Source organism: Devosia sp. 919 (genome assembly GCF_013185965.1).
Lineage (GTDB): Bacteria > Pseudomonadota > Alphaproteobacteria > Rhizobiales > Devosiaceae > Devosia.
This window is the reverse complement of sequence record NZ_JABAOL010000001.1, coordinates 1,128,453-1,183,240: the sequence shown is the minus strand read 5'-3', so window position 1 is coordinate 1,183,240 and position 54,788 is coordinate 1,128,453. Positions and strand designations below refer to the sequence as shown.

At 60.6% G+C, this 54,788-nt stretch carries 55 protein-coding genes, 2 tRNA genes and 1 pseudogene; 27 read left to right on the top strand and 31 right to left on the bottom strand.

Annotated features, from left to right (window positions below; all coding sequences use genetic code 11):
- The first annotated feature begins 20 nt into the window (after positions 1–20).
- Positions 21–1,409, top strand: coding sequence for a sigma-54 dependent transcriptional regulator (locus HRQ64_RS05680; protein ID WP_172122541.1), 1,389 nt, complete (start codon positions 21–23; stop codon positions 1,407–1,409).
- A 65-nt stretch (positions 1,410–1,474) separates the two neighbouring features.
- Positions 1,475–2,020, top strand: a complete 546-nt coding sequence (locus tag HRQ64_RS05675) for a dihydrofolate reductase family protein (protein WP_172122540.1) — start codon at positions 1,475–1,477, stop codon at positions 2,018–2,020.
- Here HRQ64_RS05675 and HRQ64_RS05670 read toward each other — a convergent pair.
- From HRQ64_RS05670 to HRQ64_RS05660, 3 genes are all read right to left on the bottom strand, one after another.
- Complete coding sequence (locus HRQ64_RS05670) at positions 2,017–2,982, bottom strand: DMT family transporter (protein ID WP_349236674.1); 966 nt, start codon at positions 2,980–2,982, stop codon at positions 2,017–2,019. The genes HRQ64_RS05675 and HRQ64_RS05670 overlap by 4 nt on opposite strands.
- Before the next feature lie 21 nt (positions 2,983–3,003).
- On the bottom strand, positions 3,004–3,201 hold the full coding sequence (locus tag HRQ64_RS05665) for a hypothetical protein (protein ID WP_127752126.1): 198 nt from the start codon (positions 3,199–3,201) through the stop codon (positions 3,004–3,006).
- Positions 3,202–3,262: 61 nt separating this feature from the next.
- Complete coding sequence (locus HRQ64_RS05660; RefSeq protein ID WP_127752125.1) at positions 3,263–3,625, bottom strand: DUF427 domain-containing protein; 363 nt, start codon at positions 3,623–3,625, stop codon at positions 3,263–3,265.
- A 184-nt stretch (positions 3,626–3,809) separates the two neighbouring features.
- Here HRQ64_RS05660 and groES point away from each other — a divergent pair, with 184 nt between their 5' ends.
- The 3 genes from groES to HRQ64_RS05645 all read left to right on the top strand — a co-directional run bounded on the left by groES (position 3,810) and on the right by HRQ64_RS05645 (position 6,192).
- Positions 3,810–4,100, top strand: coding sequence for a co-chaperone GroES (gene groES / locus HRQ64_RS05655; protein ID WP_127752124.1), 291 nt, complete (start codon positions 3,810–3,812; stop codon positions 4,098–4,100).
- A 70-nt stretch (positions 4,101–4,170) separates the two neighbouring features.
- Complete coding sequence (gene groL / locus HRQ64_RS05650) at positions 4,171–5,811, top strand: chaperonin GroEL (protein ID WP_127752123.1); 1,641 nt, start codon at positions 4,171–4,173, stop codon at positions 5,809–5,811.
- A gap of 138 nt (positions 5,812–5,949) precedes the next feature.
- Positions 5,950–6,192, top strand: a complete 243-nt coding sequence (locus HRQ64_RS05645; RefSeq protein ID WP_172122539.1) for a BrnA antitoxin family protein — start codon at positions 5,950–5,952, stop codon at positions 6,190–6,192.
- Between the two features lie 5 nt (positions 6,193–6,197).
- Here HRQ64_RS05645 and HRQ64_RS05640 read toward each other — a convergent pair whose 3' ends face one another.
- From HRQ64_RS05640 to HRQ64_RS05615, 6 genes are all read right to left on the bottom strand, one after another.
- Complete coding sequence (locus HRQ64_RS05640) at positions 6,198–6,950, bottom strand: TSUP family transporter (protein WP_172122538.1); 753 nt, start codon at positions 6,948–6,950, stop codon at positions 6,198–6,200.
- Positions 6,951–7,036: 86 nt separating this feature from the next.
- Positions 7,037–7,744, bottom strand: a complete 708-nt coding sequence (hisG, locus tag HRQ64_RS05635; protein ID WP_172122537.1) for an ATP phosphoribosyltransferase — start codon at positions 7,742–7,744, stop codon at positions 7,037–7,039.
- Entirely contained in the window at positions 7,741–8,805 is a 1,065-nt protein-coding gene (locus tag HRQ64_RS05630; protein ID WP_172122536.1) for an ATP phosphoribosyltransferase regulatory subunit, read from the bottom strand. The genes hisG and HRQ64_RS05630 overlap by 4 nt, the downstream gene beginning before the upstream one ends.
- Before the next feature lie 136 nt (positions 8,806–8,941).
- Positions 8,942–10,438, bottom strand: coding sequence for a histidine--tRNA ligase (gene hisS, locus HRQ64_RS05625; protein ID WP_172122535.1), 1,497 nt, complete (start codon positions 10,436–10,438; stop codon positions 8,942–8,944).
- Positions 10,439–10,528: 90 nt separating this feature from the next.
- Complete coding sequence (locus HRQ64_RS05620; protein WP_172122534.1) at positions 10,529–10,786, bottom strand: hypothetical protein; 258 nt, start codon at positions 10,784–10,786, stop codon at positions 10,529–10,531.
- 311 nt (positions 10,787–11,097) lie between these two features.
- Positions 11,098–11,742, bottom strand: a complete 645-nt coding sequence (locus tag HRQ64_RS05615) for a DNA-3-methyladenine glycosylase I (RefSeq protein ID WP_172124851.1) — start codon at positions 11,740–11,742, stop codon at positions 11,098–11,100.
- 140 nt (positions 11,743–11,882) lie between these two features.
- Between HRQ64_RS05615 and HRQ64_RS05610 the strand changes: the two genes are divergently transcribed.
- A complete protein-coding gene (locus HRQ64_RS05610; RefSeq protein ID WP_172122533.1) occupies positions 11,883–12,494 on the top strand; it encodes a L,D-transpeptidase in 612 nt (203 codons plus the stop codon).
- Between the two features lie 66 nt (positions 12,495–12,560).
- Complete coding sequence (locus tag HRQ64_RS05605) at positions 12,561–14,405, top strand: pilus assembly protein TadG-related protein (RefSeq protein ID WP_164854732.1); 1,845 nt, start codon at positions 12,561–12,563, stop codon at positions 14,403–14,405.
- Positions 14,406–14,490: 85 nt separating this feature from the next.
- Here the strand turns inward: HRQ64_RS05605 and HRQ64_RS05600 are convergent, their stop codons facing one another.
- Positions 14,491–15,009, bottom strand: coding sequence for an outer membrane beta-barrel protein (locus HRQ64_RS05600; protein ID WP_172122532.1), 519 nt, complete (start codon positions 15,007–15,009; stop codon positions 14,491–14,493).
- Between the two features lie 151 nt (positions 15,010–15,160).
- On the opposite strand from HRQ64_RS05600, the gene HRQ64_RS05595 reads away from it, so the two are divergent.
- On the top strand, positions 15,161–16,453 hold the full coding sequence (locus HRQ64_RS05595; RefSeq protein WP_172122531.1) for a FecR family protein: 1,293 nt from the start codon (positions 15,161–15,163) through the stop codon (positions 16,451–16,453).
- A 64-nt stretch (positions 16,454–16,517) separates the two neighbouring features.
- On the opposite strand, the gene HRQ64_RS05590 is transcribed toward HRQ64_RS05595, so the two are convergent.
- Positions 16,518–17,543 (bottom strand): SDR family oxidoreductase, encoded by a 1,026-nt coding sequence (locus tag HRQ64_RS05590; RefSeq protein ID WP_172122530.1) that lies wholly within the window; start codon positions 17,541–17,543, stop codon positions 16,518–16,520.
- A 274-nt stretch (positions 17,544–17,817) separates the two neighbouring features.
- Here HRQ64_RS05590 and HRQ64_RS05585 point away from each other — a divergent pair, with 274 nt between their 5' ends.
- Positions 17,818–18,045: a DUF2798 domain-containing protein gene (locus tag HRQ64_RS05585; protein WP_172122529.1), complete on the top strand. Its 228-nt coding sequence runs from the start codon at positions 17,818–17,820 to the stop codon at positions 18,043–18,045.
- Between the two features lie 175 nt (positions 18,046–18,220).
- Entirely contained in the window at positions 18,221–18,757 is a 537-nt protein-coding gene (locus HRQ64_RS05580) for a hypothetical protein (RefSeq protein ID WP_172122528.1), read from the top strand.
- A gap of 10 nt (positions 18,758–18,767) precedes the next feature.
- On the opposite strand, the gene HRQ64_RS05575 is transcribed toward HRQ64_RS05580, so the two are convergent.
- A complete protein-coding gene (locus HRQ64_RS05575; protein WP_172122527.1) occupies positions 18,768–19,040 on the bottom strand; it encodes a hypothetical protein in 273 nt (90 codons plus the stop codon).
- Between the two features lie 44 nt (positions 19,041–19,084).
- On the opposite strand from HRQ64_RS05575, the gene HRQ64_RS05570 reads away from it, so the two are divergent.
- From HRQ64_RS05570 to HRQ64_RS05560, 3 genes are read left to right on the top strand one after another with little or no spacing between them, the layout of a single operon-like run.
- The gene (locus HRQ64_RS05570) at positions 19,085–19,453 is read left to right on the top strand and encodes a glycosyltransferase (protein WP_172122526.1); all 369 of its coding nucleotides are present in this window, start codon (positions 19,085–19,087) and stop codon (positions 19,451–19,453) included.
- 41 nt (positions 19,454–19,494) lie between these two features.
- Positions 19,495–19,983: a twin-arginine translocation pathway signal gene (locus HRQ64_RS05565; RefSeq protein ID WP_172122525.1), complete on the top strand. Its 489-nt coding sequence runs from the start codon at positions 19,495–19,497 to the stop codon at positions 19,981–19,983.
- A gap of 9 nt (positions 19,984–19,992) precedes the next feature.
- Positions 19,993–20,607, top strand: coding sequence for a ferric reductase-like transmembrane domain-containing protein (locus HRQ64_RS05560; protein ID WP_172122524.1), 615 nt, complete (start codon positions 19,993–19,995; stop codon positions 20,605–20,607).
- Positions 20,608–20,860: 253 nt separating this feature from the next.
- On the opposite strand, the gene HRQ64_RS05555 is transcribed toward HRQ64_RS05560, so the two are convergent.
- The gene (locus HRQ64_RS05555; protein WP_211198921.1) at positions 20,861–21,208 is read right to left on the bottom strand and encodes a metalloregulator ArsR/SmtB family transcription factor; all 348 of its coding nucleotides are present in this window, start codon (positions 21,206–21,208) and stop codon (positions 20,861–20,863) included.
- 87 nt (positions 21,209–21,295) lie between these two features.
- On the opposite strand from HRQ64_RS05555, the gene HRQ64_RS05550 reads away from it, so the two are divergent.
- The 5 genes from HRQ64_RS05550 to HRQ64_RS05530 are packed head-to-tail and all read left to right on the top strand — an operon-like array spanning position 21,296 to position 24,227.
- Positions 21,296–21,724, top strand: coding sequence for a YeeE/YedE thiosulfate transporter family protein (locus HRQ64_RS05550; RefSeq protein WP_172124847.1), 429 nt, complete (start codon positions 21,296–21,298; stop codon positions 21,722–21,724).
- Complete coding sequence (locus HRQ64_RS05545; protein ID WP_127752107.1) at positions 21,724–22,161, top strand: DUF6691 family protein; 438 nt, start codon at positions 21,724–21,726, stop codon at positions 22,159–22,161. Before HRQ64_RS05550 ends, HRQ64_RS05545 begins: the two co-directional genes overlap by 1 nt.
- 24 nt (positions 22,162–22,185) lie before the next feature.
- Complete coding sequence (locus HRQ64_RS05540) at positions 22,186–23,100, top strand: MBL fold metallo-hydrolase (protein WP_127752106.1); 915 nt, start codon at positions 22,186–22,188, stop codon at positions 23,098–23,100.
- Between the two features lie 4 nt (positions 23,101–23,104).
- Positions 23,105–23,428 (top strand): TIGR01244 family sulfur transferase, encoded by a 324-nt coding sequence (locus HRQ64_RS05535; protein ID WP_127752105.1) that lies wholly within the window; start codon positions 23,105–23,107, stop codon positions 23,426–23,428.
- Between the two features lie 13 nt (positions 23,429–23,441).
- Positions 23,442–24,227: a sulfite exporter TauE/SafE family protein gene (locus HRQ64_RS05530; protein ID WP_172122523.1), complete on the top strand. Its 786-nt coding sequence runs from the start codon at positions 23,442–23,444 to the stop codon at positions 24,225–24,227.
- A gap of 188 nt (positions 24,228–24,415) precedes the next feature.
- Here HRQ64_RS05530 and HRQ64_RS05525 read toward each other — a convergent pair whose 3' ends face one another.
- From HRQ64_RS05525 to HRQ64_RS05510, 4 genes are all read right to left on the bottom strand, one after another.
- On the bottom strand, positions 24,416–24,841 hold the full coding sequence (locus tag HRQ64_RS05525) for an organic hydroperoxide resistance protein (protein ID WP_172124845.1): 426 nt from the start codon (positions 24,839–24,841) through the stop codon (positions 24,416–24,418).
- Between the two features lie 97 nt (positions 24,842–24,938).
- Complete coding sequence (locus HRQ64_RS05520) at positions 24,939–26,339, bottom strand: FAD-containing oxidoreductase (protein ID WP_172122522.1); 1,401 nt, start codon at positions 26,337–26,339, stop codon at positions 24,939–24,941.
- A gap of 120 nt (positions 26,340–26,459) precedes the next feature.
- Positions 26,460–26,840, bottom strand: coding sequence for a hypothetical protein (locus tag HRQ64_RS05515; RefSeq protein WP_172122521.1), 381 nt, complete (start codon positions 26,838–26,840; stop codon positions 26,460–26,462).
- A 179-nt stretch (positions 26,841–27,019) separates the two neighbouring features.
- Complete coding sequence (locus tag HRQ64_RS05510; RefSeq protein ID WP_172122520.1) at positions 27,020–27,280, bottom strand: hypothetical protein; 261 nt, start codon at positions 27,278–27,280, stop codon at positions 27,020–27,022.
- Here HRQ64_RS05510 and HRQ64_RS05505 point away from each other — a divergent pair.
- The 3 genes from HRQ64_RS05505 (at position 27,279) to HRQ64_RS05495 (ending at position 30,680) form a co-directional block, all read left to right on the top strand.
- Positions 27,279–27,947, top strand: a complete 669-nt coding sequence (locus HRQ64_RS05505; RefSeq protein ID WP_172122519.1) for a response regulator transcription factor — start codon at positions 27,279–27,281, stop codon at positions 27,945–27,947. The genes HRQ64_RS05510 and HRQ64_RS05505 overlap by 2 nt on opposite strands.
- Complete coding sequence (locus HRQ64_RS05500) at positions 27,947–29,311, top strand: HAMP domain-containing sensor histidine kinase (protein WP_172122518.1); 1,365 nt, start codon at positions 27,947–27,949, stop codon at positions 29,309–29,311. Before HRQ64_RS05505 ends, HRQ64_RS05500 begins: the two co-directional genes overlap by 1 nt.
- A 781-nt stretch (positions 29,312–30,092) precedes the next feature.
- A complete protein-coding gene (locus tag HRQ64_RS05495; protein ID WP_172122517.1) occupies positions 30,093–30,680 on the top strand; it encodes a DUF308 domain-containing protein in 588 nt (195 codons plus the stop codon).
- 353 nt (positions 30,681–31,033) lie between these two features.
- Here the strand turns inward: HRQ64_RS05495 and HRQ64_RS05490 are convergent.
- The 8 genes and pseudogenes from HRQ64_RS05490 to HRQ64_RS05460 all read right to left on the bottom strand — a co-directional run bounded on the left by HRQ64_RS05490 (position 31,034) and on the right by HRQ64_RS05460 (position 35,073).
- A tRNA-Phe gene (locus HRQ64_RS05490) sits at positions 31,034–31,109 on the bottom strand.
- A 107-nt stretch (positions 31,110–31,216) separates the two neighbouring features.
- The gene (yacG, locus tag HRQ64_RS05485; RefSeq protein ID WP_127752097.1) at positions 31,217–31,423 is read right to left on the bottom strand and encodes a DNA gyrase inhibitor YacG; all 207 of its coding nucleotides are present in this window, start codon (positions 31,421–31,423) and stop codon (positions 31,217–31,219) included.
- A complete protein-coding gene (locus HRQ64_RS05480) occupies positions 31,423–32,061 on the bottom strand; it encodes a Maf family nucleotide pyrophosphatase (protein WP_172122516.1) in 639 nt (212 codons plus the stop codon). The genes yacG and HRQ64_RS05480 overlap by 1 nt, the downstream gene beginning before the upstream one ends.
- Positions 32,062–32,070: 9 nt before the next feature.
- Positions 32,071–32,289, bottom strand: a complete 219-nt coding sequence (gene infA, locus HRQ64_RS05475; protein ID WP_127752095.1) for a translation initiation factor IF-1 — start codon at positions 32,287–32,289, stop codon at positions 32,071–32,073.
- A 76-nt stretch (positions 32,290–32,365) separates the two neighbouring features.
- Complete coding sequence (locus HRQ64_RS20085) at positions 32,366–32,845, bottom strand: arsenate reductase ArsC (RefSeq protein WP_349236734.1); 480 nt, start codon at positions 32,843–32,845, stop codon at positions 32,366–32,368.
- A gap of 6 nt (positions 32,846–32,851) precedes the next feature.
- Positions 32,852–33,325, bottom strand: a pseudogene (locus tag HRQ64_RS20080) (UPF0262 family protein); the annotation flags it as partial.
- Between the two features lie 8 nt (positions 33,326–33,333).
- Complete coding sequence (gene hisD, locus HRQ64_RS05465; RefSeq protein WP_172122515.1) at positions 33,334–34,626, bottom strand: histidinol dehydrogenase; 1,293 nt, start codon at positions 34,624–34,626, stop codon at positions 33,334–33,336.
- A gap of 15 nt (positions 34,627–34,641) precedes the next feature.
- Positions 34,642–35,073, bottom strand: a complete 432-nt coding sequence (locus HRQ64_RS05460; RefSeq protein ID WP_172122514.1) for a DUF2948 family protein — start codon at positions 35,071–35,073, stop codon at positions 34,642–34,644.
- A 175-nt stretch (positions 35,074–35,248) separates the two neighbouring features.
- Between HRQ64_RS05460 and HRQ64_RS05455 the strand changes: the two genes are divergently transcribed.
- The gene (locus HRQ64_RS05455) at positions 35,249–35,752 is read left to right on the top strand and encodes a hypothetical protein (RefSeq protein WP_172122513.1); all 504 of its coding nucleotides are present in this window, start codon (positions 35,249–35,251) and stop codon (positions 35,750–35,752) included.
- A gap of 49 nt (positions 35,753–35,801) precedes the next feature.
- On the opposite strand, the gene murA is transcribed toward HRQ64_RS05455, so the two are convergent.
- Positions 35,802–37,094, bottom strand: coding sequence for a UDP-N-acetylglucosamine 1-carboxyvinyltransferase (murA, locus tag HRQ64_RS05450; protein WP_172122512.1), 1,293 nt, complete (start codon positions 37,092–37,094; stop codon positions 35,802–35,804).
- 397 nt (positions 37,095–37,491) lie between these two features.
- Here murA and HRQ64_RS05445 point away from each other — a divergent pair.
- Positions 37,492–37,566: transfer RNA gene (locus tag HRQ64_RS05445), tRNA-Thr, on the top strand.
- Between the two features lie 220 nt (positions 37,567–37,786).
- Positions 37,787–39,280 carry an integrase gene (locus HRQ64_RS05440; RefSeq protein WP_172122511.1) on the top strand — a complete coding sequence of 498 codons (1,494 nt, stop codon included), beginning with the start codon at positions 37,787–37,789 and terminating at the stop codon, positions 39,278–39,280.
- Positions 39,281–39,327: 47 nt separating this feature from the next.
- Here HRQ64_RS05440 and HRQ64_RS05435 read toward each other — a convergent pair whose 3' ends face one another.
- The 3 genes from HRQ64_RS05435 to HRQ64_RS05425 form a co-directional block, all read right to left on the bottom strand.
- Positions 39,328–42,729 carry a UvrD-helicase domain-containing protein gene (locus tag HRQ64_RS05435; protein ID WP_172122510.1) on the bottom strand — a complete coding sequence of 1,134 codons (3,402 nt, stop codon included), beginning with the start codon at positions 42,727–42,729 and terminating at the stop codon, positions 39,328–39,330.
- A complete protein-coding gene (locus HRQ64_RS20445; protein ID WP_349236733.1) occupies positions 42,729–43,811 on the bottom strand; it encodes a PD-(D/E)XK nuclease family protein in 1,083 nt (360 codons plus the stop codon). Before HRQ64_RS20445 ends, HRQ64_RS05435 begins: the two co-directional genes overlap by 1 nt.
- 1,950 nt (positions 43,812–45,761) lie before the next feature.
- The gene (locus tag HRQ64_RS05425) at positions 45,762–46,775 is read right to left on the bottom strand and encodes a hypothetical protein (RefSeq protein ID WP_172122508.1); all 1,014 of its coding nucleotides are present in this window, start codon (positions 46,773–46,775) and stop codon (positions 45,762–45,764) included.
- Positions 46,776–47,132: 357 nt separating this feature from the next.
- On the opposite strand from HRQ64_RS05425, the gene HRQ64_RS05420 reads away from it, so the two are divergent.
- Positions 47,133–48,236 (top strand): hypothetical protein, encoded by a 1,104-nt coding sequence (locus HRQ64_RS05420; protein ID WP_172122507.1) that lies wholly within the window; start codon positions 47,133–47,135, stop codon positions 48,234–48,236.
- A 165-nt stretch (positions 48,237–48,401) separates the two neighbouring features.
- Here HRQ64_RS05420 and HRQ64_RS05415 read toward each other — a convergent pair whose 3' ends face one another.
- Positions 48,402–49,835 carry a hypothetical protein gene (locus HRQ64_RS05415; RefSeq protein WP_172122506.1) on the bottom strand — a complete coding sequence of 478 codons (1,434 nt, stop codon included), beginning with the start codon at positions 49,833–49,835 and terminating at the stop codon, positions 48,402–48,404.
- A 1,139-nt stretch (positions 49,836–50,974) separates the two neighbouring features.
- Complete coding sequence (locus HRQ64_RS05410; RefSeq protein ID WP_172122505.1) at positions 50,975–51,979, bottom strand: WYL domain-containing protein; 1,005 nt, start codon at positions 51,977–51,979, stop codon at positions 50,975–50,977.
- Positions 51,980–52,064: 85 nt separating this feature from the next.
- Between HRQ64_RS05410 and HRQ64_RS05405 the strand changes: the two genes are divergently transcribed.
- Both HRQ64_RS05405 and HRQ64_RS05400 read left to right on the top strand, forming a co-directional pair.
- Complete coding sequence (locus tag HRQ64_RS05405; protein ID WP_172122504.1) at positions 52,065–52,340, top strand: hypothetical protein; 276 nt, start codon at positions 52,065–52,067, stop codon at positions 52,338–52,340.
- Between the two features lie 235 nt (positions 52,341–52,575).
- Entirely contained in the window at positions 52,576–54,525 is a 1,950-nt protein-coding gene (locus HRQ64_RS05400) for an ATP-binding protein (RefSeq protein ID WP_172122503.1), read from the top strand.
- The last annotated feature ends 263 nt before the right edge of the window (positions 54,526–54,788 follow it).

Genomic DNA, 54,788 nt, shown 5'->3' with positions numbered 1-54,788 from the left:
ATACCAAAGGCAAAGCCGCAATGGCGACAAACACTGGGGAACCCCTGGCAGTGCCGGGCCGGCTGCTCCTGATCGAGCGTGATCAGCGATCGGTGCGGCACCTCAAAGAAGCTCTCTCGGGGCAATTGCAGCCAGCGCCACAGCTTGCCCTGGCGGCCTGCGGCCGGACCGGGGCGGAAACCTTGCGGCGCGAAGCCTTTGACCTGGTGCTGGTGGATCTCGGAAGCCTCGAAGATCCCGGCCCTGACGAGGCGATGGCGCGACTGGTCAAACTGGCCGATGGCGCGCTGGTGATTGCCCTGTCGGATGGTGGTTCGGTGTCGGCATCGCTGGTGGCGATGCGGGCTGGGGCGCATGATTGCCTGACCAAGCCGGTTGACGGGGCAACGCTGTTGACGCGAATCGGCGAGCTGGCACAGCGCCACGGCAAGGCCAGTGCCCTTTTGGGTGAGCCCGCCCTGCCCCGGCCCTCGGCCGATTTTGCCGGCTTTGTGGGTGGCTCAGGGGCGATGCAGGCCGTTTACGAGCAGATCATGCGGATCGCGCCTTCCCCTGCCCCGGTGTTCATCACCGGGGAAAGCGGCACCGGCAAGAATTTGTGCGCCGAGGCGCTGCATGGCAGCAGCCCGCGCGCTGGCCGCCCCATGGTCGTGGTGAACTGCGCGGCAGCCGACGCTGATTCCTTGGCACGCGAATTGTTCGGCGCCGGCTCGGATGGCGTCGGCGCGGCGCGGCGGGCGGATGGCGGCACGCTGTTTCTTGACGAAGTTGCGCAACTCGACCCCGAACTGCAGGCCAAGCTGCTGCACCTGTTGCAGACCGGCCGGATCACTGGCGAGGGCGAGGTGCCAACCAACGCGCTCGATATACGAGTGGTTTGCGCCACCAAGGAGCCGCTGACGCAGCTGATCGAAACCCGGCAATTGCGCGAAGACCTGTTTTACCGGCTGCATGTGTTGCCGATCCACCTGCCGCCGCTGCGGCAACGGCCAAGCGACGTGTTGCCCCTCGCCCGCCATTTCCTTGAGCGGTTCGGGCGCGAGCAGGGCAAGCAGTTCTCCGGGTTTTCGCCCGAGGCGGTTGCGGTCCTGGGCGGATCGGAATGGCCCGGCAATGTGCGGCAGCTCGAGAACCTGATGCGGCGCATCGCCGTGCTCGCCGATGGCGGCGAGGTGAGTGCGGCCATGGTGGCTTCGAGCGCTGCAGTGGGCGAACTGGGCCCCGGCGGCAATCGGGCCGAGCGCCGTTCGCCGGTGCGGCCAATGTGGGAGCAGGAACAGCGCATCATCGAGGATGCCATTGCCAGCTTTGGCGGCAATATCTCGCTGGCGGCAGCGGCCCTGGAGATCAGCCCCTCGACCATCTACCGCAAGCGCCAGGGCTGGGCTGGGCTGGAGGTGGCCAGCTAGCCTGCTGCCAGGGTTTGACAGGGCACGGATTTAGATCAAGCCCGGTTCAGCAATGGAGGTGAGTTGTGACCACTGGTCATGTGTTTATCGGCACCAGCCTGGATGGCTTTATCGCGCGCAAGAATGACGACATCGCCTGGCTGACGGATTACCCGACGCTTGGCGAGGATCACGGTTTCAACGCCCATATGGAACGGATGGATGGGGTGATCATGGGGCGCGGCACCTATGAGGTGATCAAGCATTTCCGGCCGTGGTTTTATTCCAAGCCCGTGCTGGTGCTGAGCGGCAGCATCACCCAGACCGATGTGCCCGAGGAGATTGCCGACAAAGTCGAGATTGTGGATGCAACGCCCGAGGGGGCGATGCAACTGGTCGCGGGCCGGGGCTGGCGCGCGGCTTATGTGGATGGCGGCAAACTGATCCAGGCGTTTTTGCGCGCCGGGCTGATCGAGGATCTGGTGATCAGCCGCATTCCGGTGTTGATCGGCGAGGGCATTCCCCTGTTCGGGCCGCTTGGGGCCGACCTGGTGCTCGAGCATGTGGAAACCCAGGCCTTTCCATCGGGCCTGGTGCAATCGCGCTATCGCGTCCCCGGCAATGCGGCCTAAAGGCTGCTGGCCTGGCGGGCCTTGTTCCGATCGAGCCCCAGGCGGTGCTCGCGGAAGATGATGAAGATGCCCGAAGCGATCACGATCGCAGCGCCGCCCAGCATGGGCAGCGTCGGGATGTCGCCGAAAGCGAAGTAACCCACCGCCAAGCCGAGCAGCAGCGAGGTATATTCAAAGGGCGCAATCACCGACATTTCGGCATGGCGATAGCTGGCGGTGAGGAGGATCTGCCCAACACCCCCCGCAATGCCGGCCAGGACGAGGATCACGGTCTGCTCGAGCGTGGGCCAAACCCAGCCGAATGGCAGGGTCAACAGCGACAGCACCGAGCCGGTGATGAAGAAATACAGCACGATGGTTTCGGTGCGCTCGGTTTGCACGAGGCGGCGCACCTGCATCATGGCAAAGGCCGAAAAGATCGCTGCCAGGAGCGCGGCGAGTGCGCCCAGGGTTTCGCCGGTGCCCATGGCGGTTTGCCCGCTCAGGATGGTGAGCCGCGGCCAAAGCATGATGATCACGCCGACCAGGCCCACGATCACCGCCGTCCAGCGGTAAAGCTGCACCCGCTCCTTGAGCAGCACGGCGCCCAGAACCACCACGACCAGCGGCGCGGCATAGCCAATGGCAATGGCCTCGGGCAGCGGCAGCATGGTCAGCCCGTAAAAGCTCAGGCCCATGGAGGCGATGCCGATGAGGCCACGCAGCACATGGCCGAACGGATTGTTGGTGTGCAGGCCGAAACGCAGATTGCCCTGCCAGGCGAGATAAACCAGCACCGGCACGATGGCGAAAAAACAGCGGTAGAACACGAGTTCGCCCGCAGGAATGTTCTCGGCCGCCTTGATCAGGGCCGACATCGCCACGAAAACGCAGACCGAAGCAACCTTGAGGGTGATGCCACGTAGCGGAGCAACCGTGGCAGGTGGAGAAAAAGCCGGGTTGGCCCCGCCGGAAAGTGTCACTTGCGTCTCGTTTGCGCTGGCTTAGTTGGCAGCGGCTTTTTCGAGTTTTTCCTTGGCCTGGCGGGCGGTGGCGAAGGCCTTGTGCTCGGGGCCCATGGCGCTGCCGGATTTGACAACGGCGCCGGCGGCATCGAGCAGTTCCCATTGCCAATTGGCGTTCTGGCCACTGCCGCCCTTGAGGCGCAGGCGGATCTGGAGGGGTTGAGCTGGTGTGTTCATGGCTTCCCTTATGCCCCAAGCCCTGGGGCGATGAAAGCCCCAAGGCAACCCGCAATGGCGGTTAAACCGCTGTGCGGCGATATTCGATCTTGTCGCCCCAGAAGGCGATCATATCGCGGATGGGCTCCACCAATGGACAAGGATCGGGATAATACCAGGCAGCATCCTCGGCAGTCGCCGTCAGGGTCTTGATGGTGTAGTAGGAGGCCTCGCCCTTATAGGGGCAGGTGGTGTGGGTGTCGGTGGCCTCGAGAATACCGGGCTGGATGTCCTCGCGCGGCAAGTAAATGCGCAGCGGCGAGCCGGGCTCATCGACTTCCAGCGCCCGGATGGAATCGGCAATTTCCGCGTCATCGAAGATGACATGGACGCGGCCTTCGGCCGGCCGGATCTTGATGTCTTTATCCAGACATTGAACGGTCATGATCTCGTGCCTTTCTAGCTGTGCGTATCGGTGCTCAACGCATCATCCCCGCCCGGGGTTCACCCTGCCCCGGCTTGACTCGGATGCGCCCCCTGCATATATCAGCGACACCCTGTTAGCACTCTCACTCGGTGAGTGCCAAAGGGCGCGAATTTGCAGTCCCGATGATGCTATAGGAGCAATCATGAGCTTCCGTCCCCTCCACGACCGCGTGGTCGTCCGCCGTCTCGACAGCGAGGAAAAGACTAAAGGCGGGATCATCATTCCCGACACCGCCAAGGAAAAGCCCTCCGAAGGCGTTATTGTTGCAGTTGGCCCAGGTGCCCGCGATGACAGCGGCAAGGTTGTGGCGCTGGACGTCAAGGCCGGCGACCGCGTGCTGTTTGGCAAGTGGAGCGGCACCGAAGTCAAGGTCGACGGTGAAGACCTGCTGATCATGAAAGAATCCGACATCATGGGCATCGTCGAAGCGTAAGGCGATTTGCTCGGTCAAATAGCCCGCTTCCCTGCCCTTTTCCCTGTCTGCACTTTAAGGAGCGCCTCACATGGCAGCTAAAGAAGTAAAGTTCTCCACCGACGCGCGCGACAAGATGCTGCGTGGCGTCAACATCCTGGCCAATGCGGTCAAGGTGACCCTCGGCCCCAAGGGTCGTAACGTCGTTATCGAAAAGTCCTTCGGTGCTCCGCGCATCACCAAGGACGGCGTGACCGTTGCCAAGGAAATCGAACTGGAAGACAAGTTCGAGAACCTGGGCGCGCAGCTGCTGCGTTCGGTCGCCTCCAAGACCAACGATATCGCCGGCGACGGCACCACCACCGCGACCGTTCTGGGTCAGGCCATTGTTGTTGAAGGCGTCAAGGCTGTTGCCGCCGGCTTCAACCCAATGGATCTGAAGCGCGGCATCGACATGGCCGTGGAAGAAGTCGTGGCTTCGCTCAAGGCCGCTTCGTCCAAGATCAAGTCGTCGTCCGAAGTTGCCCAGGTCGGCACCATTTCGGCCAATGGCGAATCGTCCATCGGCGACATGATTGCCGAAGCCATGCAGAAGGTCGGCAACGAGGGTGTGATCACTGTCGAGGAAGCCAAGACTGCCGAGACCGAGCTCGATGTCGTTGAAGGCATGCAGTTCGACCGCGGCTATCTCAGCCCCTATTTCGTGACCAATGCCGAGAAGATGACTGCCGTTCTGGAAGATCCCGTGATCCTCCTCCACGAAAAGAAGCTCTCGAACCTGCAGGCCATCCTGCCGATCCTTGAGTCGGTTGTGCAGAGCCAGCGCCCGCTGCTGATCATTGCCGAAGACATTGAAGGTGAGGCTCTTGCGACCCTCGTCGTCAACCGTCTGCGCGGTGGCCTCAAGGTTGCTGCCGTCAAGGCTCCGGGCTTCGGCGATCGCCGCAAGGCCATGCTGGAAGACATCGCCATCCTGACCGGTGGCCAGGTGATCTCCGAAGATCTCGGCATCAAGCTCGAGAACGTGACCATCGACATGCTGGGCACTGCCAAGCGCGTTGAGATCACCAAGGAAAACACCACGATCGTTGATGGTGCCGGCACCCAGGAAGACATCCAGGGTCGCGTTGGCCAGATCAAGGCGCAGATCGAGGAAACCACTTCGGACTACGACAAGGAAAAGCTGCAGGAACGCCTGGCCAAGCTCGCTGGCGGTGTCGCCGTGATCCGCGTCGGCGGCTCCACGGAAGTGGAAGTCAAGGAGCGCAAGGACCGCGTCGATGACGCTCTCAACGCTACCCGCGCTGCCGTTGAAGAAGGCATTGTTGCTGGTGGTGGCGTGGCGCTGCTGCGCGCTTCCAACGCAATGACCGTCAAGGGCATCAACGCCGACCAGGACGCTGGTATCGCCATCGTCAAGCGCGCTCTGCAGGAGCCCGTACGCACCATTGCCAATAACGCCGGTGCCGAAGGCTCCGTGGTTGTGGGCAAGATCCTCGAGAACTCCTCGCTCACCTTCGGCTACAACGCCGCAACCGGCGAGTATGGCGATCTGGTGCAGCTGGGCGTTATCGACCCGGTCAAGGTGGTTCGCACGGCTCTGCAGGACGCAGCTTCGGTTGCTTCGCTGCTGATCACCACCGAAGCCCTCATCGTCGAGGCTCCCAAGGACGCAGCACCGGCAATGCCGGGCGGCGGCGGCATGGGCGGCATGGGCGGCATGGACTTCTAGTCCAGCCATTCAGGCAAAAAATTCAGGATCGTTTCTTCCCAGTCACGATCTTGGTTGGAAAGGCGCAGTGGAAACACTGCGCCTTTTTCTTGCGCCGATCCCGCGCTAGAGTGAGGGCTCTCAACCCACGAGGATTGTATGCGGACGCCACGACGCGGAAGCGCTTACGACCAGGCGGAAGCCGCCTTCAAGAGCGCCACGAGCAAACCAGCTGCACCTGCGGCACCCGCCAAGGCGGCTACGCCACCGGGTGGCAAGGAACTGGTGTCGCTGCGGCTCGACCGGGCGGTGCTGGAGCATTTCCAGGAGGATGGGCCGGGCTGGCAGGAGCGCATCAACGCGGCGCTGCGCCAGGCCGCCGGGCTGGAGCCCGAGGACTAGGTTTTTTAGCGGAAGATCAGCAGCCGCAGGGCGAGGATGATCGAGACGACGACCACCAGCGGGCGGATGATCTTGGCCCCGAACCGGATGCCGATGCGCGCGCCGGCATAGCCGCCCACCACTTGGCCAACCGACATGGCGATGGCGGCTGGCCAGACCACGTCCCCGGCGATGATGAAGATGATCAGGGCCGACAGGTTTGAGGTCAGGTTGAGGATCTTGGTGTTGCCGGCGGCGCGGGTGATGCCGAGCCCGAACAGCATCACAAAGCCGATGGTGAAGAACGAGCCGGTGCCCGGACCGAACACCCCATCGTAAAAGCCGAGCACAAAGCCCATCAGCGGCACGAAGAGCTCAAAGCGCAGGCGCGGCGCGCGATCGAGGTCGGACAAGTTAGGGGCGAAAAGGAAATACAGCGCCACCCCGATCAGCGCCACCGGCACCGCGACATCAAGCAAGGTCACGTCGATCTGCTTGACCACGAGAGCGCCAACAAGGCTGCCGGCGTAAGTAGTAAAGAGCGCGGGCACGAGCTTGCGCAGGGTGACAAAGCCGCGCCGCCAATAGGTCAGCGCCGCAAGGCTCGTTCCCACCACGCCCTGCAGCTTGTTGGTCGCGAGCGCGGCCACGGGCGGCACGCCGGCCGAAAGCAGCGCGGGCAGCGAGATCATGCCCCCTCCCCCGGCGATGGCGTCAACAAAGCCAGCCAGCATGCCAGCGCCAGCGAGCGCCAGCAGCACAAGGGGATCGAGCAGCATATCAGGGTCCGGGGGTTAGGCGGCGGGCGGAAGAGTCGGCACTTGGCTTAGCCGCCAATGGGGAGGGCTGGCAATGGGGCGCAGCGCTAGAAGTCGGCGGCCGCCCCCAAGGTGCCCAATATGTTCTCGAGCGCCGCGCGACGCTCGGGCGTCCAATCGGCGCCACGCGACACAAACAAGCAGGCTTGGCTGCGCAGCATCACGCCGTCTTCCAATACGCGCAGGCCGTTGGCGGCAAGGGTCGAGCCGGTGCTGGTGATATCGACGATGATATCGGCCACCCCGGATGCGGGCGCGGCTTCAGTGGCCCCGAGGCTTTCCACCGTCCGGTATTCGGCGATGCCGGCGCGGGCGAAATGCTGGCGGGTGACGGTGATATATTTGGTGGCAATGCGCAGCCAACGGCCGTGGCGGGAGCGGAAGTCGGAAGCGACATCGGCCAGATCATGGAGATGGGTGACATCGATCCAGCTATCGGGCACTGCGACCACCACATCGGCATTGCCAAAACCCAGCTCGGCGGCAACCGCGACGGCGGCCGGCCCGACTTCGCTGGTTTCGTGGATCAGGTCGAGCCCGGTGACGCCCAGATCGATGGTGCCGCGGATCAATTCGCGGGCAATCTCAGCCGCGGGGTAAAAGCGGACGGTGATCTCAGGGTGTCCGTCTACTGCGCCCAGATAAGAGCGCGCGCCGCCGGGGCGGGTGATCTCGAGGCCACGGGCGGCGAACCAGTCGCGGGTTTGCTCTTCAAGACGCCCTTTGGAGGGCACGGCAAGGGTAAGGCCGGTCATTGCACCAACTCGGCCTCCAAACGATCAACCCACACGGCGCAGCCGGAGGCGGCGATGGGCGCCGTAGCGCCAAGGCGCTCGAGCAGCCGATCATATTGCCCGCCCGACACCAGGACGGCGCCGCCAGGACCGCGCATCTCGAAAACAATGCCCGTATAATAATCGAGCCGGGGCGAGAAGCTGGCGTCAAAGCTCACATGCGCTTCGCCCAGATTGTCGAGATGCCGGCGAATAGTGCGAATGGGGGCGCCCAGCATCAGCCGGTGCCGCGCCGCCAGGGCTTCGAGGCGGGTCAGCGCCTGCAATACGGGGCCGGAAATGGCGAGATAGTCCCGCAGCAGCGCCAGGGTTGCGGGCGGCACATGGGCGGCATCAAGCGCCTGCTGCTCGAGATAGCGGTCCGCGATTTCGGTGGGGGTGCGTCCTTCCGACAGGCTGAGGCCCGCCGCCACCATGTTTTCGGTAATCTCGCCGATCAGCGCTTCGCGCGTGGGCTGCTCGGCGCGGGGAGCGTCGGGGGCGGCTTCCAGTCGGCTGAGCAGCCGACCCATGGCCTCGGTGTGGCCGAAGCGGTGGCGGATGCGGGGGCGCCAGGGCGCGGGCATGTCGGCCTGGGCCAGCAAGGCCTCGAACAAGCCAACACCGCCGAGCCGGATGTGCGGGCGCACGCCATAAAGGTCGAGCGCGGCGCGGGCAAAGGTCAGCACCTGATCGAGCGCCACGTCGCCATTGGGCTGGGCCACCAGCTCAAGCCCCGCCTGGTCGAATTCGGCGGGCAGGCCTTCGCGCTGGCGGAAGATGGGCCCGAGATAGGAAAAGGCCGCAGGCGCGCCGGCGCCATTGGCGATGTAATCGGCAACAATGGGCAGGGTGAAATCGGGGCGCAGGCAATATTCGGCGCTGCTCGCCCCCGAGGTCAGCAACAAGCGGCGCCCGAATTCCTCGCCGGCCAGGTCGAAATAGGGATCGGCCGGCAGCAGCAGGGGCGGCGCGGCCCGGGTGGCGCCCTGAGCCTCCACCAGGGATTCGAGCTGGGCGCGGCGGTAAGCGGCGTGCGTCATGCGACCGCTCCGGATCGAGGATAAGCCGGGCTGGGTAACTCACTGAATGACCCCCTCCCCGGCCCTCCCCTCAAGGGGGAGGGAGGGCAGGAGCCTTGAGCTCCTGGTGTGCTTTCCCATCCGATCAGGGCCCCGGTCATTGCTCGCTCAGCAGCTGCTGGATGGCCGATACCAGGTCTTCGCGCTTGATCTCGAACTGGCCGGGGCGCGCGGCTTTCCATTCGGCATTGTCGGTGATGGCGGCGGCGGCCTGCTTGCCGGCCACGAGATCCTTGACCTGCAAAATGCCCCCTTCGCGCTCAAGCGAGCCTTCGATGATCACGGCAGGGGAATTGCGCTTGTCGGCATAGGCGACCTGCTTGCCGAAATTCTTGGTGTTGCCCAAAAACATTTCGGCACGAATGCCGGCCGCGCGCAGCTCGGACACCATCGCGGCGTAGCCGGCGGTCTGGTCCTTGTCCATCACCAGCACGACAACCGGTCCAACCGGCTCGGCTGACTTGAGATTGCCGGTAAGCTTGAGGGCATTGGCCAGGCGCGACACGCCAACTGAAAAGCCGGTGGCCGGAACGGGTTCACGCCGGAAGCGAGACACGAGGCCATCATAGCGCCCGCCACCGCCCACCGAGCCGAACACCACGTCCTGACCCTTTTCGTTCTGCACCTTAAAGGTGAGTTCGATCTCGAAAACTGGACCGGTGTAATATTCGAGGCCGCGCACGACGGAGGGGTCGAGCACGACGCGGCCGCCAAAGCCAGCGGCGCTGACCAAGCCAAAGATCGATGCCAATTCCTGCACGCCCTCAAGCCCGCTGGCCGAGCCGCCGATCAGGCCAGCAAGATTGTTGATGGTGGCGATGACATGGGCATTGCTGCCCTTTTCCACGCCCGGCGCGGGAGTGCCGCTTTCGAGATAGCCCAAGATGGGCTCGATCTGTTCGGCCGAAAGGTCGGCGCCCTTGGTGTAATCGCCGCTTTCATCCTTGCGACCGGCGCCCAGCAGCAGCTTGACGCCGTCGATGCCGAACTTGTCGAGCTTGTCGATGGCACGCAGCACGATAAGCTTTTGCTCTTCAGTGCCGACGCCGGCGGTCGCCAGCACGCCATCGAGCACCTTGCGGTTGTTGACCCGCACCACATACTGGTTCTGCAGGCCCAGTGCATCCATCACATCGGCCATCATCATGCACATTTCGGCGTCCGCCTCGGGGCCGGCGGCCCCAACGGTATCGGCATCGAACTGCATGAACTGGCGGAAGCGGCCGGGGCCTGGCTTTTCGTTGCGGAACACATAACCCTGCCGATAGGAGCGATAGGGCTTGGGCAGGGTTTCGAAATTCTCGGCGAAGTGGCGGGCGAGCGGCGCAGTCAGGTCATAACGCAGGCTCAGCCACTGCTCGTCATCGTCCTGGAGCGAAAACACGCCGGCATTGGGCCGGTCGGTATCGGGCAGGAATTTGCCGAGGGTTTCGGTGTATTCAAAGAGGGGCGTTTCCACCGGATCAAAGCCATAGCGCTCATAGACCTGGCGGATGGTTTGCACCATGGCATCAACGGCCGCGATCTCGCCGGGCGTGCGGTCTTCAAAGCCGCGCGGCAGGCGCGGAGCGATCAGCTTGGCTTTTTGGGTCATCGGGCGGTCCTGGGGCACGCGTCGTCCTTAGCGGATCGGCCAAGGGGTGACAACAGGGGTGGGCCGGGTCAATCCAGCCCACCCCTCCCCTCACAAGGGCGGTGGCGGCGCCCCACGCCGGCCGTGAGGATTGATCTGCACGTCAAGCCAGTGCATCGGCTGGATGGGCGGGCTCAGCCCCACATCTTCGCGCAGATAGGCGGGCAGGTCTGGAGGCAGGCGTGGCCGGCTCCAATAAGCGCGCAGCGCCGCGATGAGCACGGGGACGAGGCCGCGCTGCTGCACGGCATCGGCGATGGAATATTCAACGCGCAGCACAATGCTGCGCCCGTCAAACTGATGTGACATGGCAGTTCCGGACGCGATTAGGCGCCGGCCTTCTGTTGGATGGTGGTGATGAGCGGAATCCTGGCCGCAAACGACCCGATTTACGCGCATCACCGATGTGGAGGCTGGATGATGTCCAGTGGCACGAGTGCCGGCAGGGGGGAAACGGAGGGTTTAGCCTCGGTGTCGGAGCTGCATGGAATTCATTCGGCGGCGTAGGCGGATGCAAACTGTCATTGCTGGTGCCTCCCGAATGGCGTTGCTGGACCCCGCTCGTGTAGCTCACGAGCTCGCGAGGAGCAAGCGGGAATGCGGCAGGTTGTCGCAGAAGGTCAGGGCTGTTGCGCCCGAGCAACAACCAAGCTGGGGCGTGCCAGGCTTGCCCGCGCGGCCTCGACTTCGGCGCGGCAAAAGCAAGTGTGAACGTGATCATTGACGAGGCCCATGGCCTGCATGAAGGCGTAGCAGGTGGTCGGGCCGACAAAGTTGAAGCCGCGCTTGCGGAGGTCCTTGGACAAGGCACGCGAGGCATCGGTTTGCGCAACGAGACGCAAGGCGTCCCAACTCAGGTCGGTGGGACGCTGGTCGGGGGCTGGCTCGAAGCGCCAGAAATAAGCGGCCAGTGAGCCGAACTCATCGATCACTTCGAGTGCCCGGCCGGCATTGTTGATCGTGGCGGTGATCTTGCCGCGATGCCGGATGATGCCGGGATCGAGCAGCAGGGCTTCCACGTCTTCGGGCGACATCGCCGCAACGCGCGCGATGTCGAAATCATGGAACACCGCGCGAAAACGCTCGCGTTTGCGCAGGATGGTGATCCAGGACAGACCGGACTGGAAGCCCTCCAGGCAGATCTTTTCAAACAAGCGCCGGTCATCGGTAACGGGGCGGCCCCACTCGGCATCGTGGTAATGCTGATAAAGCGGGTCGGCGCCCGCCCATGGACACCGGTTACTCTCCGGCAATGCTTCAGGCATGGTTGTCACAACACGGGTCTTGGTTCAGTTTTAGCCAAAGCGAATTGTGGCAGCTTGGTGGCCATTAACGTTCTGGGTTTATCAGGCTTTGGGTATTTAACGCCATATTGGCCGGCAATAAACGGATTGGAGCTGTTGCTATGGGTTTACCTTACCTCAAAAGCGCCCTGGCGCTGATGCTTTGCCTTTCAGTGTCGCTGCCGGCGCAGGCACTGCCTCCGGGTTGGCGGTTCCTCCCTCCTCCGGGCGTGACAGGCGGCTACAGCCCACCCCCGCAAGTCGTGATGGTGCGATCCAGCAATCGCATTCCCGCGCAGTTTCAACGCACCGTGGTGCAGGTCACGACCAAGGAGCGCGCCGGAACCATCATCATCGATACCTCCGAGCACTTCCTGTATTACATCCTCGGCGATGGCCAGGCGCTGCGCTATGGCATCGGCGTGGCCAAGAGCGGCTTTGAGTGGCGCGGCACGCACCGGGTGAGCCGCAAGGCAGAATGGCCGAGCTGGACGCCGCCAGCAGCCATGCTCAAGCGTCGGCCAGACCTGCCTCGCCACATGGAAGGGGGCATCAACAACCCGCTGGGCGCCCGCGCCCTTTACCTGGGCTCGACCCTGTATCGCATCCACGGCACCAATGAGCCCTGGACCATTGGGCAGAACGTCTCCTCGGGCTGTATCCGCATGACCAATGACGATGTGGTTGACCTGTATGAGCGGGTGCAGCTGCGCACCAAGGTGATTGTGCTTTAGTAAGGGTTTGTCACGCAAAATGGCGGGGCCTCGCCACCGGGGCCTCTAGCCATGGGTGCGCCCGCCATGCCTCGCTTGCTTTGCCTGCTCCGCAATTTCGGCTCCGACGAGCGCGGGGTCTTTGCCGTGATCTTTGGCTTGATGGCCATTGTGCTGGTGGCCATGGGCGGGGCCGTGGTGGATTATGTGACGCTGGAGCAGACCCGCAACCGCGGCCAGCTGGCCCTCGATGCGGCGGCACTCGCGCTGCAAGGCGAGATCTTCAAGGTTCCGATCAACAGGGCGGATATCGAGACCAAGGCCGAGGCGCTGCTGCTAGAGCGCATTGGCGATGCCCGGGTGGAAGCAAGCATCGAGACGGTCCGGACTGATCCGGCGAGCGGCACCCTGTTCTTGCAAGCGCATATCAAGGTGCCCACCGCCTTTGTGCAGCTCGTGGGGGTTCCCTCACTGGAAGCGCGGATCGTTTCAGAAGCTACAAGGCAGATGCTTGAGCTGGAAGTGGCGATGGTGCTGGATAACTCGGGCTCCATGGGCCAAAGCCGGCGCATGGAATATCTCAAGGAAGCGGCGACCTGTGCCACCAATATCCTGTTTTATGACAAGGTAAACGACGCCTGCGCGCCCCTCGACACCCGCAATCCCGCGCCGAACGTGGCCATCAGCATTGTGCCCTTCACCATCATGGTCAATGTGGGCCCGCAGTTCTCGAATGCGGCCTGGCTCGATTGGTCGGGGCAATCGCCACTTGCAAAGCTGAACTTCGACAGCGACGACGATGACAGCAATGTTTTTACCGGGCTGGTAGACCGCAAGAAGCTGTTTGAGCAAACCAAAGTGCCGTGGCGCGGCTGCGTGGAAGCCCGCCAGGCGCCCAATGACACGACGGATGTGGCACCCAATTCGGCGCAAACCAAGTTCCTGCCGATGTTCTCGCCCGATACCAACCGGTTTGGCGGCAATGATTATCTATCCGACCTTGGCAATTTGAGCATCACTTCGGGGCGCTGCGAGATCAACCAATGCATTCGCACTGTCCGACAGACCGATTGCCGCAGCCTATTTGGCTACGCCTACTGTAACGGAACAACCACAACCACCTACAGTCGCCAGGTAGGCAATACGACCACGGCACCCTCAAGCAGCTGTATCGGCACCAACTGGACCCAAGCGGAGGAAACGCAGAGCGCCATTACCAACGGAGTGATGACGACCGTTTCAACGTTCAGCCCACTGAGCCGGCGCGAGCTGCAGGAGCGGCTGTGCAAGTACAATGGTACCACGGTGACAGACTCTCGCGGCAGCGGGCCGAACGCCCTCTGCCCGGAAGTTGCTGTTCTGCCCCTCAGTCACTCCCCTGCAGCGGTGCTAAATCGCATCGCGGGAATGCGAGCCGATGGCAGCACCAATATCCAGCAGGGTGCGATGTGGGGGGTGCATGCGCTATCGCCAAGCGAGCCGCTTACAGAGGGACTACTCAATACCAATGCCGCGGTCTCCAAGAACCTGATCATCATGACCGATGGCTCCAATGACCCTGATTGGCTCGCCTATGATAGATCCGACAACGGTACGAATGCCTATATTACCTGGGGCTTTCGCAAGGATGGCCGGCTCGCCGACACCGATGGCATCCCCAATAACGAGAATGAATATGCCGCCTTTAACACTGAGGCGAAGATGATCAGTGCGATGGATGCCAAGACCCTAGCCACTTGTGCAACCGCCAAGGCAGCCGACATGAAGGTGTTTACGATCGGACTCAGCTCACCCAATGCACAAGCAACCAACGTGCTGACCAATTGCTCCTCTGGGGAGGGATATGCCTATTTTCCCCAGACCCCGGCCGAGCTCAAGGACGTGTTCCGGCGCATCGCCGCGCAGCTGGCGCAGTTGCGGCTGGCCAGATAGGGCTGCTTCCACGAGCTACATGCAAAAATGCCTCGCCGGGGAAGCGAGGCAATTTTCGATCGGGGCCGTGGGTGTGGGACGCGGGCTAGAACCGGTAGGCAAAGCCGAAGGCGGCGAGGTGGCGGGCATCGTCCGACGAGAGATCGGTGCGGTACTCATACTGCCCACGCAGCGAAAAATTGGCGGACAGTGCCAGTTCGGCGCCGGCGCCCAGACCGGCAAAGGCATCCGTGTCCGAGTTGGTGCCGAGGTCAGCAAGGGCAAAGATCATCAGGGTTTCGCTTGGGAGAAAGCCGGCGCGGGCCAGGGCGGAGAGATCGACGCTGCCGTCGCCAAACCGGGCTACGCCCGCTTCACCGCTCAGGATCAGTTCACCAGCGGCCCAGCTATAGCCGAGAGCGGCGGCGATGCCGCCAGTGGAGTCTGGGCCGACCACGGCTTGACCCAGAACACCGGCGTAAAAGCCGCTCCAGTCGACAGCCACTTCGTACTCGGTCGGCAGCGCCGGCACATCGAGCTGCGCAAAGGCCTCGGCGCCCTGCGCGACGGTTGGAACAGCCGCCAGCGAGATGCAGGCAAGCAGGGCAAGGGACTTGGGATTCATGCGAAGCGCTCCGGTGATCCACGCACTTGGCACCAAACGTGGTTAACATCGCCTTAAAATATCGCGCGCAGCTGGCCGCCACTTTGCCGGACATCTTAAGGGTTTACTGGTACTCCACTGGCATTATTACCATGAATTCTGGAGTGTTTTCATGCGTTCCCCAAGTTTATCCCGCCGGTTCATGCGTACCGGCCTCCTGACTGTTGCCGCCTTTGCTTTGGCCACAAGTGTAAGCTTGGCGGACGATTGGGTCGCCGAGCGGCTGCGCGGCGGGGTGTTCGCGCTTGAAAACGGCCAATGGGTGCAGTTGCAACGCGGCGACGTGGTGCCCGACAACCGACCCATCCAGACCGCTACCGATGGGCGGGTTACCTTTACGCGCGGCAAAGAGCGGCTTGATCTTAGCCCGGGCACCCAGGTTCAGATCTTTGACGCGGCTGCCGGCGCGTTGCCCTATACTACTGTGCGCCAGTATTTCGGCGAAGTTGGCGTGGAAGCCGAAGTGCGCAATGTCGAGCACTTCGCGGTGGAAACACCTTATCTCGCGGCCGTAGTTAAGGGCACCCGCTTTTCCGTGCAAACCAGCGACACCGCATCGCGCGTCGATGTGGAGCGCGGCGAGGTTTCGGTCAGCGACAATGATAGCGGGCAGGTTGCCAGCGTTGCAGCCGGCGAGTCCGCTTCGGTCGGCCCCGAGGTCGGCGAGATCGTCACTCAGCCGACCGCCACTCCATCCAGCGCTCCCGCAGAGCCGCCCAGCATCTCCACAACAGCGGGCGAGTCCCACCCCCAACCGGACCGCGGCACTCAACCCGATCCAGGACGGCCCGGCACGACGCCATCCGACAATAACGGGGGCAGCACCGGCAATGGTGGCGGGAACAATGGTGCCGGGAACGGCGGCAATGGTGCCGGGAACGGCGGCAATGGTTCTGGCAACGGCGGCAATGGTTCTGGCAACGGCGGGAACGGTTCTGGCAACAGCGGCAATGGTTCTGGTAACGGCGGGAACGGTTCTGGCAACGGCGGGAACGGAAACGGAAACGGAAACGGCGGAGCCGGGAACGGCAACAACGCCAATGGCAATGGCAATGGCAATGGCCAGGGTTACGGCAACGGTGGAAACAACGGCGGGGGCCAAGGCAATGGTAATGGTGGCCCCGGCAATGGCGGTCCCGGACCAGGCAATAACGGGAACGGCCATGGGAATGGCTCCGACAAGCCTGACAAGGATGATCACGGCAACGGCAAGGGCAATAACGGGAACGGCAACGGTAATGGCGGCAATCCCGGCGGTGCCCCGGGGCCGGGGCCCGGGCCCGGGGCGGGGCCTGGGCACAACCACGATCACGACGACAAGGGGCCTGGCAGAGGCGACAGCGGCCCTGGATCCAACAACGGCAACGGCAACGGGCCCGGTGCGAACAACGGCAAGAAGGATTAATCGCCAGCAAGCAAAAGCTGCCGGGATCGACAGCTTTTGCCCGCCTTGCCCGGCGGGGAGCGCTTTAGCTGTGCCGGGACTTGCCCCCGCTCCCTTGCAGGGCACTGAGAACCACCGCGCCCACCAACCCGGCGATCAGCGTGGCAGCTAGGGGATGCTTTTGCGCCGCCAGCAAAGTGCTGTGGCGGCGCACATGGAAGTTTTGGTTGCCCTCGCGCTTGCCGTCCGTACGAGGCTGATAGAGATTGTCGCGCAGGCTTGGGTCGCCCGGGTCCCAGGGCGCAATCTGCAGCGGCCGCCCTACACCCTCCAGCAAACGATCCGTCAAACGCGGTGCCAGCCGTCCGGCCAGCGTAATCAGGAAACCGGCCCCCCCGACATACAACTGGCGCCGCGGATGCTCGGCGGCAAACAGGATCGCGTCCGCGACGAGCTCGGGATCGTAAAGCACCGGCGGCAGGCGCGGGGGCGCATCGAGATAATTGCGGGCATGTTCGGGGAACGGCGTATGAATGGCGCCGGGCTTGATCAGGGTGACCGAAATGGGCGCCCCCTCCTCCTCCAGTTCCATGCGCAGGGCATCCGTCGCCGCCTGCACAGCGTGTTTGGAGGCTGAATAAGGGCCCTGCAAGATCATGGTGCGGTCCGACAGCACTGAGCCTAGATTGATGATCGCGCCTCCCTTAGCGCGCAGATGGCGCGCGGCGACCAGCGAGCCCATCAGCACGCCGAAATAATTCACCTCAAATACCCGGCGATGGTCGGCGAGCGTCACCTGTTCCATGGTTCCATAAGTGGCCGCCGCCGCGTTGTTGACCCAGGTTTCAAAGCCACCAAAGCTGTCGATGGCCGCTTGCGCGATGCGCTCGGCCGCAGCATCGTCGGCCATATCGGCCGGGCAGATCGCGACCTCCCCTCCCCCAGCTCGCAGGCGGACCGCCACCCGCTCCAGGTCATCGGCACTGCGGGCAGCGAGCACGACTTTGGCGCCGCGGCGCACCGCCTGCTCGGCGGTAGCCAGGCCATTGCCGCTGGTCGCGCCGGTGATCACAATCACCTGCTGGCTGAGAGGTTTGAGCTTGGCAGGCATTGTGCACCTTTGAATGGAATGCCAGCTAACGCCTGCGTTCGACCCTGGTTCAGTCAAGAAGCCGCACAAGACGGTGAGCTGGCGGTTTGCGGCCAGGCGCGTTTTGCGGTAAACCTTTCGAGTCGAAAAAATTGTGAGGCCGGTGTGGTTATTCCGGCCCCTGCGCAAGCGGGATAGAGTCGCTCCAGCGAACCCACGGCATCAACCCATATCGGGATGGTGCCTGGCGGAAGCGAGCTTTCGTCATGTGCCGTCCTCCTTTGAGAGAACCGCAATGACCGACAAGAAGACCCTCCTCGTAGCCCAGCTCTGCATCACCTTCATGATGGCCCTTTTCATGTCCGGTATCATGGGCTTGCTGGTGATGGGGCCGACCGCCGAGTGGCTGCGGGCCTGGCCACGCCAGTTCATCACCGCCTGGCCCATCGCCTTTGTGCTGACGCTGTTCACCGGCCGCATCGGCTTTGCCATTGCCCATCGCCTGGTTCGCCCTACCGCCTGATTGGGTTTCCCTCGAAAAGCCATTCGCTGGGGCAAACAAGGGCGGCGTCAGCCTTGGCTGGCGTCACCCGGCCCTGCCCCGGCAAAGCTTGCCGCTGCCGTGTCGGAATCACCGCCCCGGCAACGTCCTGTGCTTCATAGCGTGGCGGGCCAGACGAGAAAGGGAGAAGCCGGCAATGAAGGAAAGCAACGAGATCGGGTGTCGCTGCGGCCAGGTGCGCCTTGTGCTGAGCGGCGCACCCATCATCAGCACCGAATGCTGCTGCAGCAGTTGCCGGCAAGCGGGGGCCCGGCTCGAACAACTGGACGGCGCGGCGCCGATCCTGGGCGAACACGGCACCACCAGGTTCGTTCTTTACCGCAAGGACCGAGTCACGTTCCTGGGCGGGCTCGATGGTTTACGCGAATTCCGCCTGTCGCCCGAAGCAGGCACGCGGCGCGTCGTGGCAACATGCTGCAACACGCCGGTGTTTCTGGATTTCAAGGGCGGGCACTGGTTCAGCCTTTACGCTGGCCTGTGGCCCCAAGAGGCGCTGCCGCCGGTGGAGATGCGCACCATGACCTCCGACCTGCCCGATCCCTCGGTGCTTCCCGGCGACGTGCCCAATCGCAAGCATCAGTCCGTGTCGTTCTTTGCCAAGCTGTTGGGGGCATGGATGGCCATGGGTTTTCGCAGCCCCAATCTACCGGTGGGTGGCAAGCTCGAAGCCTAGCGACTTGCGCCTAAGCCGAGGTGCGGCGCACGGGTGCGGTGGTGCGGACCGAATCCTGGTCGGCAGTGATCCTCTGGCCCCGCTCGGTGAGATGATAACCGACCGCCTCGATGTCGCTCAGGCAAGCCTCGGTATCCACGGAAGGCCGCTGGGTTTCCCCCGCCACCATGTCGAGTGCACGGGTCATGGCCCATGGCCCAAACCGTTCAGGCAGATTGGCCCCGGACAGATCGTGGGAATAGCCGATGATCGATCCCTGGCCGCTGAAAACATAGACGTGCATCGCCACTCCTCTTGCTGGCCCCCATCTGCCATGAATGGCACGAAGTGTCGAGAAAGACGGCAGTGGGTATGGCATGCGGTCCGTCGGTCTCCTGGCCGCGCAAGGACCATGAGATCCTCGTCGCCGCCCTGGCAAAGATCCGCGACCTTTCCTGGCAGGCACAGCTTGTCGGCAAACCCACGACCCCGCCGTTGCAAGCCAACCTCCGGCGCCAGATCGAGGATTTGCACCTCACCGACCAAGGGACGTTGACCGGATTGCTCGACGATGCGGACGTGATCGATCGCTATCGCGAGGCTCCAACTGTCGGGGCGCTCGCCAAAGGTCGCACCATTGCTCAGCTGCCTTCCATCACGAAACCGTGCCCGAACTTGCTTACCACCTCGATTGGTCGGCGGCTGAAAGGGCGCTAAGTTCTACGTGGTTCATCATTGAACTCGAGAAGGAGATCGGCATGTCTGACACCCTCTTCCAGCGCCGAACCTTGCTTTGCGCGGGCACCGCGTTTGCGGTGGCCGGGCTTGCGGGCCTCACAATGCCTGCTCGCGCTGCCAGCCTTCCTCCGACGCCCTCCATGCGTGGCGGCGCCAACAACTATATGCCCGGCGCGCCGATAGTTGAGCGCATCGGCAGCGGCGGCTTCTGGATGTCAGGCACGGTGCTGCACGCCAGCGACGGCGCCCCACTCGCGGGTCAGCGCATTCAGATCTGGGCCCATACCACGGAAGGCAGCGAGCGTGACTGGCACAGCCACGGCGCCACGCTGTCTGACGCAAACGGCGCGTTCCGGCTCGAAATGCCGCAGATCGTCCCAGCGCTGGGCCAGGCGCATGCGCACCTCGCCTATGACAGCGGCGAGTACGAGACCGTATTCCTCCGCCCCCTGCTGTCCAGCGCGAAGGACACCAGCCTTACGGCACACTTTGTCCTGCAGTCTGCCTGACCCGACGCGATGCGGCTGGCCCAGGCGCTACTGATCTGGGCCGGCCTGACGCTCGCCATCGTCGTGCCGCTGACCCTTGCCGCGACAAGCGAATACCTGGCGTGGCGCGATCCGGTCTATATCACCGCCGGCTTCGCAGGCGTGGTGGCGCTGTGCGTTGCGCTGGTGCAGCCGCTGCTCGCTGCCGGCTGGCTCCCCGGCCTGCCCCTGTTGCGCGGTCGTCGTGTACATCGTGTAGGGGGTATCGTCTTGGTCGCTGCGGTGATCGTCCACGTCGCCGGGCTGTGGATCACCAGCCCGCCCGACATAGAAGACGCGCTGTTCTTGCGCTCGCCAACTCCATTTTCCGTCTGGGGGGTGGTCGGTACGTGGGCGCTTTTCGCAGCCGCGCTGCTCGCGATCTTCCAGCGCCGCCTTTCGCCGCCCGTCTGGCGCCTCAGTCACACCGGCCTCGTCAGCATCGTCGTGCTTGCCGGCGTGATCCACGCAATGTTGATCGAGGGCACAATGGAGACGATCTCGAAGGCCGTGCTCTGCAGTCTAGCCATCATGGCAACCGCGGCTGCGGCCGCAGCCCCGTGGCTGCGTGCGCGACGGCGCGCACTGAGCAAAGGACGGAGTTAGGTTAGTTCCGCGGCCGCTTTAAAAGAGTGAATATGGGCAGAAGCGGACCTGACCGAAGCCGATCGCTAGCGGCCGGCAGCGGTCGATCCGTAATGCGCCCCATTCCGATTGCTCAGCCGCTCCAATCAAGCTCCGGAAAGCCGCCGTTCTGGTCTGGCGCGCCGGAACGGCTTCCTTGGGGTGGAAAGAGGACGGGCGGCTTCTCGAATAACTATTCCCAAAGCTGACTGTACATAACCCCAGAGCATCTAGCTCAATCACCCGCTGGTTCGCTTGACCGGCAATAAATGTCGTAGAGCGTCGTCAGCACCCGCGTGACCGGTTCCGAGGCCAAACGGTAGAAAATGGTCTGACCGTCCCGACGCGTCTTGACCAGCCCTAACGCTCGCAGCTTCGACAGATGCTGGGATAGCGGCGACTGCTCCAGCCCTACAATCTTGATCAGCTCGCCTACGCTGCGCTCCTGCTCAAGGAGGTTGCACAAGACCAGCAGTCGCTTCGGATTGGCCATGGCAGTCAGCAACTGAGCAGCTTCTTCTGCCTTGGGTTCAAGGTCGGTGATCTGCATCACAAGAGCTTCATTGGTTTGCATGGTTGACATATTAGAACATTCTAATATATATGGCAAATACATTTCGGCGATCAGGTGTTCATTCCTGACGCGCCGCAGCGAACCGCATATAGGCATATGGAAACATCATTCACACCCACCCAAGCACTTCTCGGCGGCTCCTTGATTGGAATTGCCGCCGTTGCCCTAATGGCCTTCCACGGCAGGATTGCCGGGATGACCGGTATCCTGACCGGCGTGATCTTGCCAAAAGGTGACTGGGACTGGCGCCTCGCCTTTTTGCTGGGTGCAATTGTGGCACCCGTTCTTATCCTACTGCTCACGGGCACGTCCTTGCCGCTGCAGGCTGAGCTTCCTTCCTTGGCCATTATTTTTGGTGGCCTTCTGGTCGGCGTCGGCGTGACCTTCGGAGGCGGCTGCACGTCGGGCCACGGCGTTTGTGGCATGGCCCGGCTCTCGACCCGCTCCGTTGTCGCCACCCTGACCTTTATGGTGACGACCTTCATGACCGTCTTTATCGTCCGTCATGTCCTGGGGGGCTTTTGATGCTCCGCGTTGTTTCTGCAGCGGCGATCGGCCTTGTTTTCGGCCTTGGCATTGCCATCTCCGGGATGGCCAACCCGGCCAAGGTGCTCAACTTCTTTGACGTGTTCGGCACCTGGGACCCCAGCCTGTTTCTGGTCATGGGGTCGGCCCTGGTCGTTACCTTCGTCGGATACCGGTTCGTGTTGCAGCGCCCCGCTCCGACGTTCGATCGCAAGTTCCATTTGCCAACCAAACGAGATCTGGACGTGCCGCTTATCGCAGGCTCGGCCCTGTTCGGCGTCGGCTGGGGCATTGCCGGGTTCTGCCCCGGCGGCGCCATCCCTGCACTAGGTACGGGCGAGCCGAGACCGTTCATTTTCGTGGCCGCAATGATCGGCGGCATCCTCGGTGCCAATGCGCTCAAGGCGGCTTTCACCCGCCGTCAAGCCTTGGCCTGACCTTCGAACTGGTAAGGAGATTCCATGTCTACCCAACCCATTCCATTTGCACCCGATCTGGGCGTGAAACCGGAAGTTGTGGCGTTCTTCGACGAGCCGACCAACACCATCAGCTACATCGTCAAGGATCCCCATTCCGACGCCTGTGCCGTGATCGATTCCGTCATGGACTTCGACTACGCCTCTGGCAACATTGCCTATGAGGGCGCCGACAAGATCATCGCGCACATCCAGGACAAGGGCTGGAAGCTGGAATGGCTGATCGAAACCCACGTCCATGCCGATCACCTATCAGCTGCGCCCTATATCCAGGCCAAGCTAGGCGGCAAGCTCGGGATCGGCGACCAGATCTGCGTGGTCCAGGACACCTTTGGCAAGATCTTCAACGAAGGAACAGAGTTCCAGCGTGATGGGTCGCAGTTCGACCGCCTGTTCAAGGATGGCGACAGCTATCAGATCGGCACCATGACCGCCCATACGCTGTTCACGCCAGGCCATACGCCGGCAGACATGGTGCATGTGATCGGCAACGCCGTATTCGTTGGCGACACCCTGTTCATGCCTGATGGCGGCTCGGCCCGTGCCGACTTTCCCGGTGGTAACGCTCGTACACTCTACCAGTCAATACAGCGGCTGCTGACCTTGCCAGGCGAGATGCGGCTCTTCATGTGCCACGACTATGGGCCGAACGGTCGCGACATTCAGTGGGAAACCACAATTGCGGAGCAACGTGATCACAACATCCATGTCGGCCACGGCACGTCCGAAGACGAATTCGTCAAGATGCGGGAAGAGCGGGACAGCACCCTCTCCATGCCAAAGCTGATCATCCCATCCCTGCAAGTCAACATGCGGGCGGGACAGCTTCCCCCAGCCGATGATGACGGCAAGACTTACCTCAAAGTGCCCATCAATGGGCTCTCCACCTCCAAGGAGTAACACCATGGCAATCAACAAGATCGACGACCAGTTCGCCCAGTCCCCCCAGATCCAGCCTGATGATGTCAGGCTCATCGCTGAGGCGGGGTACAAAGCCATCGTCTGCGCCCGCCCGGATAACGAAGACCCTGATCAGCCATCCTTTGCGCAGATCGCTGAGGTCGCCGAGCGGTTCGGTGTCAAGGCATTCCACATCCCCGTGTCAGGTCAACTCACCGAAGGTCAGCTCATCCGCTTTGAACAGGCCAAGGCCGAAACCGACGGGCCCATCCTGGGCTACTGCCGCTCCGGTGGGCGCGCCGGCAGCCTCTACGCTGCCACTTTGTAACTGAAAGACGACGATGTTTCTCGAACCCCTGCAATACCTGCTTGGTGCCCTATCGGGCAGCCTGGTGGGCTTCACCCTCGGCCTGTTCGGCGGCGGTGGCTCCATTCTGGCTGTGCCGCTCATGGTCTATGTCGTGGGGGTTCCTGTCGCACACGTGGCCATCGGAACGAGTGCTTTTGCGGTCGCCACCAACGCTGCCACCAACCTTGTCACCCATGCCCGCAAGGGCAACGTGATCTGGCGCTGCGCCCTCATGTACACCGTCGCTGGCATTGCCGGGGCCTTCCTTGGCTCCACGCTGGGCAAGGCCATGGACGGCGACAAGCTGCTGTTCCTGTTCGCCATCCTCATGCTGGTGGTAGGCGTGCTGATGTTCCGCGGGCGGGGTGATCCCGGGATACCTGGCGCCAGCTGCAATCGAGAGAAGGCACCCAAGGTGCTGGGCTATGGCGGTCTCACCGGCGCCTTTTCCGGCTTCTTCGGTATCGGCGGCGGCTTCCTGATCGTTCCGGGTCTTGTGGCCTCGACCGGCATGCCGATCCTCAATGCCATCGGATCATCGCTCGTCGCCGTCACCGCCTTCGGGCTCACCACTGCCTTGAGCTACGCCTTTTCGGGCCTGGTCGATTGGCCACTGGCTGCCGTGTTTATCGGTGGCGGGGTGGTCGGTGGACTGGCTGGCGCGCGGCTTGCTGGTTTAATGGCCAGCAAAAAGGGGCTGCTGAACACCGCTTTCGCCGGTCTGATCGTGGCCGTCGCCATTTACATGGCCGCCCAGACCATTACCGCCTTCATCTAAAGAGGAGGCCACCCATGTACAGGTTCGAGACCGAGGTCCTGATTCTGGTTTGACCATCGCCGAACTGCCCTCATCATGGAGTGAAACCGACTTGCCCGTTTCCCTGTTGGGAAACCGGCAAGAAGGACTTTCCTTTGCACCGGACTGCCGACAAGCAAAAGGATCAGCAGGCTCTCCTAAGCCCTTGCTCAAGCCACCGAGAGGCCCACATCGATGTTGTTGCGGGTGGCGTTTGAGTAAGGACAGATCTGGTGCGCCGTCTGCACGAGCGTGGATGCCACGTCACGATCAAGACCTGGCAAAGCCACCACCAGATCGGCAGTGATGCCGAAACCGCCCTCCGAGCGGGGACCGATCCCGACTGTGGCCGTTACGCTGGCCTCGGCCGGCACTTTTACCTTGAGTTGCTGGGCCGCCACTTTCAGGGCCCCCAGGAAGCAAGCCGAATAGCCGGTGGCGAATAATTGTTCGGGGTTGGTGCCTTCACCGCCCGGTCCGCCCAGTTCCCTGGGTGTGCTCAACACAACGTCGACCCGGCCGTCCTCGGTGCGGGCCTTGCCGTCGCGTCCACCAGTCGCAGTTGCGGAGGTCTTATACTTTACATCAACAGACATCATAGTCTCCTTTTGGGGGTGTTTGTGGCCCACATCTTGTGGGCGCTCAGGGTGACACTGTGCGTGTCGGCATCGTTTCGCAGCTGGCGAGACGAATTCAGGGCTCTGCCAGGTCGAGCAGCAGAGTCGGAATGAGTTCTGAAACGGTGGGATGAATAGGCACCGCCCACCGCAAGCTATCGAAAGTCTGGTCGGCATTCATCATGTCGAGAATGCCATGGATGGCCTCGTCGCCGCCTGTGCCCAGGATTGCCGCACCCAGGATGCGGTGTGTGTCGGCGTCGGCGACGATCTTCATGAAGCCTTGGGTTTCCCCTTTTTCCACGGCGCGGCCAACGCGGGCCATTGCCCGCTTGGAGAAGAGGAGCCGTCTGCCGGTCCGGGCCGCCTCAGCCTCACTCATCCCCACCCGCGCCAATGGGGGATCTATATAGAGGGCGTAACCGGGCAGCCGGCTGCTGACCCTCCGGTCATCTCCGTCAAGCAGATTGGCGGCAACGATCTCGAAGTCGTTGTAGGCGGTATGGGTGAAGGCGCCCCGCCCATTGCAGTCCCCCAGCGCCCATATTCCGGGCACACTGGTCTGGAGGTGGTCGTCGACTGTGATGTAACCGCGTTCGTCGGTGAGCACGCCAGCTGCATCAAGCCCGAGGTCATCGGTATTGGGCCGGCGCCCAGCCGCGATCAGCACGTGACTGCCGATCACCGGAGAGGCATCAACCTCGCAATCCACCGACACCGCGACGCCGTCGCCATGCCGTTGAAAGCCGATGCAATTGGCACCGGTCCGCACGGAAATGCCTTCGGCTTGGAGGATCTCCTCGACAGCCTGGGAAATGTCCCGATCCTCGCGCGGTATCAGCCGATCCGATCGTTCGATGATCGTGACCTGCGCGCCGAAGCGGCGATACATCTGCGCGAACTCCAGCCCGATATAGCTGCCCCCGACCACGATTAGGTGCTGAGGAGCGGTTTCGAGGGCGACGATCTCGCTATTGGTTAGAAACGGCACATCATGGAGCCCGGGCAACTCCGGAATAACCGCCCGTCCGCCGACATTGATAAAGATGCGCGGGGCGGTGAGCCTGGCTCCGTTCACCACGACGATGTTGGTTGCTTCAAAGCGCGCGTGGCCGCGGATCAACTCGACATTGGGCATGCTGGCAAGCCAGTTTTCGTTTCCTTGGCGCGAGTCCAGGATGACCTTGCGGGCGCGTGCCGCCACGGCAGCCATGTCGACGACGACGTCGGACCGGGAGAACCCGTAGTCGGCGCCCCGCCTTGCCATGTGGATTGCATAGGCGCTGGCAACAAGGGTTTTGGTCGGCTTGCAACCGGTGTTCACGCAGGTTCCACCCACTTGGTCGCGCTCAATGATCGCAACGGTCATGCCCGCTGCAGCCAGCCGGGACGCCAGCGAGGGACCAGCCTGGCCAGCACCAATGATGATGGCATCGAACGGGCGCACAACATCGGCCCTTGAGTAATCAATTGACATGATAGATCTCTTTAGGAGCGCCGCGCGGGAGTGGCGAAGTTGCCAAGATGAATGGCGGACGCTTTCGGGTGCAAAGCACATAGGATCCGGGGCTTGTGGCGCCCCGGATCGGATGGGAATTCACTCTTCGGTATTTTCCGATAGCGACTGTGGCACACGATAGGCGTTGCTGGCCGGTCGGGCAGCGGGTCGCGTCTGGCCTACATCCAGGTTCGTACCAACCTGAGTGGGGGCGTTGAGCGGGCGGAGCGTGTCCTTGTCGAGGATCAACACACGTCCGGACCCGTCAGGCCCTTGGGCATAAACGCGGATGTCGCTGCCCCATTTTTCGATCTCGGTGGCAATAATTCCCCGGGAGGCCAGTGTGGCGGTGATCTCGGAGATGGGCCGGCCGTCCAGCGCGCGATCCGAGATCAGGCTTTCCGCTGCAAATGCAGTTGGGGACGCAACAAGAAGGGCGAGGGTAAGTGCAATAACTTTGGCGGAGGAGAGAGATTTCATTTTGGTGTTCCTTTCGTTTTGAACACCCCGAACTTGATCTCTGTTCATTGCGCGAACATTGTCGAGATTTCTTTCCCGAAACTATTCGCTTCAACGTCGCTGTTCTCGCTACAGGCCCACGGCATTGTGCGCGTGACTTCGCCGTTCAACACACAGCGGAGGTCATCTCCAATGGGACGTCAGGGCGCTACATCGGTGCGCCACCAGATGCGGCAAGTCACCACGAACAGTTCAGGAGAGTGCGCGCCGCAATGTTCGGGCAATGGTTGGATCGCCAGATAGGGATGTCCAAGGACGGGGACAGCGAAAACTTTGGCATCCCGCGTGCCGGCGCCATTGCTTCGTTCCTGTCTCCACTGACCTGCCCAGTGCCCACCCTGCACCGGATCACGCAGCCGCAGGATTGACAGTTGAGCGTACAAACAAAAGAGTAAATTCATGCGCATCCTGCTGGTCGAAGATGAACTGGACATGGCCACAGCACTGTCCGCCGCGCTGAGCCGGCATGACATTGTAGTGGATCACGCCTCCACTCTGGAGATTGCAGAGGAAGCATGCCGCAGCGGAGTACATGACGCCGTGTTGCTGGACCGCAAGCTGCCCGATGGGGAGGGATTGAAATTGATCCCTCTGATCAGGCGCGAGCGCCCGGGCTTGCCGGTCATTGTCCTCTCGGCCATGGGATCGGCAGAGCAACGGGTTGCCGGACTTGATACCGGGGCCGATGACTATTTACCCAAGCCGTTCTTGATCGACGAGTTGATGGCCAGATTGCGTGCGGTGATGCGACGCCCAGCTCAGTTCGGTGAGACTGCGATCAATGTCGGTCTGCTCAGATTCAACTTGACGGACCGTCAGGCGGAAGTAGCGGGGCAGCCGCTTGACCTTACCCGTCGTGAACTGCTGGCTCTGGAGATCCTTGTTCGGCGCTCGGGACGAACCGTGTCTCGCAGCGCGCTGGAAGAAGCAGTCTATGGCTATGATGACGAGATCTCGTCCAACACCCTCGACTCCCACATCTCGCGCTTGCGTAACAAAATCAGCGGCGCCGGAGTTGAGATTCACGCGATCCGCGGACTGGGATATCTTTTGAGGGCGATATCTTGATGAACTGGCGACTGGGTTCCCTGCGCGCAAGGCTGACCATTTACCTGGTCCTGGTGCAAGCCATTGCGTTGGTCGCATTCATCTTTGCTGCATCGATCCCGATGACGAACTTGATGAGTTCAGAGCAAGGGCTGGATGACAGTGTCATCCAGTCCTTTGCTGAGTCTGTCCAGCGCCGGGGGCCCGGTCAACTGGATCTGGTCCCCAGCGAGGATCTTATCCGATTGACGGCTGAATACCCTGGAATGTGGTTTTACGCTGCCGATGCAAACGGCACCTCGGTCCAGATGGGCGACATCCCTGAATGGATGGCGCCATTGATTGCCGGTCTCACCCGGTTGCATTCGGCTGACATCGGCGACATGGATGTTCCGGGGCAGCCCGCCACGATCGTGCGGCGCCAGGACAGCCCCGCAGGTTTGCTTTGGGTGGCAACCGCCGGGGGACCGGATACACCGCTCCGGGCAGTGTTTGCAGCCGCCGGCGGCCCGATGTACTTGCAACTGCTGGCACTGCTAACTGCAGTGTCCTTTCTGGTCATTCCCCTAATCGTAAGGCTGCAGTTCCGGGGTGTAAACAAGGCGGCAGCAGAAGCTGAACAGATCGACATCGCCCAGCGCGGCATGCGTCTCTCCTTCCAACATGTGCCCGATGAATTGCATTCGCTGGTGCGTGCTGTGAATGCTGCCTTGCAGCGCCTTGATGACGGCATTGAGCGCCGGCAACGGTTTTTGGCCGATGCGGCACATGAACTGCGAACGCCAGTGGCGATCTTGCAGACCCGTATCGAATTACTGCCGCACGACGAGCAGCGCAGCCGACTGATGCTGGATGTGGCGCGCCTGGCCAATCTGGCCAATCAATTGCTTGATCTGGAGCGTTTCGACGCTGACCTTACAATCTTGCAGCCGGTGGATCTCGTTGACCTGGCGGCGCAAGTCACGGCCGACATGGCCCCTCTCGCCATTGCAGCAGGCGATGAGATCTCCTTTGATGCCGAGGTCGAGAGCGTCACTGTTGCCGCGGACGCGGCCTCGCTCTCGCGGGCCCTGATCAATCTGATCCAGAATGCCGTGATCCATGGCGGTCGGAAAACGAACATACGGGTGGCGGTATGCCGCAAAGGTTCGCTGACGGTCGCTGACACAGGACCGGGAATAGCGGTTGAAAACAGGGAGGCAATTTTCGAGCCGTTCTGCCGCGTCGTTCCGCTGGACCAAGGTGCGGGACTTGGCCTGAACCTCGTCAAGGATATTGTGCTAAGGCACAAAGGGAAAATCACCGTAGGTGACGCTCCCGGAGGCGGTGCGCTGTTCGAAATATCGCTTCCCGTGATCCCCACTCGGGTTGCACAGAGCGCCTGATCAACGCGGATCTGGTGCAGGCGCAACAGCTTCCAGGCGGAAGATCCGTTCACCCCCGGACAGTCGAGCGGCTCTGCCCCCCTTTAAACGGCGACGCACAGGTGAAGGGCACCATCAGGCCGGGTTGAACCTCTCGGGGTTTGGTTATCGATCAGCCTTGGTTGAACGATACAGGCTCGTCGCCGAAGCAGTCCAGCCTGACCTGGGCTGCCGCGACCCGGACACCCTTGTTGCTGCCAGAGGCCCGCACCACTGCACGCCAGAAATCATCATCTGGCGCAGGGCCAAGCAAAGTTAGAAAAGCAAGACGCCAAACCTTCCCCATCTGGTTCCACAATGTTGGGGCAATTGTTGGTCCGTAGGGTGATGATGTTCAACAGCAAGGAACATCCGAGATGAAGTATTCTCCTCCCCGCTATCTTCATAAATGCCTAACACCCAGAGCGAACTTGCTCCACGCTCAGTTCGCTAGCTGATCATTGCTGGCCATCCCGGACAGGCCTTCACTCCCATCGTGGAACAGATTGGCCCAAAGCTGACCCAGTTGACGTATGGGCAGCGCTACTCGCGTCCAGGCATGGCGATCCCCAAAGGAACCAGCTTCTGCGGCGCTGGCGCAAATAAGTTCTGCGTCCGTCAGCCTGCATCCCAGGTCCCGGCCACCCTCGCTGGGCCTCGAGGCTCGGCAAAGAACGCCATCCGTTCACCCGAAAGCCTCCTCGAGACCAACTCACCTTCCGACCCACCTTTCAGCAAACACCAACAACAATCGAGACATATCATGACTGATCTTTCCACCGCCAAGTCCCAGGCCCCCGCCCCCAGCGATTGGCTGCGGAGTTATTACTTCACCCGCGCAGCAGTTTCGATCGGCTGGATCGCGGCGGCACTGATCATTGGCCGAAGCAACGCTGCCGTGGCTGCCATTTTGCTTGTCGCCTACCCGGCATGGGATGCCCTGGCGAACTATCTCGATGCACAAAAAAATGGCGGCCTCGGATCCAATCTGAGCCAGACCCTGAACCTCGCCGTTGGCGTATTTACGGCCGCTGCTGTTGCATTTGCCTTGGGCATGAGCATGAACACTGTGCTCGTTGTCTTCGGGATTTGGGCAGCGCTTTCAGGGGTGTTCCAACTCGTTACCGCTGCTCGGCGGTGGAGAACGGCAGGGGCCCAGTGGGTGATGATCCTGAGCGGCGCGCAGTCTGCACTGGCAGGCGTGGCCTTCGTCGTCATGGCGCGTGCTGACACCCCGCCGGACATCACTGCAATTGTTCCCTATTCTGCGTTTGGCGCCTTCTACTTCCTGCTCTCAGCCATATGGCTGACGATCCAGAGCACTCGTGGGCACGCAGCAGTACCCAACTGAACCGTGCATCGGGGCGGCGATCAGCCGCCCCTTGAACGCATATGAGCAGGGGTGCCGGCCTAGGCGCTGATAGGTTCAGCGCTGGCGGCCTGGCCTTTGTTCTGTTGCTGTCATCAAAGCGGGGATGCAAGCTGGCGTGTCCTGATCACACCAAGCGGCTAGATCAGACTTAGGAATGTGCTGCAGGGCTTTGTGCGTGCGCGCCATGCCGCATTGCATGTCGGATGGATTCGCCGAGGCTGTCCAGAAAATCCCGGAAATGCTGGAGAGCGCAGCGCAACGCGCATGGACGCTGAAGGCATTGCCCTCATGGCAAAACCCTCATTGAACTGCTGTAACCGAACAAGAAATAGTGGTGCCCGGGACCGGAATCGAACCAGTGACACGCGGATTTTCAATCCGCTGCTCTACCAACTGAGCTACCCGGGCAGTGGCGGGGTGAACCGCCTTGGCTGAAGCCGAGGGCCTTATAGGAGATCGGTTTTGCCGGTGCAAGAGCCAAAGCAGCGTGTGGAAAACCAAATCGTGTCTTGGGCTTAGAACTCGTCGTCTTCCTCGCTGCCGTCGGGCACGCCAGCGCCCCCTTCCCCATCGCCAATGGGCTCGGCCGGGATGGCGTAAGCGCCGGTAAACCAGCGGTTGAGATCCACGTCGGCGCAGCGCGCCGAGCAGAAGGGGCGGAATTTTTCCACCGGCGGCTTGCCGCAGATGGGACAGGGCTTGGTTGTGGGTAACCGGGCCATCACACGCCTGAATGGCTGGATTTGTTGAGCCAGTTGAAGTGCACGGGATAGCCCTCGCCGGCCAGCAGCGCGGCGGTCTCCGTCAGGGGCAGCCCGACAACCCCGGAATAGGAGCCCGAGAGCTTAATCACGAAAGCCCCGGCAATGCCCTGGATGGCGTAGCCGCCGGCCTTGCCCTGCCATTCGGCACTGGCGAGATAGGCCTCCATTTCGCGCACCGACAGGCGCTTGAAGCGCAGGCGCGTTTCCACGATACGCTGGCGCTTGGCCCCGCCGGGGGTGAGCACGGTGATCGCGGTGAAGACGCGATGCGAGCGGCCCGACAAGAGGCTGAGGCAATTGGCAGCCTCTTCCATGGTTTCGGCCTTGGGCAGGACGCGCCGGCCCACCGCCACCACCGTATCGGCGGCCAGCACCAAGGCTTCGCCGCCAAAGCCGGCCGTGCGGGCCTTGTGCTGGGCAGTCAGTGCCTTGAGATCAGCCAAACGGGCTGCCAGCTTGCGCGGCAACTCGGCCTTCTCGGGGGTTTCATCGACATGGGTGGGCACCAGGTGCTCAGGCTCGATGCCGATCTGATTGAGCAGAGCCAAACGCCGGGGCGAGGCAGATGCCAGAATGAGTTCCGGACGGGTGGCCATCAAATGGCCTTACCGGAAGCGGAAAGTCAGGCGGCCTTTGGTGAGGTCATAAGGGGTCATTTCACACAACACCTTGTCCCCGGTGAGCACGCGAATGCGGTTCTTGCGCATACGACCCGAAGTGTGCGCAATGATCTCGTGATCGTTTTCCAACTTGACCCGGAAGGTCGCGTTGGGAAGCAGCTCTACTACGGTGCCTTGAAACTCAAGGACTTCTTCTTTCGCCATGAAAACTCCTGAAAAGAAACCCAGCGGGCAGGTTCTGCCGGCCGGGGTCCTGAAATTGCGCGCAACCTAACGGAATTCAAGGGACTTGTGAACCACCGGAAACCAGTGGCTCCAATTGCTCGCGCACGCGCCGGCGCAGGCTGTCGCGAAGCTCGCGATAGGCCCCAAGAACTGTCTCGCGATTGCCTTCCACACTGGAGGGATCAGCCAGGGGCCAATGTTGGACCTCATTGGCCTCAAGGCCCTTGCGCTCCACGGCCCCGGGGGCGTCATCCGAAAGGGTGACAACGAGGTCGAAGCGGTTGGCGACGAGTTCATCCAGGATATGGGGGGTGTGCACCGACATATCAATGCCGATTTCGGCCATGACCTCATGGACGAACTGGTCGGCCACCCCGCCATTCACCCCCACCGAGCGGGCGAGCAGGCGCCCGGGGAACAGCTGGCGCGCGAGCGCGGCGGCAATCGGTGAGCGTACCGAGTTCATCGAGCATACGAACAAAACGCTCGGCAGCTCGCTTTTGCGCTGGTCGATCCGGCTGGCATAGGGCTGCACGGCGCAAACCAGGGTGAACAAGCGCCGCGCGGTGGGCAGATCGATAATGAGCTTGTTGGCAAGGCGCGTGCGCAGCAGCTCAGCCGCCTCGTCATGCATGCCCCGGCGGGCCATGTCGACGGTCTCGATCTGGAACGGCTGGGCCGAGCGGATCGCCTCGTAATAGCTGTCGCGAATGCGGAAATAATCGCGAATCAGGCTGCGGAACGGGGTCAGTGACAGGTAATGGGCCGCAATGGGCTGGAAGGTTTCGGGATGGCGCACATCGAGCACAATGTAATTGCCGATGATCGACATATGCAGCGCAAAGGGGCCAACAGCATCCACCCGGGCGGGGCGGAAGCTGTTGTCTTCCAAGAGGTCATAGATGGCAATGCGCCATTCATGCACCTCGTCGGGATTGATCGAGGTGATGGTGTTGGGATCGAGCGTGACCGTCACGAGGCGGTCCGTTTCCGCGCTTGCCGATCGTAGCTCCATCGAAATGCTCAACGGTTTAGCCGAATAGCGATGGAGCGCCCGTGTCCTTCGAGTGCTTCCACATTGGCAATGGTGATGGCGGGCTCAGCAAGCGCCGCGAGCGAACCCGGCGTGCAGCCCAGGATCGAGGTGCGCTTCATGAAGTCGAGCACGCCCAGGCCCGAGGCAAAGCGCGCCGAGCGGGCGGTGGGCAGCACATGGTTGGAGCCCCCGACATAATCGCCGATAGCCTCGGGTGTATGATGGCCCAGGAACAGCGCGCCGGCATGGTGGATGCGGGGCACCAGCGCCTGCGGATCGTCGACGGCCAGTTCCACATGCTCGGAAGCGATGCGGTTGGCCAGTTCCACGGCTTCGCCGAGCGAACGCACGACGATAATGGCGCCAAATTCGTCCCAGCCTTCACGCGCCAGACCCTCTTTGGGCAGCAAGGAAAGCTGGCGATCCACTTCGCTCGCAACCGCGTCGGCCAGGTCCGGCTCGGTGGTGACGAGAATGGATTGGGCACCGCCGCCATGCTCGGCCTGGGCAATAAGATCGGCCGCTATCCAAGCGGGATTGGCGGAGCCGTCGGCGATCACCAGCACTTCGGACGGGCCGGCGATCATGTCGATGCCGACCTGCCCGAAAACCTGGCGCTTGGCCGCCGCGACATAGGCATTGCCGGGACCCACGACCTTGTCGACCCGGGCGATGGTTGCCGTGCCATAGGCCAAAGCGGCCACCGCCTGGGCACCGCCAACACGATAAATCTCGGACACCCCGGCAATGCGCGCTGCCGCCAGAATGGAGGGGCTCAGCTGCCCGTTGGGCGTGGGCACCACCATGGCGATGCGCTCGACGCCCGCCACCCGCGCCGGTACGGCGTTCATCAGCACCGAGGAAGGATAGGAGGCCAGGCCACCCGGCACATAGATGCCCACGGCGTCTACGGCCGTCCAGCGGCTGCCGAGCGTTACGCCCAACGCGTCGGTATAGACATGATCCTGCGGCAACTGCTTTTCGTGATGCGAGCGAATGCGGTCATGGGCGGTTTGCAGCGCCGCCACCACATCGGCGCTCACCCGGGCCGCGGCAGCGTCTATTTCTTCGGGGGTGAAGCGCAGGGTCTGGGCGGTTACGCCCGCCTTGTCGAAGCGATTGGTCAGCTCCACCACGGCCGCATCGCCTGAAGTGCGCACATCGCGAATGATGCCGGCAACAACATCGCCCACCTCGACCGAGGCTTCGCGCTTCCCACCGAGCAGGGCGGCAAATTGCGCTTCAAAATCGGATTGGGCAGTGTTTAGGCGAAGGGGCATCAGGCGGCCTTATGGTTACTCGAGACTGTGGGCTGGCTTGGCAGCGGCCGCCCAGGCGGCGCCGAGATCAGCCAGCCGGGCCTCAAGGCACTCCACCGTCAGTCGCACCGTGCCACCGCCGGCAAAGCTGAGTTCGACAATGCCAGCGGGATCGTCGGTAACCGAAAAGGTAACCGCGAGCAATTCCAGGACGCCATCGCGCGCATTGGGATCAAAACCGGCAATCGCCACATGGCTGACCCTATCGAAGTGCAGGCCGGCCCGCTTGCGCAAGCCCTTGCCGCGGGCATCGGCACTTTCCCAATCGAAGCGGTTCATCAGCAGGGCGAAGCGGCGATCGGCGCGGGCATAGCCCATGTCGCTGACCCGCACCACGGCATCCTGCACATGGGCGGAAATCACTTCCAGATCTTCGCTATCAAGCGCGAGGAGCTTCAGATCGGTCATGGGGCAAGCCTTGTATGGGTGGGAATACGCCTATCTGGGCACCCTTTAGCTGATCTACAAGCTTGCCCCCTCGCGGGCAATGTCACCACCCTCAGAAAAGCTGTGCTGGCCCGGAGCATTGCCTGGGCGCGGCAGAGCTCTTGCGTCACGTTATTGTCACAAATACAAATCGACTATGACTCAAACACTGCTCCGCCCTCCCGAGCTGACCGCCGCAGATTACCGGGAGCAGTTTCCCGACATCACGGTTGGGCTGAACTGGGAGCGATTCGCCGCCGAACGCTGGCCCATTGAGCGTCGGACTTTGACCAATCGCCAGGAACTGCTCGGCTTTCATACATTTTTCCGCAAGAGCCTCGGGCGGATCATGCCGCATTTCCTGCACTGGCTCGCCTCGCAGCAGATGCGGATGGGCGATGTGGTGGAGAACTTCGCCCGCATACCGGCCGAGCACCGGGCGAGCGTCGAGTATTTCGTGGCGCAGTGGGCAAGCAGCCCGGGGCCACTCCAGCTTGAACTGCCGACCTACCGGTTCGCGCCAAGCGAGCACTTCATCCTCGACGGCAATCACCGCGCCACGGCGATTGCCCTATCTGGCAAGCCATTCCGGATCGAGCTCGTGAGCGTTGTTGGCCCGCGCGAGCGGGACGCCCTGGTGGATGTGGCCTCCTGCCGCTGAGGCACTTGCCAAGAAATGGGGCCGGTTCACACAGAACCGGCCCTCGTCATTAGCCTGCGATGCGCTCGATCTCGGCGCCGCAGCGGCTGAGCTTGTCTTCGAGGCGTTCGAAACCCCGGTCCAGATGGTAAATGCGGTTCACCACCGTTTCCCCGCGCGCAGCGAGCCCGGCAATCACCAGCGACACCGAAGCGCGCAGATCGGTCGCCATGACCTGGGCACCCTTGAGCTGGGATTTGCCGGTGATGGTCGCCACCTGCCCATCAACATGGATATCGGCGCCAAAGCGGGCGAGCTCGGCCACATGCATGTAGCGATTTTCAAAGATGGTTTCGCGGATCTTGGATACGCCGGTGGACATGGTCATCAGCGCCATGAACTGGGCCTGCAGATCGGTCGGAAAACCCGGGAAAGGATCGGTTTCCACATCCACGGGCTGAATGCCGTTGCCGTTGCGGCGCACGCGAATGCCCTTGTCCTCGATGATGATTTCCGAGCCGGTCTGGCCCAGAATGCCCAAGGCTGACTGCAGGTGCTCGGCGCGCGCGCCGCGCAGCAGCACATCGCCGCCCGTCATTGCGGCGGCCATGGCAAAGGTGCCGGTTTCGATGCGGTCGGGAATCACATCCACGGTGGCGCCATGGAGCTTGTCGACGCCGACCACGGTCAGCGTACGGGTGCCGATGCCGGTGATGTCAGCGCCCATGGCGACGAGGCACTCGGCGACATTGGTGATCTCGGGTTCCTGGGCGGCATTTTCGATCACCGTCGTGCCCTTGGCGAGTGTGGCTGCCATCAGGATGGTGTGGGTGGCGCCAACCGAAACCTTGGGAAAAACGATATGCGCACCGCGTAGGCCACCCTTGGGGGCGCGGGCGACCACATAGCCGTCGTCGATATCGATGCTGGCGCCAAGCTGCTTGAGCCCGAACAGGAACAAATCCACCGGGCGCGTGCCGATCGCGCAGCCGCCGGGCAGTGAAACCCGCGCTTCGTGGCAGCGAGCCAGCAAGGGGCCGATCACCCAGAAGCTGGCGCGCATCTTGCTGACGAGGTCGTAGGGGGCCGTGGTGTCGACGATATCTGCCGCGAGGAACGTCATGCGCTGGCCAACAGCGTCTTCCTCGCCGCGGCGGCGGCCATGCACGGCAATATCGACGCCGTGATTCTCGAGAATACGCTCGAGCTGCTTGACGTCGGCCAGGCGCGGCACATTTTGCAGCACCAGCGGCTCATCGGTCAGCAGCGAGGCGATCATCAGCGGCAAGGCGGCGTTTTTCGCGCCCGAGATGGGGATTTCGCCCCGCAGTTCATTGCCGCCGACCAGACGAATGCGATCCATTTGGGAGAAATCCTGGGTGTGGGGCGCAAACCCCGGGAAGCGAGCGTGGTGCCTGCCCGGGCCTCGAAGCGAGAGCCTGTGGGCCGGCACCGGTGGAAACAGGCAAGATAGTTCGCCTGAAAATGGTTTACGGATCCTTGACCGGCGGTGTTGCCGGCGCAGAAGGGGGCGCCTGCATGTCCGCATCGGCCCGAGCCTTGGCCTGACCTTTGCGGCGCTTGAGATTCTCACGCAGCTTTGCGGCCAATCTTTGCTCACGTTGGAGGGCTTGGGTGGATTTGGTCATGGTGATCAACACGAGTGAAGCTTGCCTATAAAAGCTTTTTAGCCTTGCGTCGAGCCAAGGCCTATGGCAGTAGAGCCGCGGTCGCCGGGCACTGCCCCGCAACCACCCAATGCTGCCGTAGCTCAGTGGTAGAGCACCCCCTTGGTAAGGGGGAGGCCGACAGTTCAATCCTGTCCGGCAGCACCATTCCATCCCTTTGACATCATTAAGACTCTTGATTTTTCAGGGGTACCGTCCATTTTGACGTTACAAATCACGTTACAAAATGGACCTCTTCTTGCCTCGAAAAATCCCCTTCCTGCTGTTCCGAGACGGTCGATATTATGCCCGTCGCATCGTTCCACCGCAGCTTCGACGGTACGTCGGCACGAACGAACTCAGAGAACCCTTGGGGGCGGACAGACGCGTGGCGATCGAAAAATTGCCCACCGCCTTGGTAAAAATCAACGGGAAGCTCGATCACGCCAGACGCACGCTTGAGGTCCAACAAGGCACTGATGCAGCTCGTGCTGCTGCTAGAGCGGCGCCCATGACAGCTTCAGAATTGGCCCGCGTACATTACAACGATCAGTTGGCCTTGGACGAGGTGTTGCGAGACTCTGGTTCACCCTGGGCCGCGATCTCCATCGACGACGCTTATGTTGCGAATCTTCGCGCCGCTTCGGCCGGCTCCCTCCAGGATCGAGACGTTGAGGAGTTACTCGGCGGCTTCTTGAAGCGTTATTCCTTGCGCGGCAATCTGGACGCACCACGCGGAACTCCGAAATGGCGTCAGGTTGCGCGAGCAATCGCAGAGGCGGAGCTACAGGTCCTCACTCGCATGTATGAACGCGATGAGGGCGTTCCCGTGAACGAAATCCTCCACCCTACTCACTTGGCTCCGGTGGTGGAGGAGGTGACCAAGGAACCTTATGTTGAGCCGCTGTCGCTTCGGCAGCTGCTGGAACAGCATCTGAAGCATCTAGAAGCTAATGGTGGGGGCGCCTCTGCCCGGAAAGCTTGGAGCCGCGTATTCGACGATCTCCTGCAGTTTCTGGCGGCCTCACGGGGGCTAAAGGGGTCAGCTATACGGCAGGCGGACGATGCGCGCTTGTTGACGGCCGAGGAGGTGATCGCTTGGCGGGATGCCAGGCTGGAAACACTCAGTCCAAAGACCGTGAAAGACGTGTGGCTCGCCTCATTGAAGGCGGTGTTGTCCGATGCCGTTGCTGACCGGTTGCTTGAAACGAACGTTGCCAAAGGCATCAGGGTTAAGATGTACGCGCAGCCCGTTTTGCGCGAAAAGGGCTTCACCGACGCTGAGGCGCTTGCGATCCTCCGACGATGCCGTTCGTATCAGCCAGCCACTCGCGACAACCCAGCAAACCGCGAGTCGGAATACGTGACCGCCGCTAAGCGATGGGGTCCGTGGTTGTGCGCTTTTACAGGAGCGCGAGTCACCGAAGTTCTGCAACTCCGAAAGTCAGATATTTATAGCGCGGGTGACGTTAGGTATGTTCGCATCACCCCGGAGGCAGGCTCCGTAAAGGGCAAGAAGTACCGGGATGTGCCGCTGCATCAGCAACTTGAGGAAATAGGCTTTCTCGAGTTTGTTGAGCAATCTGTAGAGGGTCCACTGTTCCACCCCCCTAATCCTGATCCCAAAAAGTTCCCTGCGCAGGCAGTCGCCGCTCGCGTCGGCAAGTGGCTGCGAGCGGAGAACCTTATCCCCGAAGGTGTGCAGCCTAACCATGGATGGCGACACCGGTTCAAGACCCTTGCACGAGAAGCTGGCCTGGATCCGCATGTTGTTGACAGCATCCAAGGCCACACCGGAAGAACCGCTTCAGACGGATATGGGGACGTAACACTGCGGGCGAAAAAGAGCGCGATCGGTAAGCTACATAGCTACGACATCTAGGGTGCAAAACCGGAGTGTAGCGTTCGGTGGCGGCGAGACATCAAGAACTACGCTGCATTTCGAGTACGCGTGACCTCTATCAGCTCGCCGCTGGTGACGAACACGATAAGCCCCTTTGCTGCGCCGGTAACCTCAAGGTATCGGCGTACTTGCTTCCTGTAGTGTTCCGCGGTTTCAGGGCTCGGTTTAACGTCACTTTTCCAATCGATGGCAACAAGTGGACGTCCGTTTTGGTCAACGACGAGTGCATCGATTGTCCCGGCCGTCGCAGTTTCCACGCCGTCCGTCGTTTCCATCGCGAAAACCGGAAACTCAGGGACGAGCATCGGCCGCACGCTCGCAATTTCCGGCAACAACAAGGTAGACAAGATCACCCTTGCGATCTCCCCAGCGCAGAGACCCAGAGATGGATCCGAAACCGACTGAGCGCCGAGATCGGCGATGAGGTGCTCAGCCCGCGCTTCCAACTCGTTTAAGCCATCCAGCGTCTCACCGGTTAGGACCTCCTCAAGAAGCTTGTGGATGATCAGACCGCGCTCCCGTCCACCTTGGATCTTTGTGCTCGGTTTGGAAGGCGGCAGAGCGCCCTCCCCGTCAGGCGCGAACACTGCTGCTAGGCCCTCCAGTGGTTCCGAGGCTGCGCTCGGCCCCTCACCGCGACTGGGCGCCAGCCATTCCAGGCGGGTTGTCGCAGACACGATGGCCAGGGCTTCTGCGGCAAAGACCTCGCGGGATTGCAAACTGGGCGGGTCTATATCCTGAGCCGCTGATGCTCCGGTGCGTGCAGATAAGTCGATCGCCGGAAGCCGGTCCAGATCTAGGTCAATTAGCGCGTTCCAGGAATTGCTCCTGGCTGCCACGTTGTGCCTCGGCAGAACGAGAAGCTCGCGCGCACGTGTTGCGGCCACATACCAGAGCCGCGTCCGTTCGCGATTAAGTTCGGCCATTTCTGCATCGCAGGCGTCAGCGTACCCGGCGGGTTCCACACCCAGTACCGGTAGATAGAGGCGCTGTTCCTCGCGATTGACGATCGCCCCAGAGGTGGCCATGACCTTCGTCATGGTATTGATCGGCACCACGATGGGCCACTCCAACCCTTTGGAAGCATGGATCGTGTAAAGAGACACGGCTTCCTCCTGCGCATCCGGGCGTCCTTCGGCCGCTGCCGTTTTCCCCTCCCACGCAGCAGTCATAGCTTCTGCGAACGCCTTCAGGCCTCTGGAGCCATAGGGCGCAGCCAAACTGAGATAAAGATCAACATTAGCGAGAGCTCTATCTGCCTGCCCACGATGCCGCTGAAGCAGTAGTGGCCGAACCCGCAGCGAGTCGATGGCTTCCGAAATCAACTGGTGCGGCGTGGTGCTGTTGATGCGCTTCCGTAAAGACTGAAGTCGCTCAAAGATATCGCGTGCCAGCGGATCCGCGACAAAGGAAGGATCAAAGTTGATGTTCAGACGCGGGATTGCCTCAGGGTAGTCAGAATTCTTCGGCTGCGACCAGACAAGGTCGAGCAGTTGCTCCTCTGTGAGCCCTACAAGTGGTCCCCTCAGCAATGCGCCAAGCGCGAGGGTATCTCGACCGTCGGCCAGCACCCGGGTAATGCTGATAAGATCCTGGATTTCCTGCCGACGATAAAAGCCCTTTCCGGCCTGGGTTGCAACCGGAACACCGCGTCGCTCCAATGCCTCTTCGTAGCGCCAAAGATCGGTTCCGGTGGGAGCAAGGAGGGCAATATCGCCAGGCCTGCAGATACGAGGAATTCCGGCTTTATGGTCCGCGACGTCGTAGCTGCCGATCAGTCTCGCGCACATTTCTGCTACCGTATCGGCTTCGCAGTCCCGCTGATGCTCCGAGCTGGCCTTTCCGTCAGCTCCGGCGCAGGCGACTTCAAGGGCGGCTACGCACAGTCCGCTGATCGGATCAGGATGGAAGGCGTCTAGCGCCGTGAATCCTGGCTGCCCATCAGCCGACATGTGAGGTTCGAAGCGGGTGTTTACATAAGACAAGATGCCTGCGCACGAACGGAAATTCGTTGATATGGACAGCAGGTTTTCGGGCTCCTGCAGCCTGATCGCTTCTCTGGCCCGAAGGTAAGCAGACACGTCCGCGCCCCGAAACCTGTAAATTGCCTGCTTGGGGTCCCCGACGAGGAATAGTGCTCCAGGCCTCAACTTGAACGAGGTCCATGCGTCTGGGTCCTGAGCTTGCACAGGATCTCCGCACAACCTCCAGAAAATTTCGGTTTGTAAGGGATCAGTGTCCTGAAACTCGTCCACTAGAATGTGGCGATACCGCTCGCTCAGCGCCGTTCGGACCTCTGGGCAATCCCTGATCAAGTCTCTTGCCGAGAAAATCAAATCGTCGAAATCAAGAAGAGCAGCAGAATGCTTGTACTCGCGAAAGCGGTCGCATACAGGCTGGATCTCGATCAGGAGTTCCGCAAGAACTCTGCCCGCAGCGGTGCGCACCATCTGTGTCCATGCTGAGCAGCAGGCCAAGTGCAACTCTTCCGCCTTGTTGTTCAGGTCATCGCCGTCACCCTTTGACAAGCCCGCAGCTTTCGCAGCAGCTCCCCATTTTCCCTTTTTTCTATAAGCCCGAAAGCTCCCGTCGTTCTTGCACAATTGTGGATGAGCGACCGAAACAAGGAGCCGCACGGTTGCAGCGGGCCCGTCACTTTCCATTGCGAAGTCCAGGCCGTCCGCCATGTCTGACATGCGTGCTGCCAGTTCTATGCTCTCTTCCTCTTGAGCTGCCGATTCCCCCAAGAACTTGCCGTAAGCAGCGACTGCATCACGAAATGCTCTGGCCAGCGGCCTGAGTGCAGACGACGCAGGCGAAGAAAGAACGCGGTGACGGCGTAGCTGCGCCGCAACATCCCGCACAAGCTGAACGGCGCTGGCGGGGTTTTGAAAGACGAGCTCGGCGACAAAGCACTCGCTTTCGTCTTCGAGCGTCTCTCTAAGCCACTGATCAAGGATGTCATCAAACGCGAGCTCTGCCTGACCGGGATCCATCAGGGATGCTCCCGGATCGATCTTTGCCTCCACAGGATACGGCTTGATGAGCCGCTGACAGAAACCATGGATGGTTGAGCAAGTAATCTCGTCTATGGATGCTGCTGCTTCCTCTAAATGCGTACGCTGCTCAATGGAGATTGGATTGGGAATTGCCAGGCGGAGCTCTCGCGGTATCGCTTGACCGTCGAGAAGTTCGTCAACGAAATCACGAACGCGCGCCAGTAATTCGCTGGCGGCCAGTTCGGTAAAGGTCACGGCTGCGATAGAGTTAGGCGGAGCTCCGTCCAGAAGAAGTAGAACGATCCGGCCAGCCATGATGGCCGTCTTCCCGGAGCCGGCGCCAGCCTCAACCATGATGGAGCGGTCGTGAGCGGTCATGGCTGTAAGGCGCGCTGCCTCATCCGCCAGGATCTTTACGGCAACGGTCATCAGTTGGCCTCCCAAACGAGCGCGGCATCGCCTAGTGCCTGTCGAGACGCTTCGGCCTTGCGCTTGCAGTATCCGTTCGCTGCGTTTGCTGGCAGCGCGAAGCTGAAGTCATCATAGTCCCCGCCTGCATCGGGTCCGACTGTCGCGACCCCCGAAAGCAGGTTAGCCCAAGCCGCCGCGAGATGCTCTGAAAGAGCCTGCAGTACCGCATCAGGCTCCTCAAGAAGTCTTGCTTCTGCCTCTCGCGGGTAAAGCAATGAGGCCTCAACCTCGACGTGATCCCCCAGCATGGCGCGCACTGCGTATGCATAAAGACAGCGCTGAAGCTCTCTGCCACCGTTCAGGGACACTGGCTCGCTGGGCATCCTTCCTGTCTTGTAATCACGCACTCGCGCTTGGTTCTTGTTTCCAGACAGGTCCAGTCGATCGATGTACCCGGATATCTTGAAGTCCGTTCCAGCGATTTCGACTGGCAATGACGCATCCCAGGGCAGAGGACCATCCGATCTCGGGAGCTGCCCACCGAAAGGCACTTCTGTGAAGGATATTTGTCCGGGATATGTTGCGTCGGAATGCTGGAGTGCACTCCACGCAATATTGCGAATCTCCCCCAGGCTGCGCTGCCAAATTACACGGGGAGGTACCGCCTGTTCTGCCTCCCACCTCTCAGCCACAGTGCTTACCGCCGCATCGACCGCACCGGCCGCCATCTCACTGCTGGCGCTGGCAAGCCCCCCGAGGCGTTCCAGTGTACGAATGGCTTGATCAAGCGTGTCATGCACAAGAGTACCCAAGGCATTTGCATCGAGCACTAGGGCCTCATCACCGCCCCTTGGTGCTCTTAAGCCGAGCCCGTAATGCCATGAAAATGCAAGTGGCCCCCGGAGTAGTTTGCTGAGCGAACTAGCGGACTGAACTCTGGACAACGCAGCAAACAGGGTCGGGTGCTGCGGTCGAACAATCCCGTCGTGGCCTGTTAGCTCTCGACTGTGCCAATTGTGCCAACATGCCCTCGCTGATGCGGCTTGGGAGCCAGCGGCAAATTCGTCGGGTCTGGCGAAAAGCCGATCCGTCTCACTCATGGCATGAGCAGGTCGCTGGTTACGCCTGAGGTAGATCTCACTGCCGATGCCGCGAAGTAGAGGGCTTTTGCCAAGCATTCGCCCTTCGCCGTCTCGCCGGGCGCGCGACAACACAACTTCCGTTCTAGTTGTCCGTAGGATCGTTTGAAAATCGCGCCGGTCCGCCAAAGTGACCGGCAGGGGATCCAGTTCGCCAGCAGGAACGATGTGATCGGCCAACAGCCGATCTTCTGATATTCTGCGTGGCCACGCCGTAGAAGTGAGGCCGAGAAGGCGAACGAAGGGGCGCGGTGAGGCTGCCAACGCGGAGGCTGGCATCCACGCGACCGACACGCATGCTTCGCACGTGTCGACCTGCCTGAGAGCGTCGATTGTAAGGTCGATTGCGGTTGCGTTTCCTGTCAGCATTGCGGTCTGCCAGATCTGCAAGGCCCCGGAGGAAAGCACTGCACTGCCGACCTCAGCGGCCTTGGCCGTCCCGGCGAAAAGCGTCTCTATCAGGCCCTTTAAGCGTGGCGAATGGTCAATACCGTCCGGCCAGTCTGCTGGCGTCAACCGCCTGAACAGTCTTTCCCAGGATTCCCGTGAAGACAGTGGCGCCTCAGGCGGCAAGACCCTTTGCCACCCATCGGGAAGGCCTCTGAAAGGTCCTGCATCCCTCCCGAGAAGAGTCGCAAGTCGCTTGAGTCGCGTCTGAGATAAGCCGTGGACAAGGATATCTGCTAAAGCCGCAGCAGCTTGGCCTTCGCGTGTACTGACTACCCGTACACCGTGGACAAAGTGAAGGTCGATATTGGTATCGCGGCGCAGCGCCAAAAATTCATCGTCATATGCAGCCGGAGCGGTAGCGGCGATCGCTATGTCGTGAGGTTTGGCTTGACCACTTGCGATCAGCCTGCGTGCCCACCGGAAAGCTTCCACGGCTTCGTGATAGCCAGTGGATGCGCTTACAACGCATATCGAAGGGTTCTCCGGCGGTGAGCGCACGATCTGGACGGCAGAATTATTCAGCCATGAGGGGGCTAACCGCGGGCCAGCGTGCCACCTAACAGGAACTTTCTCAGCTAACGCGAGCAGCAAAGGACGCCAGCATGGCGAAAGCTCGCTAATACCAACAATTTCAACTTCCCCGAAGAGAGCCGGAGCGTGCACCATTCGGCTTTGCGCGAGGGCGACTAGGTCTTGTGGTCGCCTCATTGACTGGGGAAGTCGTTGCAGGACGGCGGCCTCAAGATTTGCAAGAGCCGCAATGCGAGGGTGATCCAAACCACGTTGCGACAGGTCAATTCCGGCTCGCCATGCTTTGTGCAGTGTATCTGCAGCAGCACCGACCATCCCAGGAAGAAGTTTCAAGGTCTCAAGCTCACCGACATTCGTCTGTGGCAGGACCTCCTGAAGGGCACCTCGAAGCGTTTCCCCGTCAACTGCCAGGCTGAAGCCACCAGCTAGCCGTGCCACTAGGTGCTCAAATGGCATCACCTGAACTCCGTGGCGACCTCCTCGGGCTGCGTCGAGACGGATTTCTCTGGCTGCCAATCGGCCATAGGCAATGTATGTAAGCCGCTTCATTTCTACCCTTTAGATCTGCCGAAAAATGGAAGTAGAGAATTGCCGGCGGTTTTCCCACTCCAGTAAAGCTGCACCGGCAACATTACTGCATCACGCCAGTGATCAGCAGTTTATCAAGAAAGAACTACTAGCAACAAATAACTCACCCTACTAGCGCACGCCATCCTCAAGCTCAGATTATTCCCACAGTGTCCAAGGGCATAGATTCGGCAGCAGTGGGAAAATCCTTCGACTTTCGCCGACAACAGCGAAAGCTTGCCGTTGACTACTGCATCGCGCTCGTCCGAGCTCAACTGCAAGCGAAGCGTGCGTGAACTTCGATCTGTGCGACCCGGTTCTTCCAGGCCATAGAGGCTGACAAACGGCTGCCGATTCTCTCGGTCACTTGAATTTTTCCACGAGCTTCAACTTGTTCGCGCTCGGTTTTCCATAACTGACCAGCCGCACGTCGAGGTCAAACCGGGCCGCCAAATGCAACGACCGGTTAATCGCCGCGTCGATCCAATCCTCGGCGTTTCCAAACGCACCCCCGCCTAGGAAGGTTAGAAATACAATATTGGAGGCACCACGCCGGGCATTCAGCACACCCGACCAGATCGTCGCCTCATAGGCGGCTTCAAGTACCAGCCGGGCGAAAGGCTCCCAGTGCGGTCCGCGAACCCGGTTGTAGGCGACAGGCAGCGCTGAACAGAAGGCTTGGGACACGAACTGCGGTTTGGAACCTTCGACGTCGGTAACCTCCACATCGGAGTGGACCCCGATGCAGAGCTTGGCACGCAGCTTGTCGAGTTCTGCTGTCGAGATGGTTCGCAGGTAGCCTGAGATAGCCTCCAGTCCAGGCTGCGTCACCAAAACGTAGCCGTTGCGCATCGTCCACAGAGCGTCGATCTGCATCCCAACAGCTTCGCTTAGGACGGCGCCAAGCTCTTGAATGGCGTCGATTTGCCGGCTTGCAGTTTGCCCACGGCTGCCCCCTACCGGCACAAAGTAATTGCGGAAGATGGTGGCGGCTCCGGCGGCCATCGCGCAGGCCGGGCCTTGGGTGCGGTCGAACTGGTACCTAGTAACGCCCTGTTCAGGGGTCACATCCGGTCCAACCATCTCTAAAAGGTTGAACTGGGAAGCAACCTGAAACAAGGCATCAGCATGGAGTGGATCGGAGTGCATGGCCCGAACGTCGCCAGTGACGACGCTCGCTTTGAGCTGACCGCGGGGCGGGCCTGCCAATTGCGCTCGGGTGCGCAGAGTGCCTAGAGATACAAGTTCTATCTCGCCAACCCCATAGCTCGCGTCATTCACGCGAGAATGCAATCTACGATCCGCGACGATCAGCTTGTCCTTGGTCTCTTCATATCCGGCTTCAGGGAAGCCGGTCAGCTTTTCAAACCAATCCATTAGTTCTTCCAGGTAAATCGAACACGATCAACAATCGACATTGTAAATTACGAGAAGGAACGGGAAAACACCACCATCCGGAACACGATGATGATTTTCTAGCCGCTTCATATAGTTGTTGGACTATCTGTACTTGCGTAATGCAAGAAGGCTGGGTGATATGGCCCTTTTATTTCTCCGAAGGGCTAAGATCGAGGCCGCCTTGGGTGCGATTACACCGAGGGATAATTTGATCCATTAAGTCGTTGCAGTGGCATGATTGCTTATGCGAATCATCTTTGACAATCCTCAGTTTTCCTCACGACCGAATTTGTCGCACTCTGCCGGTATAACACTCAAGTCGGCAACGGAGGTGACATGCACCCTAACGAACTCCCATCCGAGGACATGCCAAAGACAATCAAACGGGACACAGGAAAATTAGACGTAGTAGAAACAAAGCGCAGCAGCCCTCCCGATTTCTGCCGCGGCGGGCTGGCAAACGGCAACAGTCTAATCCCCATAATCGCCGGTGAGTTCGCCGACCCGGTCACGAAGATCTGGGCAGGCGGCAGGATCCACGAGTACATAGCGGCCGCCGACGGACGACGCCATTTGTGGCACGCTTGGCTGTCATCAGAGCGAGTGAAGTTCTGTGCCAACAATGCGATGTCGGCAGAGCTGGCTTACCACCAGCTCACATTTGCCAGCAGCAAGGACCTTATCCTCCAGGCGTTCGGAGAGCGGGTTCGGGGATACAGCAATGTCCTTGGTAAGTTGGGGGCAACCCCGCGCAGCCCCAGGATATATCGCGCCCTCGCGCGAACGCTTTTGAATGAGGGTGCGGCCGCAAAGTTTGTCCGCCACGCGACTGAACCTTCGGACGAAATGATTTTGTCGATCGTAGCCCTGCCACCTGCCCTAGCGGCTCGTCCTGTACTGAACCTACTGAAAGGAGGCCTAGTAGCCCCTGAGGCTATAGGGTTTGTCACTTGGGCCTTAAGGCGGCTAGAGAGTCTACAGGGAACCAAGGTGACTGGCCCGCTTCTGAAAGCTGCCAATCCCGTAGAAGCTATTTGGGAGGTGATTTTAAGCTTTCCGTTCCCAGCCCCGCCGTGGGAGGCTAGCGGCAGCCTAGTGCCGATCGACACCTTAGTTGGCCTGGATGAAATAGCCAGGAAGTTCAACAATTGCCTCGGCCATGAGACCATGAGGCGGAAGACGGTTCTCTCGATTCTGAACGGCGTCCGTTACTTTTACGAGTGGCGAGGTGAGGAGCCAGCAGTCCTTGAGTTCGGAAAGCTAGGACAAGTGGGTTGGTGCCTTCTGCAAACGCGTGGCGAGCGCAACCACTATGTGGCTGAGGAAACGCGCTTCGGCATACTCGCCGCCTGCGCTAATTTCCCGATGGTTTGCGCGACCGATGGACTTGGATCTCATCACTGGGCAGATGATGGGACTTGGGTGGCAGCGGTCTTCTGAGACCAGGCATGGCACCGCTGATTTTCTCGGCAATATGATTGAAAAGATCGAAAAAATCTTGATGAAGACGAACAGAGTTATCTTGGCAAAAGAACGCTGGTTGCAAATAGGATGGAGGGGGCGTGTTCAATCCACATCTACAAAAATTGGCAAGTCCAAGGTGTCCTAGATCGCACCAGCGTTTACGGGCTGGTAATACCCAGCAACCACCTCGCCCAGGGTCACACCGGCCCGCTCAGGTAAAAACACTTTTTCTCCCCAATTCTCACGGAGCGACTTGCTTATCCCGTCAGTTGTCAATTCCGCGAAATTGATATCGAGTTCACTCAAAGCAAGACGGACCGTTTGCATCAGCAGCGATCGACTGGAACGCTTGCCGGACTCCACAATAAGTGACTCGCACCACGTTCGTACGAAGTCCGTCCATGCGGCTGCATCTTCCCTGAACTTCGGCACCTTCGGGAATTCATAACCCCCAACAAATCTTTGATAAAAGTCCTTGTCATTTGCCCTAAGCAGATCATCCCGGATTTTGTCACGAAACTTCCCTGAATACTTATCGGCAAGCTCACCGCGCTTTCCATGGAGATAATCGGACGGCGAAGCTCCGTTCGCCTCCAAATCAGACCAAGCGCCCCTTAAGACGTATAGGAATTCTTCTGTTTTTTGCTCAACCCAGGCGCTGCTTGTTCCGTTCTCCAATAGCTCATCGATCCGGCTCCGCCTCAGAGGCGCTGATCTTGATCGCATGTTACGGCCATGTTCCTGGAAGCACTCTTCGGAAACCCAGTCCCCAAAGTGCGTCCAAACGGTAAACTGCGCTTTCCATTGTGCTACCGCCTCATCATCGTCGCTATCACCTGTCTCTGAAGGAAGTTGTCCAACATACGCGTACTTGACCACGTTCCGCTGGCCGGCCTGGATAAGCCCACGGCCAGCAAATTGCTGAGCCACAAGGTCCTGCGGAAGCGCCTTCTTTAGGAAAACAGAGGCAGTGAGAAAATTTTGGGCTTCTCGGTACTTCGCCGCTAGCTGCCCCTTCTGAAGCCATGCATCAAAACCGGGAGCAGCCCCGGTGGATACGACGCGAAGCTTTGGGAGCAGCAACTGCGGTGCGTTTTCTGAGCGTGGATAGCGAAGCGCGTTCACTACTCCTCCCCCTGCTTCTATCGCGCCTAGTACCTCGCGTATGTAGGACAGTAGTGGTTTGTCGCCGGCGGCGCCTAAATCGACGTTAGCAAAGAGTTCCGCGTTGCGTTTACCGCCGAAGGCCGCCTCCGTGGCGTTGCCAGAACCAAAAATCAAGCGCCGCTTCCGAGTTCGGTTTCCCGCAGACTTCACGAACTCCAGATAAAATAGCTTCAAATGGGCGATGCCCGCAGCACGGCAGAGACAAATCTTGAAGTCTTTGCTTTGAAAGGCGGTGATTAGGCTGCTGACCTCTTCATCCCTGGCGCTTTCATCGAGAAGATAGCGCAATCTGTTCGCTTGCAGCTGCTTCGCTATCTTTTTGGCAAACCTCTTATCGAAATAGGGCGCTACAACGAGTGCCAGGTCAGTCTCATACCCATCCGGTACTTTAAATAGATCGTAGCTCAACGTGTTCTCCAGATTTGAGTTGAGCGGCGTCGATAAATGTCAGGCAACGCTCCGCCTGACCTTGCGTCAAACCCGCTTGGCGGGCGATTGGCCACGGCCAGGCATGTTACTTTCTGATCTGGAGCTTCCAAACAAATTCCTCTGAGCACGGTCCGTTTCCAGTCGATATTCTCGTCAGTTGCGCCCGATAGCCGTCGAAAGAAAGATCATGCCGGATCAACTCCTCAATCCTAAGCAAAGCCTCTTCGGTCCACATGACCCATCGCCCGCTTTCGGAGTTAATCCCAACGTAAACCAATCTACTTTTCTTCGGCCAGTTCAACATTAGCCCGTCAGAGAGGTCAAACTCCCTGTCTTGTGTACTTAGAAACAACCTGTTCCGACGCTTATAGAAATTTATTTTGCATTTTTCAGGCCACTTAACTGATCTGGCGCGCCACGGCTCAACCTGAATTCCTTTCGGCACTCGCAACGACAATCTGCTGGCGGCATCTTTGGCCGTCACATGAGAGGAACTCTATCGCGGTCTGGACCGTAGCCAAGCTATCAGAGTGCATTCCTTGTCCTCGAGAGCCCCTCATCAATGTTTCTCTAATTTTCGCACTGTTGAAATGTCAAAATCATAGGCGTCGAAGAGGCAAACCTTACTACGCGCAGAAGTTCCTTCGCAGAGTGGGATGGATGTATTGGCCACTTTTGGCAGCGAAGCGGCGTTGCCCTAGGTCCGCTGAGCTATGAATTCATCCACGAGATAAACTCATCCCAACTCACCTTCACTCCATTTTCTCGCCTAGTACGCCCCTCACACCAAATAAGACCAGCCTGTGTCACGAGGCAGTCGCCACGGTAAGTACCATCGTTATCGTAAACATCGAACTCAATTCCATTTCGCTTAACCTGCATTTCGACGTCGAACGTTTTGATGCTAACCTTCACGGCACACTCCACTAATGTTTATGCAAACATATGCGAAGTAAGGGCGTATGGTCTAGCGGCTGCGGTCAAGTCCTCGCGACTTGCCGACCCCATGGTGGCGCTTCTGGCCAATTGCCGGCTGAGAACCTTCATGATCATTCAGGAATTCTGGTCGCGGTTGTGCAGCGGGGGAGTGGTAGTGAGGTTATTCAATTCCACGGTCCTTAGGGCATGCCAGGGAAGTCGCTACGGCGGTGTCCATCGACCAAATTCTTGAGTGACTGCGGAGCTACTACTTCCACCTGATCGCCCCATGCGTACAGGAACCAAGCCATTTCGAGGTGACCCGAAGCTGTGAACTTCACTGTCAAGGAGCCTTCACCGTCCTCCTCAAAGACTTGGTCTGGATGGAAGTGAAAGCTCCTGGCGCTCTCCGCCGCCTTCGCAGTGAAGCGCCATACGACTTCCCCATATTCCTTGGTGCTGTGAAAGGCTCCGAAGGCTCTACGGGAAAATGACTGCAGGTCGAAGTCGGCGGGAATGGAAGCGGGATGCTCAACTACATGTACGTCCCTCATCCGATCCACCCGCCAGACCGGGGGCTCGCCCCAACTTGAGCCAGCCTGCTGGGCTATGAGGTAGACACGGTGCCCCATCAGAACACCGTATGGATCAACTACGCGCTCCTCACAGCCACCAGCCCGGGGGTAACAGAACGCGAGCTGCTTGAGAGAAAGGAGCGCCTCCGTGATGGGTCCCATGGTCCCAGCATCGATCTTTGGGCGAGGCCCCGGGCGAATGATGACGCTACTTGAGGCTAGCAGCGCTTCGTAGTCGACCTCGATTTTTCGCCGGCTCTTTTCTGGTGCCAGCAGTCGCACCTTGGTGCGAAGGCGCCCAAGCCGCTCAGCGTCAGCGCTATCATTTTGAGCTTTCAAGGCGGTGATCGCGTGGTCGAGCGATGCCAATTCGTCAGCTTCGAGATCAATGAAGTCGTGCAACCTTCCACGTTCGAGCTTCACCCGTTTCCGCCCGTCGAAGTCTGTGACCTCTACCAGCTTGTCGCCAAACAGGTCTCGCAAAGCCTCTAACAACCGTTGCGTGTTTCGGCGCGCGGATTTCCCCTCTGAACTTGCGAGGCGGTCTATTTCCGAAAGTTGCAGACCCATATGCGAACCCGCAAGGTCCAGCGCCAAACGAAGCAGATCGGCTGCCTTTTGATAGGACATAGCGCTCTCCCAAGCCTGCGACCAGAACTGTCGCCTGCCCAGCCTATATTTCTGGTGATGGGAACGGAAGAGTGAGGCAACTGCAATGGACGGCATCTCTCTTAGTGTACATGCGCAAATGAGAATTGGTCAGAGGGGTGTAAAAGCCCAAGTGGTTGAAGTGCTGCTTGCTTATGGGAGGTCGAAGCGGCGACACGGAGCTGATGTCATCTTCATGGACAAGCAGGCGCGCCTCAGGGCTCGCGACGAGCTCGGCCCCAAGAACTTCGCCAAGCTCGAATGCAACCTAAACACGTACTTGGTGGTGAGCGACGAAGGGGTCGTGATCACATGCGCCAAGCGGATGGCGCGCTTGAGGTGATTACCTTCCGGTACCCGCATTGAGGCTGCTGCTACAACTCCCCCATCCCTGAGTACCCTCTGAGGGTAGCTCACACTGAAATCAGGGTCATCCAATGCTGCAATCAAAACCAATGTTTGCCGAACAGCCCAGCTTGGACGTGCTGGAGGTCCCATTTGGTGCCTACGAAAGGTATCAGCTACGAAGCTACGTCCTCGCATGCCTTCGGCCAGAGAAAGGCCGCAGCCGTGTGTCCATGTCAGAAGAGTTCCTAGAGTGGTATGGGAACCACCGGAAGGAACTCGGTCTCACGATCGACGCGCTTGATGCGGCCTTGAACCGCGGTAAGCGTGACCGGTTTGAGGATATTCAGCTTAGGATCCCCCGCTCGCAAGTTGATTATCCAGAGCGCAACGCACCTCCGAAATCTGCACTTCAAAAGCGCCTGGAGTGGATTGCCACGACCCTTCAGCTTCCGGAGCGCGAGACCAGGATCCTTGGTGCTACGGTCCGACTGACTCAGCTTGAAGCCTATCAGGGTTTCCGAGAAGCGTTCTGCAATGAAAGCGGAGACAGTGATGAAGTTGGGGCTCGCACCCTGCTTCGCGTTTGTGGGCTGCGTCAGGCGGATGCCGTGCTTTTTGGCGCCTCAGGAATTCTGACTCAACTTGGTTTGCTCGAAAACCGCCGTGGGGGTGACTTCGCCGCCTCCAAGACATTGCTCAAGGTACTGTCACAGCGATCAACCAAGGAGGGGGCGCTCACCTCCGCACTCCTGGGCAACTCAGTTCCATCCCGCCTGGCCCTGGCAGACTTTGACCATCTGGGGATAGCCAGAACGAACGTCCTGAGCATAGTTTCAGGTGCGCTGCAGGCCAAAGAACCCGGTGTGGGAATCCTGTTCTATGGGCCACCGGGAACTGGCAAGACAGAGTTCGCCCGATTGTTGGGGCAGGAGGTTGGTGCTCACGTGGTCTTTGTGGGCGAGTCCAGCGCAGACGTTGCCGAGCCGAGCCGAAGCGACAGGATTGCTCATCTGGCACTTCTCTCCACGCTCGCACACAGGGCAGGCAGGGTTATCCTCGTTGTAGATGAAGCTGATGATATCTTCACTGGGATCGATGACGAGGACTCCTCGAACAGGTCTGGATCCAAGGTCTTCATGAACCGCGTCGTTGAAGGCTGTTCTGTTCCAACTATCTGGATCAGCAACTTCCCGGAACGACTTGGCCAATCGATCGTCCGGCGGATGCTTCACGCCGTCCAGTTTCCTGAGCCGGACACAGCAGCCCGCCTGCGGATTGTTGCTCGCCTTGCTCAATCGACGGGTCTACAGCTGGAGGCAAGCGACACGAAGCAGCTCGCCGCACTTGCTGCTCCACCTGCCGTAGTAGAGTCGGGCCTACGCGCAGCCCGCCTCGCTGGAGGCCAAGGTGCACTGGCGGTGGCTTCTACTCGTTCGGTGCTTAAGGCACTCGGGCGAGGAGGAGTGCCCGCGGAACGCGAAGACAAGCCGGAATTTGACCTTGGTCAGTCGTCAGCAGACATGGACCTGGTAATGCTCGCATCCAGGATAGAGGCTGTGGGCACCTCACCGCTGTCCTTTCTGTTCTCGGGTCTGCCAGGAACAGGAAAGAGTGCGTTCGCTCGCTTCCTAGCCGCCAAGCTCGGAATGGAGACGCTTGAAAAGCGTGGGTCCGATCTGTTCGGGATGTACGTGGGAGAAACTGAGAAGCGGATTGCGGAGGCATTTGCTGAGGCAGGAGAACTCGGGAAATTCCTCATTTTGGATGAGGTCGACTCTTTACTGGCCGATAGGCGCGGTGCGCAACGCTCTTGGGAGGTCAGCCAGGTCAACGAGATTCTTACCTGGATGGAGTGCCACCCCCTCCCCTTTGCCGCGACAACGAACTTAATAGAGCGCTTGGATCCAGCCACGCAGCGCAGGTTCACTTTCAAGGTCAACTTCAAGCCAATGCACCAGGATCAGGCGATGCGAGCCTTTCGCTCATATTTCGGTTGCGAGCCCCCAGAGTGTTTGAGGCAGCTTCATCCGTTAACACCCGGCGACTTCGCTCTGGTGCGCCGGAAGGCTCTTGTTCTGGGAGAGAGCGCTCCTGCAGCATTGGTTGGGATGCTGGCTACCGAGGTGGAAGCCAAACTCACTCAACAAAGTCGACCAATCGGGTTTGCAGCCGCCATATGACCAAGGCACATGCTTGAAAGCGCTGCGCTAGACACCACGGGAGCCCCTTCGACCCCTTCAATTCACATTCAAGATCGGTCACCACGACAGCCGCCTGCGCGACCATTCACCCAGTTCGGCCATCCTGCGGTCATCAGCCGCGCGGTTGGCAGAGTTGATGCTGGGGAGGAATACCGCGTGCAACATCGACGAGCCGGAACCTCATCCACCCTCAGGCATGCTCCCACAGAAGAGCGTAGGGCCGAACCGCTTGCGTGCGGATC

Excerpts from the sequence above, each read along its gene's own strand:
- HRQ64_RS05680 (WP_172122541.1), top strand. The coding sequence starts at position 21 with ATGGCGACAAACACTGGGGAACCCCTGGCAGTGCCGGGCCGGCTGCTC.
- HRQ64_RS05665 (WP_127752126.1), bottom strand. The coding sequence starts at position 3,201 with ATGAACACACCAGCTCAACCCCTCCAGATCCGCCTGCGCCTCAAGGGC.
- HRQ64_RS05660 (WP_127752125.1), bottom strand. The coding sequence starts at position 3,625 with ATGACCGTTCAATGTCTGGATAAAGACATCAAGATCCGGCCGGCCGAA.
- groES (WP_127752124.1), top strand. The coding sequence starts at position 3,810 with ATGAGCTTCCGTCCCCTCCACGACCGCGTGGTCGTCCGCCGTCTCGAC.
- groL (WP_127752123.1), top strand. The coding sequence starts at position 4,171 with ATGGCAGCTAAAGAAGTAAAGTTCTCCACCGACGCGCGCGACAAGATG.
- HRQ64_RS05645 (WP_172122539.1), top strand. The coding sequence starts at position 5,950 with ATGCGGACGCCACGACGCGGAAGCGCTTACGACCAGGCGGAAGCCGCC.
- HRQ64_RS05640 (WP_172122538.1), bottom strand. The coding sequence starts at position 6,950 with ATGCTGCTCGATCCCCTTGTGCTGCTGGCGCTCGCTGGCGCTGGCATG.
- hisG (WP_172122537.1), bottom strand. The coding sequence starts at position 7,744 with ATGACCGGCCTTACCCTTGCCGTGCCCTCCAAAGGGCGTCTTGAAGAG.
- HRQ64_RS05630 (WP_172122536.1), bottom strand. The coding sequence starts at position 8,805 with ATGACGCACGCCGCTTACCGCCGCGCCCAGCTCGAATCCCTGGTGGAG.
- hisS (WP_172122535.1), bottom strand. The coding sequence starts at position 10,438 with ATGACCCAAAAAGCCAAGCTGATCGCTCCGCGCCTGCCGCGCGGCTTT.
- HRQ64_RS05620 (WP_172122534.1), bottom strand. The coding sequence starts at position 10,786 with ATGTCACATCAGTTTGACGGGCGCAGCATTGTGCTGCGCGTTGAATAT.
- HRQ64_RS05615 (WP_172124851.1), bottom strand. The coding sequence starts at position 11,742 with ATGCCTGAAGCATTGCCGGAGAGTAACCGGTGTCCATGGGCGGGCGCC.
- HRQ64_RS05610 (WP_172122533.1), top strand. The coding sequence starts at position 11,883 with ATGGGTTTACCTTACCTCAAAAGCGCCCTGGCGCTGATGCTTTGCCTT.
- HRQ64_RS05605 (WP_164854732.1), top strand. The coding sequence starts at position 12,561 with ATGCCTCGCTTGCTTTGCCTGCTCCGCAATTTCGGCTCCGACGAGCGC.
- HRQ64_RS05600 (WP_172122532.1), bottom strand. The coding sequence starts at position 15,009 with ATGAATCCCAAGTCCCTTGCCCTGCTTGCCTGCATCTCGCTGGCGGCT.
- HRQ64_RS05595 (WP_172122531.1), top strand. The coding sequence starts at position 15,161 with ATGCGTTCCCCAAGTTTATCCCGCCGGTTCATGCGTACCGGCCTCCTG.
- HRQ64_RS05590 (WP_172122530.1), bottom strand. The coding sequence starts at position 17,543 with ATGCCTGCCAAGCTCAAACCTCTCAGCCAGCAGGTGATTGTGATCACC.
- HRQ64_RS05585 (WP_172122529.1), top strand. The coding sequence starts at position 17,818 with ATGACCGACAAGAAGACCCTCCTCGTAGCCCAGCTCTGCATCACCTTC.
- HRQ64_RS05580 (WP_172122528.1), top strand. The coding sequence starts at position 18,221 with ATGAAGGAAAGCAACGAGATCGGGTGTCGCTGCGGCCAGGTGCGCCTT.
- HRQ64_RS05575 (WP_172122527.1), bottom strand. The coding sequence starts at position 19,040 with ATGCACGTCTATGTTTTCAGCGGCCAGGGATCGATCATCGGCTATTCC.
- HRQ64_RS05565 (WP_172122525.1), top strand. The coding sequence starts at position 19,495 with ATGTCTGACACCCTCTTCCAGCGCCGAACCTTGCTTTGCGCGGGCACC.
- HRQ64_RS05560 (WP_172122524.1), top strand. The coding sequence starts at position 19,993 with ATGCGGCTGGCCCAGGCGCTACTGATCTGGGCCGGCCTGACGCTCGCC.
- HRQ64_RS05555 (WP_211198921.1), bottom strand. The coding sequence starts at position 21,208 with ATGTCAACCATGCAAACCAATGAAGCTCTTGTGATGCAGATCACCGAC.
- HRQ64_RS05550 (WP_172124847.1), top strand. The coding sequence starts at position 21,296 with ATGGAAACATCATTCACACCCACCCAAGCACTTCTCGGCGGCTCCTTG.
- HRQ64_RS05545 (WP_127752107.1), top strand. The coding sequence starts at position 21,724 with ATGCTCCGCGTTGTTTCTGCAGCGGCGATCGGCCTTGTTTTCGGCCTT.
- HRQ64_RS05540 (WP_127752106.1), top strand. The coding sequence starts at position 22,186 with ATGTCTACCCAACCCATTCCATTTGCACCCGATCTGGGCGTGAAACCG.
- HRQ64_RS05535 (WP_127752105.1), top strand. The coding sequence starts at position 23,105 with ATGGCAATCAACAAGATCGACGACCAGTTCGCCCAGTCCCCCCAGATC.
- HRQ64_RS05530 (WP_172122523.1), top strand. The coding sequence starts at position 23,442 with ATGTTTCTCGAACCCCTGCAATACCTGCTTGGTGCCCTATCGGGCAGC.
- HRQ64_RS05525 (WP_172124845.1), bottom strand. The coding sequence starts at position 24,841 with ATGTCTGTTGATGTAAAGTATAAGACCTCCGCAACTGCGACTGGTGGA.
- HRQ64_RS05520 (WP_172122522.1), bottom strand. The coding sequence starts at position 26,339 with ATGTCAATTGATTACTCAAGGGCCGATGTTGTGCGCCCGTTCGATGCC.
- HRQ64_RS05515 (WP_172122521.1), bottom strand. The coding sequence starts at position 26,840 with ATGAAATCTCTCTCCTCCGCCAAAGTTATTGCACTTACCCTCGCCCTT.
- HRQ64_RS05505 (WP_172122519.1), top strand. The coding sequence starts at position 27,279 with ATGCGCATCCTGCTGGTCGAAGATGAACTGGACATGGCCACAGCACTG.
- HRQ64_RS05510 (WP_172122520.1), bottom strand. The coding sequence starts at position 27,280 with ATGAATTTACTCTTTTGTTTGTACGCTCAACTGTCAATCCTGCGGCTG.
- HRQ64_RS05500 (WP_172122518.1), top strand. The coding sequence starts at position 27,947 with ATGAACTGGCGACTGGGTTCCCTGCGCGCAAGGCTGACCATTTACCTG.
- HRQ64_RS05495 (WP_172122517.1), top strand. The coding sequence starts at position 30,093 with ATGACTGATCTTTCCACCGCCAAGTCCCAGGCCCCCGCCCCCAGCGAT.
- yacG (WP_127752097.1), bottom strand. The coding sequence starts at position 31,423 with ATGGCCCGGTTACCCACAACCAAGCCCTGTCCCATCTGCGGCAAGCCG.
- HRQ64_RS05480 (WP_172122516.1), bottom strand. The coding sequence starts at position 32,061 with ATGGCCACCCGTCCGGAACTCATTCTGGCATCTGCCTCGCCCCGGCGT.
- infA (WP_127752095.1), bottom strand. The coding sequence starts at position 32,289 with ATGGCGAAAGAAGAAGTCCTTGAGTTTCAAGGCACCGTAGTAGAGCTG.
- hisD (WP_172122515.1), bottom strand. The coding sequence starts at position 34,626 with ATGCCCCTTCGCCTAAACACTGCCCAATCCGATTTTGAAGCGCAATTT.
- HRQ64_RS05460 (WP_172122514.1), bottom strand. The coding sequence starts at position 35,073 with ATGACCGATCTGAAGCTCCTCGCGCTTGATAGCGAAGATCTGGAAGTG.
- HRQ64_RS05455 (WP_172122513.1), top strand. The coding sequence starts at position 35,249 with ATGACTCAAACACTGCTCCGCCCTCCCGAGCTGACCGCCGCAGATTAC.
- murA (WP_172122512.1), bottom strand. The coding sequence starts at position 37,094 with ATGGATCGCATTCGTCTGGTCGGCGGCAATGAACTGCGGGGCGAAATC.
- HRQ64_RS05435 (WP_172122510.1), bottom strand. The coding sequence starts at position 42,729 with ATGACCGTTGCCGTAAAGATCCTGGCGGATGAGGCAGCGCGCCTTACA.
- HRQ64_RS20445 (WP_349236733.1), bottom strand. The coding sequence starts at position 43,811 with ATGAGTGAGACGGATCGGCTTTTCGCCAGACCCGACGAATTTGCCGCT.
- HRQ64_RS05425 (WP_172122508.1), bottom strand. The coding sequence starts at position 46,775 with ATGGATTGGTTTGAAAAGCTGACCGGCTTCCCTGAAGCCGGATATGAA.
- HRQ64_RS05420 (WP_172122507.1), top strand. The coding sequence starts at position 47,133 with ATGCACCCTAACGAACTCCCATCCGAGGACATGCCAAAGACAATCAAA.
- HRQ64_RS05410 (WP_172122505.1), bottom strand. The coding sequence starts at position 51,979 with ATGTCCTATCAAAAGGCAGCCGATCTGCTTCGTTTGGCGCTGGACCTT.
- HRQ64_RS05405 (WP_172122504.1), top strand. The coding sequence starts at position 52,065 with ATGGACGGCATCTCTCTTAGTGTACATGCGCAAATGAGAATTGGTCAG.
- HRQ64_RS05400 (WP_172122503.1), top strand. The coding sequence starts at position 52,576 with ATGTCAGAAGAGTTCCTAGAGTGGTATGGGAACCACCGGAAGGAACTC.